At 72.8% G+C, this 56391-nt stretch carries 51 protein-coding genes (1 of these 51 only partly in view); 34 read left to right on the forward strand and 17 right to left on the reverse strand.

What is annotated here, in order from left to right; genetic code table 11:
• Nucleotides 1-193: 193 nt before the first annotated feature.
• Nucleotides 194-3568, reverse strand: a complete 3375-nt coding sequence (locus tag AB0I52_RS12905) for a pyruvate carboxylase (protein WP_363071791.1) — start codon at nt 3566-3568, stop codon at nt 194-196.
• Nucleotides 3569-4033: 465 nt separating this feature from the next.
• Between AB0I52_RS12905 and AB0I52_RS12910 the strand changes: the two genes are divergently transcribed.
• Nucleotides 4034-4864, forward strand: a complete 831-nt coding sequence (locus tag AB0I52_RS12910) for an IclR family transcriptional regulator (protein ID WP_363072043.1) — start codon at nt 4034-4036, stop codon at nt 4862-4864.
• A 91-nt stretch (nt 4865-4955) separates the two neighbouring features.
• Here AB0I52_RS12910 and AB0I52_RS12915 read toward each other — a convergent pair whose 3' ends face one another.
• Nucleotides 4956-5540: a flavin reductase family protein gene (locus AB0I52_RS12915; RefSeq protein WP_363071793.1), complete on the reverse strand. Its 585-nt coding sequence runs from the start codon at nt 5538-5540 to the stop codon at nt 4956-4958.
• Nucleotides 5541-5841: 301 nt separating this feature from the next.
• Here AB0I52_RS12915 and AB0I52_RS12920 point away from each other — a divergent pair, with 301 nt between their 5' ends.
• The 7 genes from AB0I52_RS12920 to AB0I52_RS12950 are packed head-to-tail and all read left to right on the forward strand — an operon-like array spanning nt 5842 to nt 13660.
• Nucleotides 5842-6708, forward strand: coding sequence for an alpha/beta fold hydrolase (locus AB0I52_RS12920; protein ID WP_363071795.1), 867 nt, complete (start codon nt 5842-5844; stop codon nt 6706-6708).
• The gene (locus AB0I52_RS12925) at nt 6705-8411 is read left to right on the forward strand and encodes an FAD-binding protein (protein WP_363071797.1); all 1707 of its coding nucleotides are present in this window, start codon (nt 6705-6707) and stop codon (nt 8409-8411) included. The genes AB0I52_RS12920 and AB0I52_RS12925 overlap by 4 nt, the downstream gene beginning before the upstream one ends.
• Nucleotides 8408-9445, forward strand: coding sequence for a ferredoxin--NADP reductase (locus AB0I52_RS12930; protein WP_363071798.1), 1038 nt, complete (start codon nt 8408-8410; stop codon nt 9443-9445). Before AB0I52_RS12925 ends, AB0I52_RS12930 begins: the two co-directional genes overlap by 4 nt.
• 57 nt (nt 9446-9502) lie before the next feature.
• Entirely contained in the window at nt 9503-10411 is a 909-nt protein-coding gene (locus tag AB0I52_RS12935) for an acetaldehyde dehydrogenase (acetylating) (protein WP_363071800.1), read from the forward strand.
• A gap of 29 nt (nt 10412-10440) precedes the next feature.
• On the forward strand, nt 10441-11499 hold the full coding sequence (gene dmpG / locus AB0I52_RS12940) for a 4-hydroxy-2-oxovalerate aldolase (RefSeq protein WP_363071802.1): 1059 nt from the start codon (nt 10441-10443) through the stop codon (nt 11497-11499).
• Nucleotides 11500-11507: 8 nt separating this feature from the next.
• Nucleotides 11508-12692, forward strand: a complete 1185-nt coding sequence (locus AB0I52_RS12945) for an acyl-CoA dehydrogenase family protein (protein ID WP_363071804.1) — start codon at nt 11508-11510, stop codon at nt 12690-12692.
• 38 nt (nt 12693-12730) lie between these two features.
• A complete protein-coding gene (locus tag AB0I52_RS12950; protein WP_363071806.1) occupies nt 12731-13660 on the forward strand; it encodes a VOC family protein in 930 nt (309 codons plus the stop codon).
• Nucleotides 13661-13950: 290 nt separating this feature from the next.
• Here AB0I52_RS12950 and AB0I52_RS12955 read toward each other — a convergent pair whose 3' ends face one another.
• Both AB0I52_RS12955 and AB0I52_RS12960 read right to left on the reverse strand, forming a co-directional pair.
• Nucleotides 13951-14220, reverse strand: a complete 270-nt coding sequence (locus AB0I52_RS12955) for a ferredoxin (protein ID WP_363071808.1) — start codon at nt 14218-14220, stop codon at nt 13951-13953.
• Entirely contained in the window at nt 14220-15380 is a 1161-nt protein-coding gene (locus AB0I52_RS12960; RefSeq protein ID WP_363071810.1) for a Rieske 2Fe-2S domain-containing protein, read from the reverse strand. Before AB0I52_RS12960 ends, AB0I52_RS12955 begins: the two co-directional genes overlap by 1 nt.
• A gap of 267 nt (nt 15381-15647) precedes the next feature.
• Between AB0I52_RS12960 and AB0I52_RS12965 the strand changes: the two genes are divergently transcribed.
• The 14 genes from AB0I52_RS12965 (at nt 15648) to AB0I52_RS13030 (ending at nt 30880) form a co-directional block, all read left to right on the forward strand.
• Nucleotides 15648-16808, forward strand: a complete 1161-nt coding sequence (locus AB0I52_RS12965) for a steroid 3-ketoacyl-CoA thiolase (RefSeq protein ID WP_363071812.1) — start codon at nt 15648-15650, stop codon at nt 16806-16808.
• An 11-nt stretch (nt 16809-16819) separates the two neighbouring features.
• Nucleotides 16820-19015: an acyl-CoA dehydrogenase gene (locus tag AB0I52_RS12970; RefSeq protein WP_363071814.1), complete on the forward strand. Its 2196-nt coding sequence runs from the start codon at nt 16820-16822 to the stop codon at nt 19013-19015.
• Nucleotide 19016: 1 nt separating this feature from the next.
• On the forward strand, nt 19017-19907 hold the full coding sequence (locus tag AB0I52_RS12975) for a MaoC/PaaZ C-terminal domain-containing protein (RefSeq protein WP_363071816.1): 891 nt from the start codon (nt 19017-19019) through the stop codon (nt 19905-19907).
• Nucleotides 19904-20551 carry a PaaI family thioesterase gene (locus tag AB0I52_RS12980; RefSeq protein WP_363071818.1) on the forward strand — a complete coding sequence of 216 codons (648 nt, stop codon included), beginning with the start codon at nt 19904-19906 and terminating at the stop codon, nt 20549-20551. Before AB0I52_RS12975 ends, AB0I52_RS12980 begins: the two co-directional genes overlap by 4 nt.
• A 13-nt stretch (nt 20552-20564) precedes the next feature.
• Entirely contained in the window at nt 20565-21326 is a 762-nt protein-coding gene (locus tag AB0I52_RS12985; protein WP_363071820.1) for an SDR family oxidoreductase, read from the forward strand.
• Nucleotides 21327-21593: 267 nt separating this feature from the next.
• Nucleotides 21594-23255: an AMP-binding protein gene (locus AB0I52_RS12990; protein WP_363071821.1), complete on the forward strand. Its 1662-nt coding sequence runs from the start codon at nt 21594-21596 to the stop codon at nt 23253-23255.
• Between the two features lie 69 nt (nt 23256-23324).
• The gene (locus tag AB0I52_RS12995) at nt 23325-24491 is read left to right on the forward strand and encodes an acyl-CoA dehydrogenase family protein (RefSeq protein ID WP_363071823.1); all 1167 of its coding nucleotides are present in this window, start codon (nt 23325-23327) and stop codon (nt 24489-24491) included.
• Nucleotides 24488-25465, forward strand: coding sequence for a MaoC family dehydratase N-terminal domain-containing protein (locus AB0I52_RS13000; RefSeq protein WP_363071825.1), 978 nt, complete (start codon nt 24488-24490; stop codon nt 25463-25465). Before AB0I52_RS12995 ends, AB0I52_RS13000 begins: the two co-directional genes overlap by 4 nt.
• Nucleotides 25465-26583 carry an acyl-CoA dehydrogenase gene (locus tag AB0I52_RS13005; protein WP_363071827.1) on the forward strand — a complete coding sequence of 373 codons (1119 nt, stop codon included), beginning with the start codon at nt 25465-25467 and terminating at the stop codon, nt 26581-26583. Before AB0I52_RS13000 ends, AB0I52_RS13005 begins: the two co-directional genes overlap by 1 nt.
• Nucleotides 26580-27014 (forward strand): MaoC family dehydratase, encoded by a 435-nt coding sequence (locus tag AB0I52_RS13010; protein ID WP_363071829.1) that lies wholly within the window; start codon nt 26580-26582, stop codon nt 27012-27014. The genes AB0I52_RS13005 and AB0I52_RS13010 overlap by 4 nt, the downstream gene beginning before the upstream one ends.
• Entirely contained in the window at nt 27011-28195 is a 1185-nt protein-coding gene (locus AB0I52_RS13015; RefSeq protein WP_363071831.1) for a lipid-transfer protein, read from the forward strand. Before AB0I52_RS13010 ends, AB0I52_RS13015 begins: the two co-directional genes overlap by 4 nt.
• Entirely contained in the window at nt 28192-29100 is a 909-nt protein-coding gene (locus tag AB0I52_RS13020) for a MaoC/PaaZ C-terminal domain-containing protein (protein ID WP_363071833.1), read from the forward strand. The genes AB0I52_RS13015 and AB0I52_RS13020 overlap by 4 nt, the downstream gene beginning before the upstream one ends.
• Entirely contained in the window at nt 29042-29857 is an 816-nt protein-coding gene (locus AB0I52_RS13025; RefSeq protein WP_363071835.1) for a 2-keto-4-pentenoate hydratase, read from the forward strand. The genes AB0I52_RS13020 and AB0I52_RS13025 overlap by 59 nt, the downstream gene beginning before the upstream one ends.
• Nucleotides 29858-29953: 96 nt before the next feature.
• On the forward strand, nt 29954-30880 hold the full coding sequence (locus tag AB0I52_RS13030) for a 3-oxoacyl-ACP reductase (RefSeq protein WP_363071837.1): 927 nt from the start codon (nt 29954-29956) through the stop codon (nt 30878-30880).
• A gap of 41 nt (nt 30881-30921) precedes the next feature.
• On the opposite strand, the gene AB0I52_RS13035 is transcribed toward AB0I52_RS13030, so the two are convergent.
• A complete protein-coding gene (locus AB0I52_RS13035) occupies nt 30922-31533 on the reverse strand; it encodes a TetR family transcriptional regulator (RefSeq protein ID WP_363071839.1) in 612 nt (203 codons plus the stop codon).
• A gap of 174 nt (nt 31534-31707) precedes the next feature.
• Here AB0I52_RS13035 and AB0I52_RS13040 point away from each other — a divergent pair, with 174 nt between their 5' ends.
• The 4 genes from AB0I52_RS13040 (at nt 31708) to hsaA (ending at nt 37046) form a co-directional block, all read left to right on the forward strand.
• Nucleotides 31708-33267 (forward strand): FAD-dependent oxidoreductase, encoded by a 1560-nt coding sequence (locus AB0I52_RS13040; protein ID WP_363071841.1) that lies wholly within the window; start codon nt 31708-31710, stop codon nt 33265-33267.
• Nucleotides 33268-33381: 114 nt separating this feature from the next.
• On the forward strand, nt 33382-34176 hold the full coding sequence (locus AB0I52_RS13045; RefSeq protein WP_363071843.1) for an SDR family NAD(P)-dependent oxidoreductase: 795 nt from the start codon (nt 33382-33384) through the stop codon (nt 34174-34176).
• A 66-nt stretch (nt 34177-34242) separates the two neighbouring features.
• Nucleotides 34243-35838, forward strand: coding sequence for a FadD3 family acyl-CoA ligase (locus AB0I52_RS13050; RefSeq protein ID WP_363071845.1), 1596 nt, complete (start codon nt 34243-34245; stop codon nt 35836-35838).
• A 41-nt stretch (nt 35839-35879) separates the two neighbouring features.
• Nucleotides 35880-37046 (forward strand): 3-hydroxy-9,10-secoandrosta-1,3,5(10)-triene-9,17-dione monooxygenase oxygenase subunit, encoded by a 1167-nt coding sequence (hsaA, locus tag AB0I52_RS13055; RefSeq protein ID WP_363071847.1) that lies wholly within the window; start codon nt 35880-35882, stop codon nt 37044-37046.
• 52 nt (nt 37047-37098) lie between these two features.
• Here hsaA and AB0I52_RS13060 read toward each other — a convergent pair whose 3' ends face one another.
• The 5 genes from AB0I52_RS13060 to AB0I52_RS13080 are packed head-to-tail and all read right to left on the reverse strand — an operon-like array spanning nt 37099 to nt 42023.
• The gene (locus tag AB0I52_RS13060) at nt 37099-37887 is read right to left on the reverse strand and encodes an SDR family oxidoreductase (RefSeq protein WP_363071849.1); all 789 of its coding nucleotides are present in this window, start codon (nt 37885-37887) and stop codon (nt 37099-37101) included.
• Between the two features lie 28 nt (nt 37888-37915).
• Nucleotides 37916-38989, reverse strand: a complete 1074-nt coding sequence (locus AB0I52_RS13065; RefSeq protein ID WP_363071851.1) for an acyl-CoA dehydrogenase family protein — start codon at nt 38987-38989, stop codon at nt 37916-37918.
• A 24-nt stretch (nt 38990-39013) separates the two neighbouring features.
• Entirely contained in the window at nt 39014-40000 is a 987-nt protein-coding gene (locus AB0I52_RS13070) for an acyl-CoA dehydrogenase family protein (protein WP_363071853.1), read from the reverse strand.
• Nucleotides 40000-41175: an acyl-CoA dehydrogenase family protein gene (locus tag AB0I52_RS13075; protein ID WP_363071855.1), complete on the reverse strand. Its 1176-nt coding sequence runs from the start codon at nt 41173-41175 to the stop codon at nt 40000-40002. Before AB0I52_RS13075 ends, AB0I52_RS13070 begins: the two co-directional genes overlap by 1 nt.
• Nucleotides 41175-42023, reverse strand: coding sequence for an enoyl-CoA hydratase (locus AB0I52_RS13080; RefSeq protein WP_363071857.1), 849 nt, complete (start codon nt 42021-42023; stop codon nt 41175-41177). Before AB0I52_RS13080 ends, AB0I52_RS13075 begins: the two co-directional genes overlap by 1 nt.
• Nucleotides 42024-42068: 45 nt before the next feature.
• On the opposite strand from AB0I52_RS13080, the gene AB0I52_RS13085 reads away from it, so the two are divergent.
• The 6 genes from AB0I52_RS13085 (at nt 42069) to AB0I52_RS13110 (ending at nt 47791) form a co-directional block, all read left to right on the forward strand.
• The gene (locus AB0I52_RS13085) at nt 42069-43235 is read left to right on the forward strand and encodes an acyl-CoA dehydrogenase family protein (RefSeq protein ID WP_363071859.1); all 1167 of its coding nucleotides are present in this window, start codon (nt 42069-42071) and stop codon (nt 43233-43235) included.
• Entirely contained in the window at nt 43232-44017 is a 786-nt protein-coding gene (locus tag AB0I52_RS13090; protein ID WP_363071861.1) for an SDR family oxidoreductase, read from the forward strand. Before AB0I52_RS13085 ends, AB0I52_RS13090 begins: the two co-directional genes overlap by 4 nt.
• Nucleotides 44014-44616, forward strand: a complete 603-nt coding sequence (locus tag AB0I52_RS13095; RefSeq protein ID WP_363071863.1) for a TetR/AcrR family transcriptional regulator — start codon at nt 44014-44016, stop codon at nt 44614-44616. Before AB0I52_RS13090 ends, AB0I52_RS13095 begins: the two co-directional genes overlap by 4 nt.
• A gap of 32 nt (nt 44617-44648) precedes the next feature.
• Nucleotides 44649-45806: an acetyl-CoA C-acetyltransferase gene (locus AB0I52_RS13100; protein ID WP_363071865.1), complete on the forward strand. Its 1158-nt coding sequence runs from the start codon at nt 44649-44651 to the stop codon at nt 45804-45806.
• Between the two features lie 165 nt (nt 45807-45971).
• Nucleotides 45972-46718 carry a GntR family transcriptional regulator gene (locus AB0I52_RS13105; RefSeq protein ID WP_363071867.1) on the forward strand — a complete coding sequence of 249 codons (747 nt, stop codon included), beginning with the start codon at nt 45972-45974 and terminating at the stop codon, nt 46716-46718.
• A gap of 101 nt (nt 46719-46819) precedes the next feature.
• A complete protein-coding gene (locus AB0I52_RS13110) occupies nt 46820-47791 on the forward strand; it encodes a DUF4862 family protein (RefSeq protein ID WP_363071869.1) in 972 nt (323 codons plus the stop codon).
• A gap of 36 nt (nt 47792-47827) precedes the next feature.
• On the opposite strand, the gene AB0I52_RS13115 is transcribed toward AB0I52_RS13110, so the two are convergent.
• Nucleotides 47828-49195 carry a M64 family metallopeptidase gene (locus tag AB0I52_RS13115; RefSeq protein ID WP_363071871.1) on the reverse strand — a complete coding sequence of 456 codons (1368 nt, stop codon included), beginning with the start codon at nt 49193-49195 and terminating at the stop codon, nt 47828-47830.
• 217 nt (nt 49196-49412) lie between these two features.
• Here AB0I52_RS13115 and AB0I52_RS13120 point away from each other — a divergent pair, with 217 nt between their 5' ends.
• Nucleotides 49413-50879, forward strand: a complete 1467-nt coding sequence (locus AB0I52_RS13120; RefSeq protein WP_363071873.1) for a tetratricopeptide repeat protein — start codon at nt 49413-49415, stop codon at nt 50877-50879.
• Between the two features lie 32 nt (nt 50880-50911).
• Here AB0I52_RS13120 and AB0I52_RS13125 read toward each other — a convergent pair whose 3' ends face one another.
• From AB0I52_RS13125 to AB0I52_RS13140, 4 genes are read right to left on the reverse strand one after another with little or no spacing between them, the layout of a single operon-like run.
• On the reverse strand, nt 50912-51979 hold the full coding sequence (locus AB0I52_RS13125) for a nitronate monooxygenase (RefSeq protein ID WP_363071875.1): 1068 nt from the start codon (nt 51977-51979) through the stop codon (nt 50912-50914).
• Complete coding sequence (locus AB0I52_RS13130) at nt 51976-52755, reverse strand: CoA-transferase (protein ID WP_363071877.1); 780 nt, start codon at nt 52753-52755, stop codon at nt 51976-51978. Before AB0I52_RS13130 ends, AB0I52_RS13125 begins: the two co-directional genes overlap by 4 nt.
• On the reverse strand, nt 52752-53600 hold the full coding sequence (locus AB0I52_RS13135; RefSeq protein WP_363072045.1) for a CoA-transferase: 849 nt from the start codon (nt 53598-53600) through the stop codon (nt 52752-52754). Before AB0I52_RS13135 ends, AB0I52_RS13130 begins: the two co-directional genes overlap by 4 nt.
• A 14-nt stretch (nt 53601-53614) precedes the next feature.
• Nucleotides 53615-54370 (reverse strand): enoyl-CoA hydratase family protein, encoded by a 756-nt coding sequence (locus tag AB0I52_RS13140; protein WP_362962360.1) that lies wholly within the window; start codon nt 54368-54370, stop codon nt 53615-53617.
• Between the two features lie 137 nt (nt 54371-54507).
• Between AB0I52_RS13140 and AB0I52_RS13145 the strand changes: the two genes are divergently transcribed.
• Nucleotides 54508-55428: an SDR family oxidoreductase gene (locus tag AB0I52_RS13145; RefSeq protein ID WP_363071879.1), complete on the forward strand. Its 921-nt coding sequence runs from the start codon at nt 54508-54510 to the stop codon at nt 55426-55428.
• A gap of 58 nt (nt 55429-55486) precedes the next feature.
• On the opposite strand, the gene AB0I52_RS13150 is transcribed toward AB0I52_RS13145, so the two are convergent.
• A complete protein-coding gene (locus tag AB0I52_RS13150) occupies nt 55487-55978 on the reverse strand; it encodes a nuclear transport factor 2 family protein (protein WP_363071881.1) in 492 nt (163 codons plus the stop codon).
• Nucleotides 55975-56391, reverse strand: partial view of an LLM class F420-dependent oxidoreductase gene (locus AB0I52_RS13155; protein ID WP_363071883.1) — the final stretch only. It continues 459 nt past the right edge of the window; the window shows 417 of its 876 coding nt (coding positions 460-876); the start codon falls outside the window, past its right edge; its stop codon occupies nt 55975-55977. The genes AB0I52_RS13150 and AB0I52_RS13155 overlap by 4 nt, the downstream gene beginning before the upstream one ends.

The raw sequence follows: 56391 nt of genomic DNA on the forward strand, positions 1-56391 counted from the left end.
CAACGAGTACAAGAAGGCCGACAGCGACCACCTGCTGGAGACCACCGGCCGCGAGCTGCGCAAGCTCATGAGCTGGGTCAACGACGACGACGCGTGACAGCACCCGGCCGTCGGACGTCCGGCCCCCGGTGCGCGCAGGCGCCCGCGGGGACCGGACGCCGCGCTGTCCGGGGCCGGAGTCCGGTCCGGTGGCTCAGGCGGTCTCGATGAGCAGATCGCCCGCCTCGACCTGCTGGACCCTGCCGATCGCGAGGCGTCGCACCACCCCGGCGGCCTGGGCAGTGATCGAGGCCTCCATCTTCATCGCCTCGATGGTGGCGACTGTCTGACCGGCCGACACCGAGGCGCCCTCCTCCACCTGGAGGGTGACGACCCCGGCGAACGGCGCCGCGACATGGCCCGCGTTGCCGCGGTCCGCCTTCTCGGCGGCCTTGACCTCGGTGGCGACGGACCGGTCCCGCACCGACACCGGACGCAACTGCCCGTTGAGGGTGGCCAGTACGCTGCGGTACCCGCGCTCGTCGGCCTCGGAGATGGCCTCCAGCTCGATCAGCAGGGTGACACCGGGGTCGAGCGTGACGGTGTGCTCGGTCTCCGTCTCCAGCCCGTACAGGAAGTCCTGGGTGGGCAGGACGGAAGTGTCCCCGTACGTCTCGCGGTGCGCGTCGAACTCCTTCGTCGGGCCCGGGAACAGCAGCCGGTTCAGGGTCGCGCGCGGCGACTGCTTCAGCCCCTCGCGGTCCTCGTCCGACAACCGAGGCGTCGCGGACTTCGCCGGCCGGCCCTGGAGCGCCCGGGTGCGGAACGGCTCGGGCCAGCCGCCGGGCGGGTCGCCCAGCTCGCCGCGCAGGAACCCGATCACGGAGTCCGGTACGTCGAACTTGCCCGGGTCGGACTCGAAGTCGGCCGCCTCCACCCCCGCGCCCACCAGGTGCAGCGCCAGGTCGCCGACGACCTTCGAGGACGGCGTCACCTTCACCAGCCGGCCCAGCATGCGGTCGGCCGCGGCGTAGCAGTCCTCGATGAGTTCGAAGCGGTCGCCCAGGCCGAGGGCGATGGCCTGCTGGCGCAGGTTGGACAGCTGACCGCCGGGGATCTCGTGGTGGTAGATCCGGCCGGTGGGCGAGGCGAGTCCGGACTCGAAGGGGGCGTAGACCTTGCGGGTCGCCTCCCAGTAGGGCTCCAGGTCTCCGACGGCCTGGAGGGAGAGGCCCGTCGCGCGCTCGGTGTGGTCGGTGGCGGCCACCAGCGCGGAGAGCGGGGGCTGGCTGGTGGTGCCGGCCATGGAGGCGACCGCCGCGTCCACCGCGTCCACGCCCGCGTCGATGGCGGCGATCAGCGTGCCGAGCTGCCCGCCGGCCGTGTCGTGGGTGTGCAGATGGACCGGCAGGTCGAACCGCTCGCGCAGCGCGGTGACGAGGGTGCGGGCGGCGGGCGGGCGCAGCAGCCCGGCCATGTCCTTGATGGCGAGCACATGGGCGCCCGCGTCCACGATCTGTTCGGCCAGACGCAGGTAGTAGTCCAGTGTGTACAGGGTCTCGCCGGGGTCGGAGAGGTCCGCGGTGTAGCAGAGCGCCACCTCGGCGACCGAGGTGCCGGTGGCGCGTACGGCGTCGATCGCCGGACGCATCTGGGACACGTCGTTGAGGGCGTCGAAGATCCGGAAGATGTCCATTCCGGCGGTCGCGGCCTCGGCGACGAACGCCTCGGTGACCTCGGTGGGGTAGGGCGTGTAGCCGACCGTGTTGCGGCCGCGCAGCAGCATCTGGGTGCAGATGTTGGGCACGGCCTCCCGGATCTTCACCAGCCGTTCCCACGGGTCCTCTGCGAGGAAGCGCAGCGCCACGTCGTAGGTGGCACCTCCCCAGCATTCGAGGCTCAGCAGCTGCGGTGCGGTCCGGGCGACGTGGGGTGCGACGGCGAGCAGGTCCCGGGTCCTCACCCGGGTGGCCAGCAGCGACTGATGGGCGTCGCGGAACGTCGTGTCGGTGACGGCGACGGCCGACTGGGCGCGCAGCTCGGCGGCGAAGGCCTCCGGGCCGAGGGCCGCGAGGCGCTGCCGGGAACCGTCCGGCGGTGTCCCGGCCGGCAGGACCGGCAGTTTGTCCGCCGGGTCGATGACGGAGGGACGGGGGCCGTACGGCCGGTTGACGGTGGTCTCGGCGAGGTAGCCGAGCATGCGGCTGCCGCGGTCGGCCGAGGGGCGGGCCCGGATCAGCTCCGGGTGTTCCTCGATGAAACTCGTCGTGATGTGTCCCGCCCGGAAGTCGGGCTGGTCCAGCACGGCGCCCAGGAACGGCAGGTTGGTCGCCACACCCCGGATGCGGAACTCCGCGATGGCCCGGCGCGCCCTGCGGGCCGCGTTGGTGAAGTCGTGTCCGTGGCAGGTGAGTTTGACGAGCATCGAGTCGAAGTGGGCGGACACCTCCGCGCCGGTGTGGACGGTGCCGCCGTCCAGCCGCACCCCGGGTCCGCCGGGGGAGCGGTAGGCGGAGATGGTGCCGGTGTCCGGCCGGAAGCCGTTGGCCGGGTCCTCGGTGGTGATGCGGCACTGCATCGCCGTGCCGTTGAGGGTGATGTCGGCCTGGGTGAGGTTCAGTTCGGGCAGCGTCATGCCCGCCGCGATGCGGAGCTGGGCGATCACCAGGTCGCGGCCGGTGACCTGCTCGGTCACGGTGTGCTCGACCTGGATGCGCGGGTTCATCTCGATGAAGACGTGGTTGCCGCGCTCGTCGACGAGGAACTCGACCGTGCCCGCGTTCACGTAGCCGATGTGGTGGGCGAAGGCGACGGCGTCGGCGCAGATCCGGTCCCGCAGCTCGGGGTCGAGGTTCGGGGCGGGCGCGATCTCGACGACCTTCTGGTGGCGGCGCTGGAGCGAGCAGTCCCGCTCGTAGAGGTGCACGACGTTGCCCTCGGCGTCGGCGAGGATCTGCACCTCGATGTGGCGGGGGTTGATCACCGCCTGCTCCAGGAAGACCGTCGCGTCGCCGAAGGACGAGCGTGCCTCGCGCATGGCCGCGTCGATGGACTCGCGCAGTTCGCCGGCCTCGGCGACCCGGCGCATGCCGCGTCCGCCGCCGCCCGCGACGGCCTTGACGAAGACCGGGAAGCCGATGCCGTCGGCGGCGGCGACGAGCGCGTCGACGTCCTCGGAGGGTTCGGAGGACTTCAGGACCGGCACGCCGGCCTCCCGGGCGGCGGCGACCGCCCGGGACTTGTTCCCGGTCAGGTTCAGCACCGAGGCCGGTGGTCCGACGAACGTGATGCCGGCCGCGGAGCACGCGGCCGCGAGGTCCGGGTTCTCCGACAGGAAGCCGTAGCCCGGGTAGATCGCGTCGGCGCCCGCCTTCCGGGCGGCCTTGATGACCTCGTCGACCGAGAGGTAGGCGCGCACGGGATGGCCGGTCTCACCGATCCGGTAGGCCTCGTCGGCCTTGGCCCGGTGGAGGGAGTTGCGGTCCTCGTGGGGATACACGGCCACCGTGGAGATCCCGAGCTCGAACGCCGCGCGAAACGCGCGGATCGCGATCTCTCCACGGTTGGCGACCAATACCTTGTCGAACATCAAACTCCCCAGTCGTGTCACGAGCGCGTGGCGTCAGGACGGGCGATGTCGCACGGGTGCGCCGGTGGGCGTCCCGTGGTCACTCGGCGGCGGACTGCTCCGTGGATTCTCGGGCCCGAAGCGTTCGACACCGTACCGGAGACCTACCCAGAGATCGCGGACACAGAGGATGGTCTGCGTCACGTGGGACGGACCCGGAGATTTCCCGGTTCATGACGGTTCGTCGGCAATCGACCGGCTCAACGGTGCGCAGGCGCCCGGTCGTGCGGCGGCGGGGGCCCGCAGGGCCGGCGGTGCCCCGCGCGGCGAAAAGAGGGTGCGCGCATGTCTTCACTGGGCTCGGGGGGCGCTGTTACATTCCGGAAAACAAGAATTCATTTCAGTCTGTGACTGGAGGCTCCCATGACGGCTGTCCATGAGGCTCTCGATGTGCATGTGCCGGACCGTCGCGAGCTGCCACCGTCGATGGTCGAGCGGGTGACGCTGATCATGGACGTCTTCGAGGGCCGGACCGCCCGGCTGTCGCTGGAGGAAGTGGCCAGGTCCACGCGGCTGCCCCGGTCGACGGCGCACCGGATACTCGACCAGCTCGTACGGCTGCGCTGGCTCGAACACACCGGACTCGGCTACGGGCTCGGGCGCCGCGCCCTCGGCCTCGGCGGCGGGGACGGCGCGCACAGCAGGATCCGTGAGGCCGCCGCCGCCCGGCTGCACCACCTGCAGATCAAGACCGGCCTGGTCGTCCATCTGGCCGTCCTGGACGGTGCGGAGGTGCACTACCTCGACAAGGTCGGCGGCCGCTTCGCCGCGGCGGTCCCGTCCCGCGTCGGCGGCCGGGCCCCCGCTCATTCGACCGCGCTCGGCAAGGCCATGCTGGCCTGGCTCGAACCGGAGGACGTCGAGGCCAGGGCGGCCGGTGCCATCGGCCGGCTGACCCGGCACACCATCTCCGACCTCGGCACCCTCCACCAGGAACTCAACCGCATCCGGCGCCGTCACGGCCTGGCCTTCGAACGCGGCGAGTGCTTCCCCGACATCGCCTGTGTCGCCACCGCCGTGCGCGGCCCCGAGGGGCCGGTCGCGGCGGTCTCGCTGGTGGGGGATGCCCTGTCCCCGCTGGAGAAGGTCGCACCGCTGGTCGTGGACGCGGCCCGGCAGGTGTCCCGCGAACTGTTCCCCGAGCCGCAGGCGCCGGTCAGGGGGGCGCGGCGTGCGGCGGCCGCGCCGGAGGAGACCTGGTCCCCGCAGGCCATGGACCGGCTGCTGGCCGCAGGACAGTACGGCGACTGGCAGTAGAGCGCGGGCGGCCTCCGGGCAGTGGACCGCGGTCCGCCGGCAGGAGGCCGTATACGGAACGGGGGCCCGGCCCACCGGCGTCCGCCGCTCCTCACCCCCAGTGGTCGCCCCAGCCCCACGGGTCGGGGACCGCGGCCACCGGGCCCCCGACGCCGAAGCCGCCGCGGAAGAAGAGCATCGGCCGCTGATCGGTGACGGCCTCCAGAGCCAGGACCCGGCCCACCACCACGTCGTGGTCGCCCGCGCCGCGCACGTCCTGGACATCGGCGTGCACCCGGGTCAGGACGCCGGGCAGCGACGGCGTTCCCCAGCGGGACACCTCCCAGTCCAGCCCCTCGAACTTGCGGCCCCGAGCCGACCCGAACCGGCCGCAGAGGTCCGACTGTTCCTCGGCCAGGATGTTCACGGCGAACCGCCCCGACTCCCTGATCCTCGGCCACGCGCGCCCCCGGTGGTCGGCGCAGAAGAGCACCAGGGCCGGTTCGAGCGACACGGACGCGAAGGACTGGCAGGCGAAGCCGGCCGGATCACCGTCCCGGCCGATCCCCGTCACCACCGTGACCCCCGAGGCGAAGGTCCCCATGGTGCGCCTCATCCGCAGGGGCGTCGGCTCGGTCTCCTCACCAGCCTCGGTCTCCTCACAGGCCTCGGGCGCGGACAGGGACTCTGCGGTCATCGGGTTCACCTCGACGGGGACGGTGCGGTGGTGTGCCCGGGGCCGGGCAGGGGGCCGAAGCTAGGACACCGGCCGGGCCCGCCGGGAACGCGCTCCCGATCAGTGGAACGCCGCCTGCCGCGGGGCCTCCGAGGCCGCCGGCGGCCCCGTGACCGTGCGCATCCCGCTGACCGAGACGGCCGCCGCGCACTCCCTCGGGGCGTGGCTACCGTCCAGGAACTGTGCGCACGGCACCCACGGCCGCACGGACCCACCTGGCCAACCGGCCCACCGAACACCGAGGTCAATCGAGGCAGGGATGATGACGGAGCTGAGCCACGACTCCACATTGCGCGAGCTCGCGACCGATCAGGGCGTGCTGCGCTACCACGAGGCCGGCGACGGCCCGCCCCTGCTCCTGTTGCACGGATCCGGACCCGGGGTCACGGGCTGGCGCAACTACCGGCACAACCTGGCCGCGTTCGCCGAGCACTTCCGCTGTCTCGTCCTGGAGTTCCCCGGGTTCGGGGTCAGCGACCCGGCCGACGGCCACCCCATGGCCACGGCCGCCGCGTCCGTGACCCGGTTCCTGGACGGGCTCGGCCTCCGGCGGACCGACATCGTCGGCAACTCCATGGGCGGCATCGTCGGCACGAGGTTCGCCCTCGCCCACCCGGACCGGGTACGCCGCCTCGTCACGATCGGCGGCATCGGCCGGAACCTGTTCAGCCCGGGGCCCGGCGAAGGCATCAAGCTCCTCACGGAGTTCACCGACGCACCGACCCGCGAGCGCCTGATCCGCTGGCTCAACTCCATGGTGCACGACCCGTCCCTGGTGACCGAGGAACTCATCGAGGAGCGGTGGGCACAGGCCACCGACCCGGAGACGCTCGCCAGTGCCCGGCTGATGTACGGCAGCGAGGCGTTCGCCGCACGGGCCGCCGACGCCGCCGCGGCCGACGAGCAACCGTACTGGACCATGCTGCACCGGCTCCGGGCGAAGACCCTGCTCACCTGGGGCCGCGACGACCGGGTCAGCCCGGTCGACATGTCGATCCTGCCGATGCGCACCATTCCGGACGCGGAACTGCACGTCTTCCCCGACTGCGGGCACTGGGTGATGATCGAACAGAAGGCCGCCTGGGAGAGCGCGGTCCTCGCCTTCCTCACCCGCGAGGACGCGGCGTGAGTGCCGGGGCCCGGGAAGCCTGGGACGAGGAGTTCGACTTCGTCGTGGTCGGCAGCGGCGGGGGCGGCATGGCCGCCGCACTGACCGCGGCCGACAGCGGCCTGACCACCGTCGTGGTCGAGAAGGGCGCGATGTACGGCGGCACGACCGGGATCTCCGGCGGCGGTATCTGGATCCCCAACAACCCGACCCTGCGGGCCAGGGGCCACGACGACAGCCGGGCCTCCGTGCGCCGCTACCTCGACCGGCTCACCGGTGACCGGGTACCGGGCGCCCGCCTCGACGCCTACGTCGACCAGGGACCGGCCGCGATGGAACTGCTCGGCAGGAGCCGCTGGTTGCGCTTCTTCTGGGTCAAGGGATACGCCGACTACCACCCCGAGTACGAGGGCGGCCGCCCGCTCGGCCGGTCCGTCGAGGCGCTGCCCTTCGACACCCGCGAGCTCGGCGAGGACGAGAGGCACCAGCGGCCCAACAGCCTCAAGGGCCCGCTCGGACTGTGGATCACCGCGAAGGACTACCGGGACCTCGCCATGGTCAAGCGGACCTGGCGCGGCCGCTGGGCCTCCGTGATCGCCGCCTGGCGCGTCTCGTCCAACATGGTGCGCCGCCGCCACATGGCGACCGGCGGCCGGGCACTGGTCGCACGGATGCGCATGGCCCTCAAGGAGGCCGGAGTCCCCGTGTGGCTGCGCAGCCCGATGACCGGGCTCGTCACCGACCCGGGCGGCAGGGTCACCGGAGTCGTCGTCGACCGGGACGGCAGGTCTGTGCGCGTCGGCGCCAGGCACGGCGTTCTCCTCGCCACCGGCGGTTTTGACCACAACCAGGAGATGCGCGAGAAGTACCTCCCAGAGGGCGGCCGGGACAACCACAGCGCCGGAGCCGTCGAGAATGTCGGCGACGGCATCATCGCCGGTCAGGAACTCGGTGCCGCCCTCGACTTCATGGACGACGCCTGGTGGATGCCGTCCGTGCACCACCCGTCCGGGGCGACGGTTCCGCTCGTCTCCGAACGGTGCATCCCCCCATCGGTGATCGTCTCCGGCGACGGCAGGCGCTTCACCAACGAGTCCTCGCCGTACGTGAACTTCGTTCACGACCAGATCGAGGGCGGGCACACACCCGCATGGTTCGTGATGGACGCCAAGGCCCGCGCCCGCTACCCGTTCGCCCAGATCCTGCCCGGTATGCCGTTCCCCAGGGCGTTCTACGAGAACGGCACCGTCCACCGCGCGGACAGCATCGCCGAACTCGCCCGGATGATCGAAGTCCCCGAGGACGCGCTCACCGCCACCGTCGAACGGTTCAACGGCTTCGCCCGGACCGGCCGGGACACCGACTTCGGGCGCGGCGACAGCGCCTACGACCGCTACTACGGCGACCCGACACTCAAGAACCCCAACCTCGACCGGCTCGACCGGGCCCCCTACTACGCGATCCGGATCGAGGTCGGCGACCTCGGCACCAAGGGCGGACTCGTCTGCGACGAGCACAGCCAGGTCCTGCGCGAGGACGGTTCGGCCATCGCCGGGCTGTACGCCACCGGCAACACCTCCGCGTCCGTGATGGCCAACGAATACGCGGGACCGGGCGCCACCATCGGCCCGTCCATCGTGTTCGGCTACATCGCGGCCCGGCACGCGGCCACCGCCCGCGCGGCCCCGTCCGCCGGGGCAGGCAGCACCGGAGGCGCGCCATGAGCCCGGCGCCGCTGACCGTACGCGTCGTCAAGGTGATCCGGGAGACGGACGACGCGCACTCGCTGGTCCTGGAGCCCGCCGACGGGGACCGGGACGCGTTCGCCTACGAACCGGGCCAGTTCCTCACCGTCCGGGTGCCGTCCGAGCGCCCCGGCGGAGCCGCCCGCTGCTACTCGCTGTGCAGCTCCCCGGTACGCGACCAGCAGCTGAAGGTCACCGTCAAGCGCACCGCCGGCGGCTACGCCTCCCACTGGATCTGCGACCACGTCACCGAGGGCGACACCCTGGAGGTGCTGCGTCCCGCGGGCACCTTCACCCCCGCCTCGCTCGACGGCGACTTCCTGCTGCTCGCCGCGGGCAGCGGCATCACGCCCGTGATGTCGATCCTCACCTCCGCCCTGCACGCGGGGACCGGCACCGTCACCCTGCTCTACGCCAACCGCGACGAGCGATCCGTGATCTTCCGCGACGAACTGGCCGCCCTGGAGAGGGAGTACGGCCACCGGCTCACGGTCCTGCACTGGCTGGAGTCCGTCCGGGGCCGCCCCACCGCATCCGGTCTTTGGGCCCTCGCCGGCCCGTACGCGGGGTGCCCCGCCTACGTCTGCGGGCCCGGCCCCTTCATGGACCTGGCCACCGGCGCGCTCACCGCACTGGGCGTGCCACCGCGCCTGATCACGGTGGAGCGGTTCACCTCGCTGTCCGGCGACCCGTTCGCCGAGCGCGAGCCCGTGCCGGAGCGGGACACCACCGGGCCCGCCGGCACGGCCGAGGTGGAACTGGACGGGGTGCGCCACACCGTCCGATGGCCGCGGGACACACCGTTGCTCGACGTGCTGCTCGCCGCCGGACTGGACGCCCCGTACTCCTGCCGGGAGGGCAGTTGCAGCGCCTGCGCCTGCGTCCTCACCGAGGGCGAGGTGGCCATGGAACGCAACGAGGTCCTCGACGCGACCGACCTCGCCGACGGACTGATCCTCGCCTGCCAGGCGCGCCCGCTCAGCGACCGGCTGAAGGCCACCTACGACGGCTGAGCCACCCCCTCCGCACCTGTTCTCCCGCTCCCACTCGACCCGGATGAGGTTCGAACCGTGACCAAGGCGACCGCCGCGATCGTCGGATCCGGCAACATCGGCACCGACCTGATGTACAAACTCCTGCGCTCGCACGACATCGAGCCGCGCTGGATGATCGGCATCGACGAGCAGAGTCCCGGCCTCAAGCGCGCCGCCGACCACGGCCTGCACACCAGCGCCGACGGCGTCGACGCCCTGCTGGCCGGCGAGGAGCGGCCGGACCTGGTCTTCGAGGCCACGTCCGCGTACGTCCACCGGGCCAACGCACCCAAGTACGCCGAACTCGGCATCCAGGCCATCGACCTGACACCCGCCGCGCTCGGCCCGGCGGTCGTGCCGGCCGTCAACCTCGGCGACCACCTCGACGCGCCGAACGTCTCCCTCATCACCTGTGGGGGACAGGCCACCATCCCGATCGTGCACGCCGTCTCCCGGGTCACCGAGGTCGCCTACGCGGAGATCGTCGCGAGCGTCGCCTCGCCGTCCGCCGGCCCCGGTACCCGCGCCAACATCGACGAGTTCACGCTCACCACCAGCCGGGGCATCGAGACGATCGGCGGCGCCGCCAAGGGCAAGGCCATCATCATCCTCAACCCGGCCGAGCCGCCGATGCTGATGCAGGACACCGTCTTCTGCGCCGTCCCCACCGACGCCGACCGGGACGCCGTCACCACGTCGATCACGCAGACCGTCGCCCGCGTCGCCGCGTACGTACCCGGCTACCGGCTGCGCGCCGAGCCGCAGTTCGACGATCCGACCGCGGTCAGCGGCGGGTTCGCCCGGGTCGCGGTGTTCATCGAGGTTGAGGGCGCGGGCGACTTCCTGCCGCCGTACTCCGGAAACCTCGACATCATGACCGCCGCCGCCACCAGGGTCGGCGAGGGCTTCGCCCAGCGGATCACCGCCCGCCGCGCCGGCGCCTGACCGCCCGCACACCGAGGAGTACACGCGTCATGCCCTACAGCTCCGACCTGGACATCCGGGTCACCGACTCGTCCCTCAGGGACGGATCACATGCCAAGCAGCACCAGTTCACCGTCGACCACGTCACCTCCGTAGTCGCCGCACTCGACGACGCGGGCGTCCCCGTCATCGAGGTCACGCACGGCGACGGTCTCGGCGGGTCCTCCTTCAACTACGGCTTCAGCCACACCCCCGAACAGGAGCTGATCAAGGCCGCGGTGAAGACCGCCCGCCGGGCGAGGATCGCCTTCCTGATGCTGCCCGGCCTCGGCCTCCAGGACGACATCCGCGAGGCCGCCGACAACGGCGCCGCGATCTGCCGGATCGCCACGCACTGCACCGAAGCGGACATCGCCGTCCAGCACTTCGGTCTTGCCCGCGAACTCGGCCTGGAGACCGTCGGCTTCCTGATGATGTCGCACAGCCGGCCGCCCGGGGAACTGGCCCGGCAGGCCCGCATCATGGCCGACGCCGGCTGCCAGTGCGTCTACGTGGTCGACTCCGCGGGCGCCCTCGTCATGGAGCAGACCAGCGACCGTGTCGCCGCCCTGGTCGCCGAACTCGGGGACGACGCCCAGGTCGGCTTCCACGGCCACGAGAACCTCGGCCTCGGCGTCGCCAACTCCGTGCTCGCGGTGCGCGCCGGGGCCCTGCAGATCGACGGATCGACCCGCCGCTTCGGTGCGGGCGCCGGCAACACGCCCGTCGAGGGATTCGCCGCCGTCGCCGAGAAGCTGGGCATCCGTACCGGCATCGACGTACTGAAGATCATCGACGCGGCCGAAGACGTGGTGCGGCCCGTCATGGACGGCGAGTGCCTGCTCGACCGGCTGTCCCTGACGATGGGCTACGCGGGTGTCTACTCCAGCTTCCTGAAGCACGCCGCCCGTCAGGCCGCCGCCTACCAGGTGTCCGGCGCCGAGATCCTCATGGAGGCAGGCCGCCGCAAGCTCGTCGGCGGCCAGGAGGACCAGCTCATCGAGATCGCGGTCGCCCTCGCGGCGCGGAACCGGGCCACGACCGCCGCCCAGAACTCCCCGGGGAAGTGAGAACAGCCATGACCAATCCGGTACTCGAAGCCGTCGAAGCACGCGCCGACGAGATCCGCGCTCTCGGCCCCGCCAACGAGGCGCTCGGCCGGCTCGACGACCAGGCGGCGAAGATCCTCCGCGATGTCGGCGCGATCCGCATGCTCCAGCCCAGGACCCACGGCGGCCTCGAACGGCACCCGCGCGAGTTCGCCGAGACCGTCATGAGGATCGCTTCCCTGGACGGGGCCACCGGCTGGGTCGCGGGCGTCGTCGGCGTCCACCCGTGGGAGATGGCGATGGCCGACCCCCGGGTCCAGGAGGAGATCTGGGGCGAGGACCCCGACACCTGGATCGCCTCCCCGTACGCCCCGATGGGGCTGCTCAGGCCCGTCGACGGCGGCTACGTCTTCAACGGCCGCTGGCAGTTCTCCTCCGGCACCGACCACTGCCGGTGGATCTTCCTCGGCGGTTTCCTCGCCGACGGCGACGGGAACCGGATCAACCCCCCGCAGTCCGTCCACGTCATCCTGCCGCGCGCCGACTACGAGATCGTCGACGACTCGTGGGACGTCGTCGGGCTGCGTGGCACCGGCAGCAAGGACGTCATCGTCAAGGACGCCTTCGTGCCCGCCCACCGCGTCATCGAGTACGCCAAGGTCGTGGACGGGTCCCTGGCCGCCGAGTCCGGGCTGACCAACCCCGCCTACCGGCTGCCGTTCTCCGCCGCGTTCCCGCTCGGCATCACCGCCGCCGTGATCGGGATCTGCGAGGGCGCACTCGCCCGCCACCTCGACTACCAGCGCGACCGGGTGCAGATCACCGGCCAGGCCGTGCGGGACGACCCGTACGTCCTGTACGCCGTCAGCGACGCGGCGGCCGAGATCGCGGCCTCCCGCTCGGCGCTCCTGGACAACGTCTGCCAGATGTACGACGCGGTGGCGGCCGGCCAGGAGATCAGCTTCGAGCGCCGGGCCGTCGGCCGGCGCACCCAGGCCGCCGCCGCCTGGCGGGCGGTCCGCGCGGTGGACGAGATCGTCGCCCGCTCCGGCGGCAACGCGATGCGGCTGGACAACCCGATCCAGCGGTTCTGGCGCGACGCGCACACCGGTCTCGCGCACGCCATCCACGTACCGGGCTCGGTCTTCCACGCCTCGGCGCTCACGGAGATCGGCATCGAGCCGCCGCACGGGCCGATGCGCTCGATGATCTAGAAACCTTCTGCTCGCAGCGGGATCAGAGAGGAACGCACATGACGCAGATCCGCGGACTCGGATACCTCCGGGTCCAGACACGTGACATCGACCGCTGGCGCGAACTCACCGTGGACGCCCTCGGCTTCGCCGAGGGCTCGGGGCCGGACCCCGACGGCCTGTACCTGCGCATGGACGAGCGCCGCGCCCGGCTCGTCGTCCTGCCCGGCGACAGCGACCGGGTGCTGTCGGTCGGCTGGGAGGTACGGGACCAGTTCGCGCTCGCCGCCGTGGGCCGCGCTGTCGAGGCCTCCGGTACGGCCGTGAAGCCGCTCTCCGCCACGGAGGCCGACGACCGGGGCGTGGAGGAGGGCATCGTCTTCGACGACCCGGCCGGAGTGCCCGTCGAGGTGTACTTCGCCCCGGTCCTCGACCACAGCCCCGTCCTGACCGGGTTCGGCCAGCGGTTCGTCACCGGCGGCCAGGGGATGGGGCACGTGGTGCTGCCCACCACCTGCGCGGACGAGACCGTCGCCTTCTACACCGAGGTGCTCGGCTTCCTGCCGCGCGGCGGCATCCGGCTCAGCGGCCGGTCGCCCGACGCCCCGCCCCGCCGGGTGCGCTTCATGGGCGTCAACGAACGCCACCACAGCCTCGCCGTCTGCCCCGCCCCGCACGGCGAGGAACCCGGACTCGTGCACCTGATGGTCGAGGTGGACAGCCTGGACGCGGTCGGCCGCGCCCTCGACAACGTGGGCAAACGGGGGTTCTCGCTCTCCTCCACGCTGGGCAGGCACACCAACGACAAGATGGTGTCGTTCTACGTACGCGCGCCCGGCGGCTGGGACATCGAGTACGGCTGCGACGGGATGCGCGTCGACGAGAGGCACTACACGGCCGAGGAGATCACCGCCGACAGCTACTGGGGCCACGACTGGTCCGGCTCCGAGCCACTGGCCGCCTTCACCCCGCCCGGCAAGGCCACTTGACGTCCGTCCGGCCGGAGGCACCGATCCACTCGGTGATCACGACCGCGCGCTCCCCACCGGATGTCAGGTGGATGTGGGCCGTGAGCCACTCACTCATCAGGGCCGTACGGGCAGCGGGCTGAACGAGATCGCGAAACCGTGTCATGGTCATCAACCCTCCCGCCTCAACCGCACTTGAGGTCACGAGGGCGGGTTCCGGCGGGCTCGACCGCGAGACGTCACGAGGGTTCGAGACCGGCGGGGCGGGGGCAGCCGGCCGTGCCGCCGGCCCGGCGGGGCACGGCCGGTGATCATCGGGTGCCGGTGGCGGAGCCGCCCCCGTCCGCGAGCTCGATCGTGCCCCGCAGCGCGGCCTCGCGGATCGTGTCGCGCAGCGACCCGCAGCCCTCGAAGGAACTGCCGCCCGGATCGCGCTCCGCGCAGAGCGCCATGGCCCGGCCGTCCCACTGCACACTCGTCTGCTGCCAGCTGCTCTTGCGGACCAGCACCTGCGCCGCGCACCGCTCACAGGCCAGCGACCGCATCGGTGCGCCGTCGGCGAGCCGGTTGTCCACCCGCATCAGACCGGCCCGCCCTCGGCGGCGGCGGCCTTGCGGGCGAGGTTCGCCTCGACCTCCTTCTGCCACGCCTCGACCGGCCGCGTGGTGTCCAGCTCGAACTCGAAGCGGTCGGTCATCTCCGGCTTCACGTCGGCCACGTCCACGTAGAACTGCTCGTACCAGCGGCGCAGTTGGTAGACCGGGCCGTCCTCCTCGCAGAGCAGGGGGTTGTCGATCCTCGCCTTGTTCTGCCAGATCTGGATGTCCTGCTCGAAGCCGAGCTTGATGAACTGACCCATGCCCGAGGCGAGTTCATCGGCGGCGTCGCCGGCCATGGACGGTGAGCGCTTCACGATGATCCCGTACTGGAGCACGAACCGGTCGGCGTCGACGGGATAGTGGCAGTTGATCAGCACCGACTGCGTGTCACCCGTCTCGTAGTGGTAGGTGAGGTCGTCGATCATGAACGACGGGCCGTGGTAGGAGGCCACCGAGTTGCTGCCGGTGGTCTTCGGCTTGTCGTCCTGTTCCTGGGGACGGGCGTCGGGGCGGCCGGTGGCGCGCATGTGCTGGGTGGCGGTGTGGCCCTCGAAGACGTTCTTGAAGTACGTCGGGAAGGAGTAGTGGACGTAGAAGAAGTGGGCCATGTCCACCACGTTGTCGACGACTTCGCGGCAGTTGGCGTCGATGACGGTCTCGTACCAGAGCCAGTCGGTCCACTCGTCGCTCGTCGCCCCCTCGATCCGGGGGATGGTCACGCCGGCGGGCGGGGGATTGCCCTCCGGGTCGTTCCAGACGAAGAGCATGCCGTCCTGGTCCAGCGTCGTCCGGGCCGCCGTGCGGGCCCGCAGCGGCACCCTCTTGGAGTACGGGATCTGCTTGCAGCGGCCGTCGCCGCCCCACCGCCAGTCGTGGAACGGGCAGGCGACCTCATCGCCCTTGACGGTGCCCTGCGAGAGATCGCCGCCCATGTGGCGGCAGTAGGCGTCCAGGACGCTGAGCGTGCCGTCGCCCGCCCGGAACACCACGAGCTTCTGGCCGAAGGCCCGGACCGAGTGCGGTTTGCCGTCCTTGAACTTCTCCGCGAGGCCCAGGCAGTGCCAGCCGCGCGCGAAACGCGTGGGTGCCGCAGTGGCTTCGATGGCCCTGACGTCGTCGTGTGCCGACTCGACTGCGCTCACGTTGCTCTCATCCCCTTTGCGACGCTTGGTCTCCAGGGTCCGGACGCTAGGCGCGTACACCGGCGTGCGGGCGGGGGAGTCCCACTGACCGGTACCGGCGCTCCTGGGACCAGGCGCACCCCGGGTGCCGGTCCGTGGGGCACGGCCGTGCCTCGGGCGGGCCGAGCCACTGAGCGGGACTGACCCTTGCCTATTTCGAGAACAAATTCTAGTTTTCCTCCATCAGTGTTCCGGCCCCAACGGGCCCCTCACCCCTTACGGAGAGCCATGACCGAGGCCGTCATCGTCGAAGCCGCACGGACACCGGTCGGCCGCCGCCGCGGTGTCCTGTCCGGACTCCACCCGGCGGAACTCCTCGGGCTCGCCCAGAAGGGCCTGGTGGAGCGGGCGGGCATCGCGCCCGGCACCGTGGAGCAGGTCATCGGGGGCTGTGTCACCCAGGCCGGCGAACAGTCCAACAACGTCACCCGCGGCGCCTGGCTGCACAGCGGACTCCCGCACACCACCGCGTGCACCACCGTCGACTGCGCCTGCGGATCGTCCCAGCAGGCCGTGCACCTGGTCGCGGGCCTGATCGCCGCCGGCGCCATCGAGACCGGCATCGGCTGCGGCGTCGAGTCCATGAGCCGGGTCTTCCTCGGGGCCGCGCTGACCCCCGGCAACGGCTCCCCGGTGCCGGACAGCTCGTCCCTGGACATGCCCGACCAGTTCACGGCCGCCGAACGCATCGCCCGCAACCGGGGCATCACCAGGGCCGACGCGGACGCCCTCGGCCTCGCCTCCCAGCAGAAGGCCGCCCGCGCCTGGGCCGAAGGACGTTTCGACCGGCAGATCATCGGGATCCGGGCCCCCGTCACCGGCCCCCACGGGCCCACCGGCGAGACCGTGTCCGTCACCCGCGACCAGGGGCTGCGGGACACCACCGCCGAGGCCCTGGCCGCCCTGCGCCCGGTCCTCCCCGACGGCATCCACACCGCCGGGAACTCCTCCCAGATCAGCGACGGCGCCGCAGCCGTCCTGCTCATGAGCCGGGAGCGCGCCGCCCGCGAGGGACTCCGCCCCCGCGCCCGCATCGTGGCCTCCGCCATGGTCGGCTCCGACCCGTACTACCACCTCGACGGGCCGGTCGCCGCGACCGAACGCGTCCTGCGCACGGCCGGGATGACCCTCGCCGACATCGATCTCGTCGAGATCAACGAGGCCTTCGCCTCCGTGGTCCTGTCCTGGGCGCAGGTCCACAAGGCCGACCTGGACAAGGTCAACGTCAACGGCGGCGCCATCGCGCTCGGTCACGCCGTCGGCTCCACCGGCGCCCGGCTCATCACCCAGGCCCTGCACGAACTGGAACGGACCGGGAAGTCCACCGCGCTGATCACGATGTGCGCCGGTGGAGCGCACGCGACCGCCACCGTCATCGAACGCATCTGAGGGGGCGCGCCATGACCATCGGACTCACCCAGGAACACCGCGACCTGCGCGACGCCGTACGCGCCTTCGCGAACCGGCACATCACCGAGGACACCCTCCGCGCGGCGGCCGACGCGGGCAAGGAGACCGTCCCCGCCCACTGGAGCGGCCTCGCGGAACAGGGACTGCTCGGGCTGCACCTGCCCGAGGAGGTGGGCGGCGCCGGGTACGGACTCGTCGAACTCGCCGTCGTCACCGAGGAACTGGGCCGCGCGACCGCCCCCGGACCCTATCTGCCGACGACGCTCGCCTCGGCCGTCCTGCACGCGGCCGGACACCGCACGTACCTCGCCCCGCTCGCCGCCGGCACCACCCTCGGCGCGGTCGGACTCGCCCCCGGCACCCTCGCCCTGGCGCGCGCCGCCGACGGCACGGTCACGGTCACCGGAACGTCCGAACTCGTCGTCGGCGGGCACCTCGCCGACGTGTTCGTCCTGCCCGCCTCCGACGACGGCCGTACCACCTGGCTGGTACTGCCCCGCGCCGCCGTGGACACCACCGACGTCCGCAGCCACGACCTCACCCGCCGCTCGTCCCGGGTGACCGCACGGTCGGTCCCGGTGCCGGCCGCCGATCTGCTCGACCTCGATCCGCAGCGGCCCCGGGACCTCGCCGCGATGCTGTTCGCCGCCGAGTCCTCGGGCCTCGCGGACCGTTGCGTGACCACCGCAGCGCAGTACGCCCGGGTCCGGGAGCAGTTCGGCCGCCGGATCGGTCAGTTCCAGGGCGTCAAGCACCGCTGCGCCCGGATGCTCGCGCAGGCCGAACAGGCCCGCGCCTGCGCCTGGGACGCCGCCCGCGCGGCCGGACCCGGCGGCGCGGACGACGCCCGTGAGGCCTCGCTGGCCGCCGCCGTCGCCGGAGCGTCCGGCGTCGACGCCGCGTTCTCCGTCGCCAAGGACTGCATCCAGGTGCTCGGCGGCATCGGCTTCACCTGGGAGCACGACGCGCACCTCGCGCTGCGCCGCGCCCAGACCCTCCGGATCGCCCTCGGCCCGTCCGCCTCATGGCGCCGCCGGGTCGCCCGCCTCACCCTGGAAGGCGCCCGTCGCACGCTGGGCGTGGAACTGCCCCCGGAGGCCGGAGCCGTACGCGAGGACATCCGCGCCGAACTGCGGCCGGCCGCCGCCCTGGACGGCGAGGAACGCCTCGACCACCTCGCGGACCACGGCTACACTGCCCCCCATCTCCCGGCCCCCTGGGGCAAGGGCGCGGACCCGGTGACGCAGCTCGTCATCGCCGAGGAGCTCCGGGCCGCGGACCTCACCCCCGTCGACATGGTCATCGGCGGCTGGGTGGTGCCCACGCTCATCGCCCACGGCGACCCGGCCCAGCAGGAGCGGTTCCTCGGGCCGAGCCTGCGCGGCGGCATCGTCTGGTGCCAGCTGTTCAGCGAGCCGGGCGCGGGGTCCGACCTCGCCGGGCTCACCACCCGCGCCGAGAAGGCGGACGGCGGCTGGCGCGTCACCGGCCAGAAGGTGTGGACGTCCATGGCCCGCGACGCCCACTGGGGCGTCCTGCTCGCCCGTACCGACACCGACGTGCCCAAGCACAAGGGGATCTCCTACTTCCTCCTCGACATGACGAGCCCCGGCCTCGACATCCGGCCGCTGCGGCAGATCACCGGCGACGCCGAGTTCAACGAGGTCTTCCTCGACGAGGTGTTCATCCCCGACGAGCTGCTCGTCGGCTCCCCGGGCGACGGCTGGAAGCTAGCCCGCACCACCCTCGCCAACGAACGCGTCGCCCTGTCCCACGACTCGGTCGGCTCCGGCGCCGAGGCGCTGCTGGAGATCGCCGCCGCCTGCGACGGCCTCGACGACGAACAGCTCACCACCCTCGGCGGCCACCTCTGCGACGCGCAATCCGGCGCCGTCCTCGCCCTGCGCACCACCCTGCGCACCGTCACCGGACAGCAGCCGGGCGCCGAGGCGTCCGTCGCCAAACTGCTCGGCGTCGAACACCAGCAGGCGGTCTGGGAGACCTGTGTGGACTGGCAGGGCTCCGCCGCGCTGACCGGCGAGGGCGAACGCCTCGACGCCACCTGGCAGTTCCTCAACGCCCGCTGCCTGTCCATCGCGGGCGGCACGACGGAGATCCAGCTGAACATCATCGGCGAGCGCATCCTCGGCCTGCCCCGCGACCCCGCACCCACCGAGAAAGGCTGACATGCCCATCGACCGAGAGAAGGCGCTGACCGCGGACCCGTCCGTCCGCGAGATCCGCTGGACCACCCGCGACGTACTCCTCTACCACCTGAGCCTCGGCGCGGGCGCCGGCGCGGCCACCGGCCCCGAACTGCACCTGACCTACGAGAACTCTCTCACCGTGCTGCCGACCTTCGCGGTGGTGGCCGGCTCCGGGATCTCCTCCGGCGAGGAGGCCGCACCGGGATTCCACCTGCCCGGCATCGACATCGACCTGCGGGCCCTGCTCCACGCGGGCCAGGGACTCCAGGTCCACCGGCCGCTCCCGGCATCGGGCACCGCCACCCTCCGCTCGCGGGTCGCCGAGATCCGGGACAAGGGCACGGCCGCGCTCCTCGTCCTGGAGTCCGCGGCCACGGACGCCGGCGGCGAGCCGCTGTGGACCACCACCACCCGGATCTGGGCGCGCGGCGAGGGCGGCTTCGGCGGAGAGCCGGGACCGGAGGAGCGCTGGGAGGCACCGGACCGGCCCGCCGACTCCGTTCTCACCTGCGCCACCACACCTCAACAGGCCCTGTGGTACCGCCTCAACGGAGACCTCAACCCGCTGCACGCCGACCCCGCGTTCGCGCGGGCCGCCGGATTCGACCGGCCGATCCTGCACGGGCTCGCCTCCTACGGACTGGTCTGCAAGGCCCTCGTCGACGGGGTGCTCGACGGCGACGTCACCCGACTCACCGGGCTCACCGTGCGCTTCGCCGGTCCTCTCGTCCCCGGGGAGACCCTGGTGACCTCCGTATGGCACGACGCACCGGCCGACGACGGCACCGGGCGGCTCGTGCTGCACGCGGCCTGCCCCGAACGCGACGGCGCGCCCGTGCTCACCCACGCGACGGCGACGGTGACCTCATGAGCGTCCCCCCGCACGAGGCCACCGCACCCGCCACCGGCCCCAGGCTGGTCGCCGAACCGAACAAGGACGGCGTCGACGCCGCGGTGGCCGCGGCCCGCCGGGTGCTCGCCGCCCTGCTCCGCGCGGGTGACCGGTCCGGCGCCGACATGGACGCGATCGCCGCACAGCTCGACGCCGTCGCCGACGGGCTCACCGAGAACGCCCCGTCCATCGAGGACCGGCTCGCCGAGATGTGGCGCGGCGAGGGCGTCACCCGGCACGACCCCGTCACCGGCCCGGAGAACGCCCTCGCCCCGCCGCTGCACCTGCGCGGCAAGGACGACGGCTCCGTGGAGGGCGTCGTGACGCTCGACCTGCCCTACCAGGGACCGCCCGGCCATGTGCACGGCGGCGTCTCGGCCCTGCTCCTCGACCACACTCTGGGAGTGGCCAACCACTGGGGCGGCCCCTCCGGGATGACGGCGGAGCTGACCCTGCGCTATCTGCGGCCCACCCCGCTGTTCGAGCCCCTGACGGTCACCGGGCGCCAGATCTCGGTGGACGGTTCGCGGATCCGCACGGTCGGTGAGATCTCCGCGGGCGGCCTCAGCTGCGTCACCGTGACGGGCCTGTTCATCAACAAGCATCTTCCCCGGCCGAGTTGAGGGAGCGGAGCCCATGCGGAACCTCGACGGAAAAGTGGCGGTCATCAGCGGAGCCGGCCAGGGCGTGGGCCGGGGCATCGCGCTCGCCCTCGCCTCCGACGGAGCATCCGTCGCCGTCCTCGGCCGGACCGAGGCGAAGCTGGAGGCGACGTGCGCGATGCTGCGCGAACGGGGGGTGAAGGCCGCGCCGTTCGTTCTCGACGTACGGGACACGGACCGGATCCCCGCCGTGGTGGAGGACGTCGCCGAACGCTTCGGCCGGATCGACATCCTGGTCAACAACGCCTACACCGGCTGCTACGGGCCGCTGCTGTCACTGAGTGACGAGCAGTTCCAGAAGGGCTTCGACAGCGGCCCGTTCGCGGCGTTCGCCTTCATGAAGGCCGCGCATCCGCACCTGAAGCGCGACGGCGGGGGAGTGATCATCAACCTGGTCACCTCCGCCATGGTCCGCTGGGACCTGAGCACCTACGGCGCGTACGCGGCCGCCAAGTCCGCGCTGCGCTCCCTGACCCGGGCCGCCGCCAACGAATGGGGCCGCGACGGTATCCGGGTCAACGCCATCGCCCCGCACGCGACCTCGCCCGCCTACGCCGGCTGGCAGGACGCCCACCCGGAGGAGGCCGCCGAGTTCTGCGCGTCCATTCCGCTGGGGTACGTCGGCGACTGCGAGCAGGACATCGGGCGCGCGGTCGCGATGCTGTGCGGCTCGGACGCCCGCTATCTGACGGGCGCCACGGTGCCGCTCGACGGGGGCCAGGCCAACTTCGGCTGACCCGTGGGGAGACGGCCGGGGGAGCGGGCTGTTCCCCCGGCCGTCTGTTCCGGTCCCGCCTCCGGTCCTTTCCAGGACGCCTCTCCCGTTCAGCGGGACCGTCCCGGCCGGGCCGTCCCGACCGCGGCTAGCGTCGCCACCGGCGCGGCGCGGTCCGCGACCCCGCGACCCCTGCGGGTGCCACGGCCACCGCACGACGCGTACCCGCGCCAACCCGTCCGCGTACCGACACCGGCAGACCCGGGCACCGGGTGAGAGGGACCGACGTTGCCACACGAGACCATTGCCGACCTGCTGCTCGCCCGGTCCGGGGACGACCGCCCGGGGCTGCTGACCCGTGAACGCACCTGGACCTGGGACGAGGTGGTCAAGGAGAGCGCGGCCCGCGCCGCCTGGGCCGAGAAGCTGCGCACCGACGGGCCGTTCCACATCGGCGTACTCCTGGACAACGAGCCCGAGTACGTCTTCTGGCTGGGCGCCGCAGCCCTCGCAGGCGCGGCCGTCGTCGGCATCAACCCCACCCGGCGCGGCGCCGAACTCGCCCGGGAGGTGCGGCACACCGACTGCCAGGTGATCGTCACCGACCGGGCGGGCGCCGCCCTGCTGGACGGCATGGACATCGGTGTGGACCGCGACCGGTTCCTCGTCGTCGACACACCGGAGTACGGGACCGGCCTCGCCGCCCACACGGACGCGGTCCGGCCCGCACACGCCCCCGACGTCACCGCCGCCACCCGGATGCTGCTGCTCCTGACCTCGGGCACCACCGGCGCGTCGAAGGCGGCGATCTGCTCCCAGGGCCGGCTCGCCGCCCTCGGCGCCTCCAACTGCGCCAAGTACGACATCACCCGCGCCGACACCTGCTACTGCCCGATGCCGCTGTTCCACGGCAACGCGCTGATGGCCCTGTGGGCCCCAGCCCTCACCGCGGGCGCCGCCATCGTTCTCACCCGCAAGTTCTCCGCGTCCCGATTCCTCCCCGACGTCCGCCACTTCGGGGCCACCTACTTCACCTATGTCGGCAAGGCGATCGGCTACATCCTGGCCCGCCCCGAGACCGGACAGGACGCCGACAACCTCCTCACCCACGCCTTCGGCACCGAGGCGTCCCCCGAGGACGCGGCCCTGTTCCTGCGGCGCTTCGGCTGCCGACTGGTCGAGGGCTACGGCTCCAGCGAGGGCAGCGGCATGCTCCGGCGGGCACCCGAGGCGCCCACGGGCGCGCTGGGCAGGCCGGCCCGGCCCGGCGTCCGGATCGTCCACTCCACGACCCGGGAGACCTGCCCGCCCGCGGAACTCGACTCCCACGGGCGGGTCCGCAACCCGGAGGAGGCCGTCGGCGAGATCGTCGACACCGAGGGCGCCGCCCGCTTCGAGGGCTACTACAACAACGAGGCGGCGAACGCCGAACGCGTCCGCCACGGCTGGTACTGGACCGGCGACCTCGGATACGTCGACGAGGCCGGCTACTTCTACTTCGCCGGCCGCTCCGGCGACTGGATCCGGGTCGACGGCGAGAACACCTCCGCCCTCCTCACCGAACGCGTCCTGCGCCGGCACCGGGGCGTCGTCGCCGCCGGAGTCTTCGGCGTGCCCGACCCGCGCTCCGGCGACCAGGTCATGGCCGCCGTGGAGATCGCCGACGGAACCCGCTTCGAGGACCTGGACCTGCCCGCCTTCCTGGCCCGCCAGGAAGACCTGGGCAGCAAGGGCGCCCCCCGCTTCGTCCGCGTCTCGCACGCGCTGCCCAGCACCGGCTCCAACAAGCTGCGCAAGAAGGAGATGCAGTTGGAGGGCTGGCGCACGGACGACCCGGTGTACCGCTGGGCGGGCCGGGGCGAGCCCACGTACACGCTGATGACCGACGACGAAAAGGCCCTGCTGCACGGCGAGTTCCTGGCCAACGGGCGCGCACGCTTCCTGCCCTGACGGGCGCGCCACCCTCCCCGGCCGGGCCCGTACGTCCGCCCCGGCGGCGACACCCAAGGAGAACCACACATGCAACTGCGCGAGAGCGCCGCGCACCAGGAGCTGCGGCGGGAACTGCGGGCGTACTTCTCGGGTCTGATGCCCGAGGACGAACGCCGCCGTACCGGCGAGGAGGGCGTGGGCGGCGACCGCTTCCGGGAGGTCGTCAAACGGCTCGGCTCGGACGGCTGGCTGGGGATCGGCTGGCCCAGCGAGTACGGCGGCCAGGGCCGGCCCGCCGAGGACCAGTACGTCTTCTTCGACGAGGTCCAACGCGCGGGCCTGCCCTTCCCGTTCGTCACGGTCAACACGGTCGGCCCGACCCTCATGGCCCACGGCTCCGAGGAGCACCGCAGGCGGTTCCTGCCCGGCATCCTCTCCGGCGACATCGTCTTCGCGATCGGCTACACCGAGCCCGCCGCCGGCACCGACCTCGCCTCCCTGACCACCCGGGCGGTCCGGGACGGCGACACCTACCTCGTCAACGGCAGCAAGATCTTCACCAGCGGCGCCAACACCGCCGACTACGTGTGGCTCGCCGCCCGCACCGACCCGGACGCCCCCAAACACCGGGGCATCTCCATCCTGATCGTGCCGACCACCGACGCCGGCTTCTCCTGGAGCCCCATCCGCACCGTCGGCGGGATGGTCGTCACCGCGACGTACTACAGCGACGTACGGGTCCCGGCCACCGACGTGGTCGGTGAGGTGGACGGCGGCTGGCGACTGATCACCGCGCAGCTCAACCACGAACGCATCGGCCTCGCCGCCCTCGGCGGCCGCATGATCCAGCTCCGGGAACGGGTCCTGGACTGGGCCCGGGAGAACGGCACGGCCGAAGTGCCCTGGGTGCGACAGGAGTTCGCCCGCACCTACGCCCGGCTGGAGGCGATGCGGCTGATGAACTGGAAGATGACCGCGGCCGTCGCCCGTGCCACGCTGACCGGCGCCGACGCGGGCGCCGCCAAGGCGTACGGCACCGAGACCCATATCGACGTCCAGCGCGCACTGACCCAGATCCTCGGCGCGGCCGGGCGCATCCGGCCCGAATCGCCGGGCGCGGTCCTCGCCGGGCAGGTCGAACAGCTTTCCCGGCAGGGCATCGTGAACACCTTCGGCGGCGGCGTCAACGAGATCCTGCGCGACATGGTCGCGACCCAGGGACTCGGACTGCCGCGCAAGGGGCGTGGCGCATGACCGGGCGCGGCGAGCACGAGCACGGACCGGGGTACGAGGAACGGCTCCAGGCCTTCACCGGGCGCGAACTGCGCGCCCTCACCCCGGCCCAGGACCCGGTCAACCAGCCGATGATCCGGCACTGGGCCGAGGCCATGGGCGACACCAACCCGGTGTACACCGACGACGCGGCGGCCCGCGCCACCGGCCGCGACGGGGTGGTGGCACCCGCGTCGATGATCCAGGCCTGGACGATGCCCGGCTACGCGGCCGGCGTCGCCGCGCGGCCCGGCGGCCCGAGCGGATTCGACGAACTGGTCGCCCTCCTCGACGAGGGGGGCTACACCTCCGTGGTGGCCACCGACTCCGAGTTCACCTTCCTGCGGGAGCTGGCGCCGGGCGACCATGCCGCCGTGCGGGAGACCGTCGAGTCGGTCTCGGCCGAGAAGCGGACCGGTCTCGGCCCCGGGCGGTTCGTCACCACCCTCAAGACGTACACCGACCAGCACGGCGATACGGTCGCCACCCAGCGGTGGCGGACCCTGAGGTTCAGCCCGGGGCCCGGGGAAGCCCCGCCGCGGGCCCTCGCACCGCGTCCCCGCCCCGCGGTCAACCGCGACAACGCCTTCTTCTTCGAGGGCGCGAACGAGCACCGGCTGCTCATCCAGCGCTGCGCCGACTGCTCCGCCCTGCGCCACCCACCGGGCCCCTGCTGCCCGGAGTGCCGGTCAATGGAGTGGGACACGGCCGAGGCCTGCGGTCGCGGCAGCGTCTACAGCTTCGTCGTGAACCACCATCCGCGCCACCCCGCCTTCGAGTCGCCGTATCTCGTCGCCGTCGTCGAACTCGCCGAAGGCACCCGGCTCATCACCGGCCTGACCGGTGTCGCGCCCGAGGACGTCACCATCGGCATGCCCGTGGTCCTCGACTGGCTCGACGCCGGCCCCGAACCGACCCTGCCGGTGTTCCGGCCCGCCCCGACGGAGGCGCCCTGATGGATTTCTCCCTGGGAGAAGAGCTCGAAGCGGTACGTGACCTGGCCCGGGAGATCCTCACCGACCGCGCCACGCCCGAGCGGCTGCGCGAGGTGGAGAGCTCCCCGACGCGCGTGGACGAACGGTTGTGGGCGGACCTGGCCGCGGCCGGACTCCTCGCGGCCGTGCTCCCCGAACAGGACGGCGGCGCGGGGCTCGGCATGGCCGGACTCTGCGTCCTTCTCCAGGAACAGGGCAGGCAGGTGGCCCCGGTGCCGCTGTGGCCCGCGCTGACTGGTGCGCTCACCGTGGCCGCGTACGGCAGCCGGACACAGCGGTCGGGGCTGCTGCCGGGCCTGGTGGACGGCGTCGCCCGGCCGACCGTCGCCCTGGAGGAGTTCGGCCCCGCCGATCCGCTCATGCCCCGGACCGCCGCTGTCGAGGACGGAACGGGCTGGCGGCTCAGCGGCGTCAAGGCCGTGGTGCCCGCACCGGCCGGGGCCCGGCAGGTGCTGGTGACCGCCGCCACGGGCAACGGGCCGGGCGTCTTCCTGGTCCGCGCGGACGCCCCCGGGGTGAGCCGGGAGTACGCCGAGACCACCAGCCACGACATGAGCGCCCACCTCACCCTCGACGGCGCCCCCGCCGAGGCCGTCGGCACGCCGGGCTGCGGGGCCGTGGAACACCTCGTCCGCAACGCGTTCCTGGCCCTGGCCGCCGTCCAGGTGGGGGTGGCCGACGGGGCGCTGGCGCACGCGGCCGCCCACCTGCGCGGACGCGAGCAGTTCGGCCGCCCCCTCGCCACCTTCCAGGCCGTGCAGCACCAGCTCGCCGACTGCTACATCGACATCGAGGCGATGCGGGTCACGCTCTGGCACGCGGTGGACGCGCTGGCCCAGCCCTTCGACGCCCAGGCCGCCGACCGGGCCGCGCTGGTGGCCAAGTGGTGGGCCACCGAGGGGGGCCTGAACACCGTTCACCGGGTCCAGCACGTGCACGGCGGCATCGGCGTCGACACCGACTACCCGGTGCACCGCCACTTCCTGTGGGGCAAGCAGATCTCCACCACCCTGGGCGGCGCGGGCGCCGACCTCGAACGCCTCGGCGCCCTGGTGACCGCAGGGGTGGTGACCGCATGACCCCGCAGCCGGGCACCCGCCGCCATTGCGCCGTGGCCGTCGGGGACGTACTCCCCGAGCTGTCGATCCCGGTCACCCGCACCCTGATCGTCGCCACCGCACTCGCGAGCCGCGACTACCAGGACGTGCACCACGACCCCGCACTCGCCCGGGAGCGAGGCTCCAAGGACATCTTCATGAACATCCTGACCAGCAACGGCCTGGTCGACCGGTACGTCACCGGCTGGGCCGGTCCCGCCGCCGTCGTCCGGGCCATCCGGATCAGGCTCGGTGTCCCCAACCACCCCGGCGACACGATGGTGCTCACCGGCACGGTCACCGGGAGGTCCGACGCGGACCGCAGCGTCGAGATCGCCGTCCGGGGTACCAACAGCCTTGGCGCCCACCTCACCGGGACCGTGTCCGTGCGACTTCCCCGGGAGGCACGATGAGTACGCCGACGGGGCTGTCCGGGGCGGCAGCCGTGGCCGGCATCGGCGCCACCGAGTTCTCCAAGAACTCCGGCCGCAGCGAACTCAGGCTCGCCTGCGAGGCCGTGCTCGCCGCCCTCGCCGACGCCGGGCTGAAACCCTCCGACGTCGACGGGCTGGTCACCTTCACCGCGGACACCAACTCCGAGATCCACGTGGCCCGCAACACCGGGATGGGCGATCTGACGTTCTTCTCCCGCATCGGGTACGGCGGCGGGGCCGGCTGCGGCACGGTGCAGCAGGCGGCCATGGCCGTGGCCACCGGGATCGCCGACGTGGTCGTCTGCTACCGGGCGTTCAACGAGCGGTCCGGCGAGCGGTACGGGCTCGGCCAGGCCGACCGGCCCATGGACACCACCGCGGACCGGGCCGCCTACGCCTGGATGACCCCGTTCGGGCTGAGCACCCCAGCCCAGTGGGTCGCCATGTTCGCCCGCCGCTATCTGCACGAGTACGGCGCGAGCACCGATGACTTCGGCCGGGTCGCCGTGGTGGACCGCAAGCACGCCGCGAACAATCCGGCCGCCTGGTTCCACGGCCGGCCCATCACCCTGCAGGACCACCGCGACTCCCGCTGGATCGCCGAACCCCTGCGGCTGCTCGACTGCTGCCAGGAGACCGACGGCGGCCAGGCCCTGGTGGTCGTCTCCGCCGAACGCGCCCGAGACCTTCCCCGTCCGCCCGCGGTGATCCGCTCGGCCGCACAGGGACTCGGGGCCGACCAGCACATGATGACCAGCTACTACCGGCCCACCATCACCGGCATTGCCGAAATGGGCCTGGTGGGACGGCAGTTGTACGGGCAGAGCGGGCTGGGGCCCGACGACATCGACGCGGCGGTCCTCTACGACCACTTCACCCCGCTGGTCCTTCCCCAGCTGGAGGAGCTGGGCTTCTGCAAGCCCGGCGAGGCCAAGGACTTCATCGCCGACGGCCACCTGGAGCTCGGCGGCCGGCTCCCCTTCAACACCCATGGCGGGCAGCTCGGCGAGGCGTATCTGCACGGCATGAACGGCATCGCGGAGGGCGTCCGGCTGATCCGCGGCACCTCGGTGAACCAGCCGGACAGGGCCGAGCACGTCATCGTCACCGCCGGCACGGGAGTCCCCACCAGCGGTCTGATCCTGGGCGCCGACCGATGACCGCCTCCCCGTGGCAGGGCCGCGAACTCGGCACCCGTACGGTCTCCTTCACCGCACGCGACGCGATCCTGTACGCACTCGCGGTCGGCGCACCGGCCGACCGGCTCGATCTGGTGTACGAGGAGCGGCTGCGGGTGCTCCCCACCTTCGCGCTGACCCTCGCCCAGTGGGCCCCCGACGCCCTCGGCGCCCTCGGTGCCTTCGACGTCACCACCGCCGTGCACGGCAGCCAGCACCTCCTGGTGAAGCGGCCGTTGGAGGCATCCGGCGAGCTGACGACGACGGCAGGGGTCGCCCGGGTCCGGGACAAGGGATCGGCCGCCGTCTTCGACGTGGAGGTGTCCTGCGCCTACTTCACGGCGACCTGGTCGATCTTCGCCCCCGGCGCCGGCGGCTTCGGCGGCGAGCGCGGTCCGTCCGCCCCGCGCCGCCCGGACCGTCCGGCCGGGCACACCCGGAGCGTGCTCACGCACTCCCGGCAGGCGGCGCTCTACCGGCTGCTCGGCGACCGGCACGCCATGCACATCGATCCGGCGGCGGCGAAGGCAGCCGGGATGCCCCGGCCCTTCCTGCACGGACTGTGCACGCTCGCCACCAGCCTGCTGCCACTGGCCGACGGCCTCGGTGCGCACCCCGCCGGTCTCGTGGAGCTGGAGGCCCGGTTCGCGGCGCCGGTCTTCCCCGGCGACCGGCTCACCGTGCACGGCTGGGACGACGCCGGGGGCGACGACGAGGGGTGCGGTGCCGCCGTGCGTTTCGAGGTGGCCGCCGCCGACGGCCGCACGGTGCTCTCCGGCGGCAGCGCCCGCTTCGCCACCGACCCGCCCACCCAGAAGGAGACCCCCGATGATGGAAAGCGCGGAACGCGCCGAGGCCGCCGAGGTGCTGTGGGCCGCACAGCGTGACCGGACCCCGGTCGACCCGCTGACCACCGGCTACCCGGCCATCGAAGCGGCCGACGCCTACGAGATCCAACTGATCAACATCCGGAGGCAGTTGGTCGAGGGGCGCACCGTCAGCGGGCACAAGGTCGGCCTGTCGTCGAAGGTCATGCAGCAGATGATGGGCGTCGACGAACCCGACTACGGCCACCTGCTCTCCGACATGGTGCTGCCCGAGGGGACCCCCGTCGGGACCGACCGCTACTGCTGCCCCCGGATCGAGGTCGAGATCGGGTACGTACTCGGCCGGAGCCTGCCCGGGGAGGGATGCAGCGCGGCGGACGTCCTCGCGGCAACCGAGTACGTCGTCCCGAGCATCGAACTCATCGACAGCCGGATCAAGGACTGGCGGATCGGGCTCGCCGACACCATCGCGGACAACGCGTCGTCCGCCGGCGTCATCCTCGGCTCCGCCAGGGTCCGGCCGGACAGCCTGGACCCGGCCGACATCGACGCCGTGCTGTACCGGGGCGGCGAGGAGATCGCCCGCGGCAACACGAGCGCGGTGCTCGGCGACCCGACCGAGGCCGTCGCCTGGCTGGCCCGCAAGGTGGCGTCCTACGGGGTGGTGCTGGAGGCCGGACACGTCATCCTGCCCGGCTCCTGCACCAGGGCGGTGGACGTACGGCCGGGGGACGAGTTCCGCGCCGAGTTCGAGGGGCTCGGCTCCGTCTCGGTCGGCTTCGTCCACTCAACGGGACAGCACCGGCCCAGAAACTGAAATTGATACTAGTTTCGGCGGCCGGGGCGCACCCCGGGACATCTTCGGGGCGTGCCCGCGTATCCATCGGTTCGACGGAACACGGAAAGAGGCAACATGAGCGCGACGAACACCCTGGAGGGGCGCACCGCCGTCGTCACCGGTGCCGGAGCGGGGCTCGGCCGGGCCGAGGCCCTGGCACTCGCGGCGCTCGGCGCCCGGGTGGTGGTGAACGACATCGGTCCGTCGGCCGACGACGTGGTCGCCGAGATCAAGGCCCTGGGCTCCGAGGCGGTGGCGGTCAACGGTGACGTCGGGGACTGGTCCATGGGCGACCGCCTGGTGCAGGCCGCCGTGGAGAGCTTCGGCGGCCTGGACATCGTCGTGAACAACGCGGGCGTGCTCCGGGACAAGATGCTGTTCAACCTCACCGAGTCCGACTGGGACGACGTCATCCGGATCCACCTCAAGGGCCACGCGGGGGTCTCGCGCGCCGCTGCCGTGCACTGGCGCGCGGCGAGCAAGGCGACGGGCGCCCCCGTCTACGGCCGCGTGGTCAACACCTCCTCCGAGGCCTTCCTGTTCGGCGCCCCCGGCCAGCCGAACTACTCCGCCGCCAAGGCCGGCATCACCGCGCTGACCCTGGCGACCGCACAGGGGCTGGCCCGCTACGGGGTGCGCGCCAACGCGATCTGCCCGCGGGCCCGTACCGCCATGACCGCCGACGCCTTCGGCGAGGGCGTGCCGGCGCCGGACGGCCTCGACATCATGGCCCCCGAGCGGGTCGCGACCCTCGTCGCGCACCTGGCCTCACCGGCCGCCGACAGCATCAGCGGGCAGGTGTTCGTCGCCTACGGTGACATGGTCGCCCTGCTCGCCCCGCCCACCGTGGAGGAGAAGTTCACCGCCGCTGACGGCACCTTCACCCCGGAGGAGCTCGACGCCCTGCTGACGCCGTACTTCAGCGGCCGAGACCCGCACCGCACGTACGCCGCCCACAGCGTCGCCGGACTCGACACGACGGGTACCCAGCCGACCCCGTGAACCCGCGGCGCACCCGGCCGGCGCGCCTGCCGCCGGCCGGGTCAGCCGGTGTCCGGCCCGGGAGCGAGCAGCAGACGGCACGCCATCCGCAGATCGGCGTCGGCCTCCTGCGGAGTGAGCCGCTCGTTGAGCCGGGACTGCAGAACCCCGTACCAGAGCAGGATCAGCAGCCGCAGCCGGGCGATGTGGTGATCCGTGGGCTTCTCCACGCCCCACGCCCGCAGCAGCAGATCGAGGAAACCCGAGTCGATCCGCGCCAGGTCAGGGACGGTCGTGGCGCGGGCGGCGTTCGCCGACTGGATCATCGCGGTGGCGAGGGCCGGGCGGCGCAGCAGGTTGCGGGTGGCGCTGCCCAGCGTCTCGAAGACGGCGTCCTCGGGCGGGGTGTCCGGCGCACGGTCGGGGACCCGCGCCGCGAATCCCTCGATCTGGTCGGCCATCAGCGCGGTGAACAGATGGGTCTTCGACGGGAAGTACCGGTACAGCGTGGCGATCGCCACCCCCGCGGACTTGGCGACCTCGTGCATCTGCACCCGCTCGAGACCCGTCGAGGCGGCGATGTCCGCCGCCACCTTCAGGATGCTCTGACGGCGGGCGCGCTGCCGGGGCGAAGTGGGCTCGGCCCCCGCCCTGGCCTCGGCGATTCTTGGCACGCTCTCCCTCCCGGCGCTCGGTTGTCAACGGCGCTTCAGACAATACGCCGGGCCCGGTCCCGGGGCAGGCGCCGACCGCCCCGCCGTACCGGTCAGCGGGACCGGTCCCGCCCGCGCCGCCCCGGAGACGGTCTGCTGAGCCGTCACACCACCGAGCGGCAGGAGGGCACCCCCATGCGGGACGGCCGGCAGGACTGGGACGCCACCCACGACGTGATCGTCGTCGGATCGGGGGCGGGAGCGCTCACCGGGGCCCTGGTGGCCGCCGGGGACGGCCTCGACACCGTCGTACTGGAACGGACGCCGCTGCTCGGCGGCACCTCCGCCTACTCCGGGGCGGCCTGCTGGCTGCCCGGCACCCAGGTGCAGGAGCGGGCCGGACTCGACGACTCCACCGAGACGGCCGGAGCGTATCTGCGGGCCCTGACCGGTGACGCCGGGACGGAGCGCCTGGAGGCGTTCCTGCGCCACGCACCGGAACTGGTCGCCCGGCTGGAGGACGACCCGGCCATCGCGTTCGAGTGGCGCGCCTTCCCCGACTACGTCGCCGCCCCCGGCCGGATGGACGCCGGGCGCTCCTTCGTCCCGCTCGACCTGGCGCCGGAGCTGCTCGGCGAGCTGCTGCCGCTGGTACGCCCGGCGGTCGACCGGGACCGCGCGGGCCGGGAACACCCGGCCGGGCCGCTGAGCGCGGGCCGCGCCCTGATCGGCCGCCTCCTGCTGGCCGCCACCCGCACCGGGAACGTGCGGGTCCGCACCGGGCACCGGGTCACCGGGCTGGTCACCGAGGACGGACGCGTCACCGGCGTCGAGGCCCGGACGCCGCGGGGCACGTTCCGGGTGCGGGCCCGGCGCGGTGTGCTGCTGGCCGCCGGCGGCTTCGAGGGCGATGCCGCCCTGCGCGCCGAGCACCGGGTGCCGGGCAGCGCCGACTGGAGCATGGCGCCCCGGGGGACCAACACCGGGGAGGTGCTGCGTGCCGCCGTCGCGGCCGGTGCCGCCACGGGCCTCATGGACGAGGCCTGGTGGTGCCCGGGGACCGAACTCCCCGACGGTTCGGCCGCGTTCACCCTCGGTCTGCGGGGCGGCCTGGTCGTGGACGGCTCGGGGCGGCGGTTCGCCAACGAGTCGCTGCCGTACGACCGCATGGGCCGCGCCATGGCCGCCGCCGGGGGAGCGGCGGACCCCGTCCACCTGGTCTTCGACTCGCGGGAGGGCGGCGCCCTGCCCGCCATCACCGTGCCGCCCGCCGACCCCGCGCGGCACCTGGCGGCCGGCACCTGGGTGCGGGCAGACTCGCTGCCGGAGCTCGCCGCGCTCATCGGCGTACCGGCCGGCGCGCTGACGGACACCGTCGGCCGCTTCAACGGCTTCGCCGCCACCGGGACCGACGAGGACCACCACCGCGGCGAGGACCCCTACGACCTGTTCTTCGCCGACGGGGACGCCCCGGGGCCCAACCCGTGCCTGGTCCCGCTCGACCGGCCGCCGTACTACGCGGCCCGGCTGGTCCTCGCCGACCTCGGCACCAAGGGCGGACTCCGCACGGACGCCCACGCCCGCGTCCTCGACGGTCAGGGCCGTCCGCTGCCCGGCCTGTACGCGGCCGGGAACACCAGCGCCTCCTTCACCGGCCGGGTCTACCCGGGCCCCGGCGTCCCGCTCGGCACCGCCATGGTCTTCGCCTCCCTGGCCGTCCGGCACATGGGGCGGCGGCCCGGCGGCCCGGCCTGACCAGGGGCGGGCGGCGCGACGCCGTCCCGGCCAGTGGGATCCCCGACGGCGCGTCCCCGAAGGCCGTTCTACGGTCACGGCACCGCCGGCCAGGACAGAAGGATGAGGTATCCGATGCCGAACAAGAGTGAGTACGGGCCGTGGGCGGTCGTCGCCGGAGGTTCAGAGGGAGTCGGCGCCTCGTTCGCCCACCGGCTCGCGGACGCCGGGATCAACCTGGTCCTGATCGCCCGCAGCCCCGGCCCCCTGAACGAGACCGCCGACCGGGTACGGGCCAGGGGCGTCGAGGTCCGCACCCTCGAACTCGACCTGCTCGACCCCGGCGCCCTGGCCGCCGTCCGCGCGGTCACCGACGGCCTGGAGGTCGGCCTGCTGATCTTCAACGCCGGAGCCAACAGCTACGGCCACGAATTCGTGACCGGCGACCTGGCCCGGGTGCAGGGCGTCCTCGACCTGAACATCACCGCGCAACTGGCCCTCACCCACCACTTCGGCGCCCTGATGAAGGACCGGGGCCGGGGCGGCATCCTGCTCGTCGGCTCCCTGGCCGGCTACCTGGGCCAGGCGCAGATCAGCGTCTACTCGGCGGCCAAGGCCTTCAGCCGCGTCTTCGCCGAGGGGCTCTGGCTGGAGCTGCGGCCGTACGGCGTACACGTCCTGGAACTCGTCCTCGGCGTCACCCGCACCCCCGCCATGGAGCGCGCGGGGCTGCGTATGGACCTGCCCGGACTGAACGTCGCCGAGCCGGACGACATCGCCCGGGAGGGTCTGGAACACCTCGCCGACGGCCCCGTACGGGTGGCCGGCGGCAATGCCGGGGCGGCGGAGAAGCGCAGCGGATTCCCCCGGGCCGACCTGGTCATCGGAGCCCATGAGGCGTCCAAGCGGCTGCTGCCGGCGTCCTCCTGACGGGACGTCATCGTCTGTCCCCTCCCCCGCGCTCACCGCGCAGGCCCGTCCCCTCCCGGAGAGCAGATGAGCGAGACCGAGCACCCCCTCACGATCCCCGGCGCACTCGACCTCGCCGCGAGCCGGCACCCCGGCCGGGACGCGGTCGTGGACGGTGACGTACGGCTGACCTGGGCCCAGTTGCGCGACCGGGTGCGGGCGGCCGTGAAGTCGCTGATCGCCCTCGGCACGCGACCCGGCGACCGGATCGCCGTCTGGGCGCCCAACAGCCACCGCTGGGTGGTGGCCGCGCTGGCCGCCGCATCGGCCGGAGCGGTGCTGGTGCCCGTCAACACCCGCTACAAGGGCGCCGAGGCGAGCTGGCTCCTGGAACGCGGCGCCGTGCGGCTGCTGTTCGTCGAGAACGGCTTCCTGGGCAAGGACTACCTGGCCATGCTGGGTACCGGCCAGGGGCTCGGCGGCGACGGACGGCCGGTGCCGCAACTGCCCCACCTGGAAAGGGTGGTGACCTTCGACGGCACCGAGCGCCCCGGCACCCTGCCGTGGGACCGCTTCCTCCTGTGCGGCGCGCGGCTGCCGGACGCCGACGCCGGCGCCCGTACCGCGGCCGTGCACCCCGACGACCCGTCCGACCTCCTGTTCACCTCGGGCACGACCGGCCGCCCCAAGGGCGCCCTGACCACGCACCGGCAGAACCTCACCACGTACCGGGCCTGGAGCAGCCGCACCGGAGTCACCGGAGACGACCGCTGCCTGGTCGTCAACCCGATGTTCCACTGCTTCGGTTACAAGGCCGGCGTACTGGCCTGCCTGCTGCGGGGCGCCACGATGGTGATTCAGCCGGTGTTCGACGTGGACCGGGTCCTGCGCGCCGTCGAGGCTGAACGGATCACCGTGCTGCCCGGCCCGCCCACGATCTACACCGAACTGCTGGACGCGCCCGGCCGGGACCGGTTCGACCTGTCGTCGCTGCGGCTGGCGGTGACCGGTGCCGCCGTCGTGCCGGTCGCGCTCGTGCGGCGGATGCGGGCCGAACTCTTCCCCGAGGTGCTCACCGCGTACGGACTGACCGAGACCTGCGGCACGGTCACCGTGTGCTCGGCGGACGACGACGCCGAGACCGTGGCCCGGACCGCGGGCCGCCCCATCGACGGCACCGAGGTGCTGGTGGCCGACGGTGACCGGCGTCCGCTGGCGGCCGGGCAGGACGGCCGGATCCTGGTCCGCGGCTACCACGTGATGCTCGGCTACCTGGACGATCCGGTGGCGAGCGCGGCGGCCGTCGACGCCGACGGCTGGCTGGACACCGGCGACGTCGGCCACCTCGACGCACGTGGCAACCTGGTGATCACCGGACGGTCGAAGGACATGTTCGTGGTCGGCGGGTTCAACGTCTACCCGGCGGAGGTCGAGCAGGTGCTCGCCGGGCACGACGCCGTCGCCGAGGCCGCCGTCGTCGGAATCCCGGACGCACGGCTCGGGGAGGTCGGGCGCGCGTACGTGACGGTCCGGCCGGGCACCGGGACCGGACCGGACGAACTCGTCGGCCACTGCCGCGAGCGGCTCGCCAACTTCAAGGTCCCCCGCGAGGTCGTCGTCCTCGGGGCCTTCCCGCGCAACGCCACCGGCAAGGTGGACAAGGCCGCCCTGCGGACGATCTGACGGACACCCCGCACAGTGCACAAGGGCATGGAGGACGGACTATGGGCAACGAGGTTCTGGAGTCGGTGCGCGCCCTGCTGCCGGCCATCGAGAAGCGGGCCGTGGCCACGGACGAGGAGCGGCGCATCCCGGACGCCACGGTCCGTGAGCTGAGCGGGGCAGGCGTGTTCCGGATGCTCCAGCCGGCCCGGTACGGCGGCCTGGAGGCCGACCCGGTCGACTTCTACCAGGTGGTGCGGGCGATCTCCGCGGTGTGCTGCTCCACGGGCTGGGTGGCGTCCGTCCTGGGCGTCCACCCCTGGCAGCTGGGCCTGTTCCCCAAGCGGGCGCAGGAGGACGTGTGGGGCGAGGACCGGGACACCCGGATCTCCTCGTCGTACGCCCCGGTGGGCCGGCTGACACCGGTCGACGGCGGCTACCGGCTCACCGGCCGGTGGAGCTTCTCCTCGGGCTGCGAACACGCCTCGTGGGCGCTGCTCGGCGCCCTCGTCGTCGGGGCGCAGGGACGGCCGGTGGACTTCCTCACCGTCCTGGTGCCGCGGTCCGACTACCGGATCGAGGACATGTGGGACGTGGTCGGGCTCCGAGGCACCGCGAGCAACGACATCCTCGTCGAGTCGGCGTTCGTGCCGGTCCACCGGGTGCTCCGCAACTACGAGCAGGCCCGGCTGAAGGTACCGGGGCAGCAGGTCAACCCGGGGCCGCTGTACCGGCTGCCGTTCGGCGCGATCTTCACGAGCGCCGTCACCGCACCGGTGATCGGGGCGGTGTCGGGCGGCTACGCGTCGTACGTGTCGCGGATGAAGGAGCGGGTGCGGCTCAGCCTGGGCGGCGGCAGCTTCACCGAGGACCCGTTCGCCCAGGTCGCCATCGCGCGCGCCGCCTCCGACATCGACGCGACGGTCCTGCAGATGGACCGCAACCTGCGCGAACTGTCCGAACTCGCGGCGGCCGGGCAGGAGATACCCATGGAGCTGCGGCTGCGCACCCGGCGCGACCAGGTCCGGGGCACCGAACGGGCCGTCGCCGCGATCGACCTGCTCTTCAAGACCGCGGGCGGCAACGCGCTGCGGCGCGGCAACCCCGTCGAACGCGCCTGGCGCGACGCCCACGCGGGCAGCGTCCATGTCGCCAACGACGTGGAACGCGCCCTCGCCATGTACGGCCGCGGGGCCTTCGGGCTGACGGTCGAGGACAACCTGGTCTGAGCACGGGCCGAGGTCCCGGACCCCGCGCGGGGTCCGGGACCCTTCCGCGTCCTCACCCCGGTTCGCCGGCCGCCTTCGCGGCGAGGTAGCGGGCCGGGAACTCCCCGCCGCCGTGCACCGCCAGGTCCGCCCCGTTGACGTACCCGGACAGGTCGCCCGCGAGGAAGAGGCAGGCACGGGCGACGTCGTCGGGCACCGCCATCCGGCCCATCGGGATGACGCCCGCCACCGCGGCCCCGCCGTCCGCGCCGTAGACCGACGCCGCACTCGGTGTGCGGATCAGCCCGGTGGTGATGTGGTTGACCCGGACCGCGGGCGCCCACTCCAGGGCCAGCGCCTTGGTGAGCGCCAGGAGCCCGGCCTTGGCGGCGGTGTACGCGGCGGTACCGGGCTGCGGGTCATGGGCGGAGACACTGCCGATGTTGATGACCGAACCACCGCCGTCCTGGGCGCGCATGGCGCGGTGGGCCGCCTGCGCCACGTAGAACGGCGCGAGCAGGTTGAGCGCGACGATCCGCTCCACGAACCGCGGCGAGACCGTGGCCGCGTCGGCGTCCGGGGAACCGCCCGCGTTGTTGACGAGTACGTCGAGCCGGCCGAAGTGCTCCACGGCGGTGTCCACCAACGAGGCCGCCGCCGCCGGATCACGTACATCGGCCGCCACGAAGACGGCCTCCCGGCCCCCGGCCGCGGGCAGGGTGTCCGGGGTGGTGCGGCCGCAGACCACCACGTCCGCCCCGGCGCCGAGGAACGCCCCGGCGATGGCGGCCCCGATGCCCTTGGTGCCGCCGGTGACCAGCACCACGCGCCCCGTGAAGTCCAACGGGCTTTCGGTGTCCATGATGTGAGGCCTCTCTTGTCCGACGGTTTCAGTGCGCGGTCAGTCCGAGTCCGGCGGCGAGCCGGGCCCGGTGGCGCGCGGGCGGGCCGAACAGCTCGCCGGCCCCGTGCGCCCGCTTGAAGTAGCGGTGCGCGTCGTGTTCCCAGGTGATCCCGATCCCGCCGTGCAGCTGGATCATCTCGCCGGCCACCGCCGAGAACGCCTCGGAGCAGACGGACTTGGCGACGGCGGCGGCCCGCGGCAGCGCGCCCGGGTCCTCGTCCGCCGCGAACGCGGCTCCGAGCGCCGCCGAACGCGCCGACTCCACCAGCACGTAGGCGTCCGCCAGCCGGTGCTTGACGGCCTGGAAGGAGCCGATGGGCCGGCCGAACTGCACCCGGTCCCGGGCGTATTCGACAGTGAGCTCCAGCGCACGTCCGGCCGCGCCCACCTGCTCCGCGGCGAGGGCCGTGCACGCCAGGTCCCGTACGTGCTCCAGGCTCCGCCCGCCGTCGCCGGCCGCGCCCAGCAGGCGCCCCTCGGCCGCCTCCAGCACCCAGCGGGCCTGGCCACGGGTGCCGTCCATGGTCACGACGGGTTCCCGGCGCACCCCGGCGGCGTCGGCCGGCACCTCGAACAGCGACACCCCACAAGCCGTACGGGCGGCGACGAGCAGCACGTCGACGACGGGCCAGTCCAGTACGTGCTCCTTGGCCCCTGTGATCAGCCAGCCTCCGCCGGGGCCCGGTACGGCCCCGGCGCGGATCGCCTCCGGCTCCCAGGAGCCCCGCTCGGCCCAGGCCAGCGCGCCCACCGAGGTGCCCTCGGCCAGCCCCGGCAGCAGCCGCCCGCAGGCCTCCTCGTCACCGGAGGCCAGCAACGCCCCGACCGTGAGTACCGCCGAGCCCAGACACGGCAGCGGACTCAGGCTCCGGCCCAGCTCCTCCATCAGCACGTGGACGTCCCGGGCGCCGCCGCCCACTCCGCCGTACGCCTCGGGCACGGCGAGACCGGCCGCGCCGATCTGCTCGGCCAACGGGCCCCAAGCAGCCGTTCCCTGATGCCGAATCAGCAGCGACCGTACAGCCGACCGCAGCTCGTCCTGTTCCTCAGTCAGCCTCATCCGGCTGCTCCCCTCGGTGTGCGGTCAGCCGGCCAGTACGCGGGCCCGGCACGCGGCCGGGGTGCCCCACGCGTCGCGCAGCGGCCGGGCCTTGCGGATCCACAGGGACAGGTCGAGCTCGTCGGTGTAGCCCACGGCCCCGTGCAGCTGGAGGGCCGTGCGCGCCGCCCCGTACGCGGCCTCGCCCGCCGTGACCTTGGCCGCGGCGACATCCCGCCCCGCCCCGTCGTCGCCGGCGGCGAGCGCGAGCGCGGCGCCGTGCACCAGCGGCTCGGCGAACTCCAGGGCCAGCAGGGTGTCCGCCAGCCGGTGCTTGACCGCCTGGAATGAGCCGATCGCCACTCCGAACTGGGTGCGCTGCGTGACGTAGGCGACGGTACGGGCGAGCAGGGTCCGGCCGACCCCGAGTGCCTGGGCGGCCGTGGCGAGCGCGGCGACATCGGCCGCGTACCCGGCGGCGGCGGTCACCGCCGGGCCCCGCGCGAGGACCGTCCCGCCCGACGGCCTCGACAGCCGCCGCCCCGGATCGGCCGACGGCTGCACGGGACCCGGCCCGGCGGCGACGCGCAGGACGTCACCGTCCACCACGAACACCGGGTCGGCCACATCGGCGTCCAGGGCGTAGGGGCCGAGCGAGGTCAGGCAGAGCGAGACGACGGACTTCCCGGAGGCGATGGCGGGCAGCCGCTCGGCGGCGACGCGCTCGTCGCCGAGCCGGTCCAGGAGAGCCGCCGCGGCGACCGTCTCGACCAGCGGTCCGGGTACGGCGTGGCGCCCCAGCGCCTCGAAGGCGACGGCCAGTTCGAGGGGCAGCGGGCCGAAGCCGTCGTGCTCCTGGGGGACAGCGAGCGCGAACACCCCGGCCTCGGCGAGCCGGGCCCAGACGGCGCGCCCCGGGCCGTGGTCGCCCGTGGCCCAGGACCGTACCGCGGCCGGGGTGTCGCAGGAGGTGAGCAGAGCGTCGAGGGAGCGGGCGAACTCCCGCTGCTCGGCGTCGGGGAAGAAGCGCATCACCGGCGTCCCTTCGGCAGGCCGAGCAGCCGCTCGGCGATGATGTCGCGCTGGATCTCGTTGGTGCCCGCGTAGACCGGGCCGGCCAGGGAGAAGGTGTAGCCCTCCGCCCAGCCGCCGCCGGCGGGCGACTCGCCGGCGTGGTCGGCGAGTTCGCCGTACGGGCCGAGCAGGTCGAGCGCCGTCTCGTGCAGGGCGATGTCCAGTTCGGACCAGTAGACCTTGTTGAGGCTGGAGGCGGCTGCGGCGGGCCCGCCCTCGTCGTGCAGCACGTGGGAGGCGCCCCGGTAGGAGAACAGCCGGTAGGCGCGGGCCCCGATCACCGCGTCGGCGACCCGGTCGCGCAGCGCCGTGTCCGCCGGGTCGCCGTGTTCGCGCCACAGGGCGGTCAGCCGTTCCGCGGCGGCCGTGAACCGGCCCGGACTGCGCAGGGTGAGTCCGCGTTCGTTCCCGGTGGTGCTCATCGCGACCCGCCAGCCCTGTCCGGGCTCGCCGATGACGTCCTCGTCCGGGACGAACACCTCGTCCAGGAAGAGTTCGGCGAAGGCGGGCTTCCCGTCGAGCCGCCCGATGGGCCGGACCGTGACGCCCTCGGCGTCCAGCGGGAACATCAGATACGTCAGTCCACGGTGCGGCCGGTCCGCGTCCGGGTCGCTGCGGAACAGGCCGAAGGCCCGGTCGGCGAAGGCGGCCCGCGAGGACCAGGTCTTCTGGCCGCCGAGCAGCCAGCCGCCCTCGGTCCGTACGGCCGTCGACCTCAGCGAGGCCAGGTCGGAGCCGGACTCCGGCTCCGACCAGGCCTGCGCCCAGATGACCTCACCGCGCGCCATGGCGGGCAGGATCCGGGCGCGCTGCCCGGCGGTGCCGTGCTCGAAGAGGGTGGGGGCCAGCAGGCTGATGCCGTTCTGGCTGACCCGGCCGGGCGCCCCGGCGGCGTAGTACTCCTCCTCGAAGACCAGCCAGCGCAGCAGGGAGCCGCCGCGTCCGCCGAACTCCTCGGGCCAGGACACCACCGACCAGCGGTCCGCGGCCAGTGTCGCCTCCCACTCCCGGTGGGCGGCGAACCCCTCGGCGGTCTCCAGGGACGGCAGGGGAGCGGCCGGGACGTGGGCGGCCAGCCAGTCGCGCACCTCGGTACGGAACGCCTCGTCGGCCGCGTCGAAGTCGAGGTCCATCAGGCGCCCGCCTCCTTCATCGCCCGGATGTCCACGCCGCCGAGGGCGTCGGGTGCGGTCTCGGCGTTGTGGGCGTGCGCCAGGTGGTGCAGGCCGAACACGGAGTCCATGCCGGTGTGCATGCCCTGGAGGTCCTCGGCCTGGTTGACGGCGCGTTTGGTGAGGGCGAGGCCCAGGCGCGGCATCTCGGAGATCCGCAGGGCCAGCTCCCGGGTGCGCTCGGCCAGTTCCTCCCCGGGCACGACCCGGTTGACCATGCCGACCTCGTACGCGCGCCGCGCGCTCATCCGGTCGCCGGTGTAGAGGAACTCCTTGGCGATCCGCGGGGGCATCACCCAGGGGTGCGCGAAGTACTCGACACCGGGGATGCCCATGCGGACCACCGGATCGGCGAAGAACGCGTCGTCCGATGCGACGATCAGGTCGCACACCCAGGCCAGCATGAGTCCGCCCGCCACGCACGCGCCCTGCACGGACGCGATGACCGGTTTGGGCAGCTCCCGCCACCGGCGGCACATCCCGAGATACACCTCGGACTCGCGGGCGAAGCGGCTCTCCGCGCCCTCCTTGTCCGAGTGGTCCCACCAGAGTCCCGCCCGGCGTTCGAAGGGCAGATGGGCGTCCCGCTCCGGGGTGCCGATGTCGTGACCGGCGGAGAAGTGCCTGCCCGCTCCGGCCAGTACGACGGTCTTCACCTCGCTGTCGTCGGCCGCTCGGTAGAACGCCCGGTCCAGGGCGTAGGTCATCGCGGAGTTCTGCGCGTTGCGGTAGTCGGGCCGGTTCATGGTCACCGTCGCGACCGGGCCCTGCTTCTCGTAGCGCACCGGTTCGTCGTGGGCAGCGGACATCGCCCCTCCTTCCCTAACAAGTGTTTGGTAGATTAACGTACCCCCATGAGCAGCGTCGAGGAGTTCCGCACCGAGATCCGCGGCTGGCTGGCCGCCAACCTCACCGGCTCCTTCGCGGGCCTCCGGGGCCGCGGCGGACCCGGCCGCGAGCACGAGGCCTTCGCCGAACGGCTCGGCTGGGAACGGCACATGGCCGCCGAGGGCTGGACCTGCGTGGGCTGGCCCGAGGAGTACGGCGGCCGGGGCGCGACCCTCGCGCAACAGGTCGCCTTCCACGAGGAATACGCCCTGGCCGACGCCCCCGCACGGGTCAACCACATCGGGGAACAGCTGCTCGGCCCGACGCTGGTGGCCTTCGGCACCCCCGAGCAGCGGGCCCGGTTCCTGCCGCCGATCGTCGCCGTCGAGGAGCTGTGGTGCCAGGGCTACAGCGAGCCCGACGCCGGGTCCGACCTGGCGAACGTACGGACCAGGGCCGTGCGGGACGCCGAGGACTGGGTCGTCACCGGGCAGAAGACCTGGACGTCACTCGCCCACGAGGCGCAGTGGTGCTTCGTGGTCGCCCGCACCGAACCCGGCTCGTCCCGCCACCGGGGCCTGTCCTATCTCCTGGTCCCACTGGACGGGACCGGCGTGGAGATCCGGCCGATCGCCCAGCTGACCGGCACCTCCGAGTTCAACGAGGTCTTCTTCGACGGCGCCCGCACCCGCGCCGAGCACATCGTCGGCGCCCCGGGCGACGGCTGGCGCGTGGCCATGGCCACCCTCGGCTTCGAACGCGGTGTCTCCACCCTCGGCCAGCAGGTCGGCTTCCGCCGCGAACTGGAAGCCCTCATCGGCCTGGCCCGCCGCAACGGTGCCGCCGAGGACCCGCTGATCCGCGACCGGCTCGCCCGCGCCTGGACGGGCCTGGAGACCATCCGGTGCAACGCCCTGCGCATGCTCGACGGCGTGACGGCCGGCGCACCCGGCCCCGAGGCGTCCATCGGCAAGATCTTCTGGGCCACCTGGCACCGCGAACTCGGCGAACTCGCCATGAGCGTGCTGGGCGCCGGCGGCATGACCGCCGCCGGGGAGCCGTACGAACTCGACGACTGGCAGCGGCTGTTCCTCTTCTCCCGCTCCGACACCATCTACGCCGGATCCAACGAGATCCAGCGCAACATCATCGCCGAGCGCGTCCTCGGCCTGCCCAAGGAGATCCGCCCGTGACCACCAAGCCGCCCTACGTAGCAGGGCACTCCCTCCTGGCCGGACGCACCGCCGTGATCACCGCCGCCGCGGGCGCCGGGATCGGCGGAGCGGCGGCCCGCAAGTTCCTGGAGGAGGGCGCCCGGATCGTCATCGGCGACGCCCACGAACGCCGGCTGAGGGAGAGCGCCACCGCCCTCGCCGAGGAGTTCGGCGCGGACAGCGTCGCCGCCCTGCCCTGCGACGTCACCGACCAGGAGCAGGTCGACGCCCTGTTCGCGTTCGCCGCGGAGCGCCACGGCGGCCTCGACATCGTCGTCAACAACGCGGGCCTCGGCGGCACCGCCGACCTCGTCGACATGAGCGACGAGCAGTGGTCGAAGGTCCTCGACGTCACCCTGAACGGCACCTTCCGCTGCACCCGCGCCGCCCTGCGCCACTTCAAGGACCGCGGCAGCGGCGGCATCGTCGTCAACAACGCCTCCGTCGTCGGCTGGCGCGCCCAGCGCGGCCAGGCCCACTACGCCGCCGCGAAGGCCGGCGTGATGGCACTCACCCGGTGCGCGGCCCTGGAGGCCGCCGACTTCGGCGTACGCGTCAACGCCGTCGCCCCGAGCCTGGCCATGCACCCGCACCTGGTGAAGGTCACCACCCCCGAACTCCTCGCCGAACTCACCGAACGCGAGGCCTTCGGCCGCTACGCCGAGCCCTGGGAGATCGCCAACGTCATCGTCTTCCTGGCCAGCGGCTACTCCTCCTACATGACCGGGGAGACCGTCTCCGTCAGCAGCCAGAGGGCGTGAGCACCATCGCCGGGAACGCCAACGCCGAACGTCGCGCCGAACTCCTGGCGACCGCCGCCGAGGTGTTCGCCGCCCTGGGCTACAACGCCACCACCGTCCGCCGCATCGCGGACGAGGCGGGGCTGCTCGCGGGCAGCCTCTACTACCACTTCGACTCCAAGGAATCGATGCTGGACGAGATCCTCTCGGCCTTCCTGGACGAGCTGTGGGCGGGCTACGGCACCGTCCTCGCCGCCGGACTCGGACCCGGGGCGACCATCGAGGCGCTCGTCACCCAGTCGTTCCGGCAGATCGACCGGCACGGCCCCGCGGTCGCCATCTACCAGAAGGAGTCCAGGCACCTCTCCGCCCAGCCGCGCTTCGCCTACCTCACCGGCTCCCGGGCGAAGTTCGAGGACGCCTGGCTGCGCACCCTGGAACGCGGCGTCGCCGAGCGGGCCTTCCGGGCCGACCTGGACGTCCGGCTCGTCTACCGCTTCGTCCGCGACACCGTCTGGGTGGCCGCCTCCTGGTACCGCCCCGGCGGTACCCACAGCCCGGAGGAGATCGCCCGCCAGTACCTGTCCATGGTCCTGGAAGGCATCACCCCCCGTACCTGACACCCCATCATGTCCCTCACGAAGGAGCAGTCATGGCCGAGGCCTACATCGTCGACGCGGTACGCACCCCGGTCGGCCGCCGCAAGGGCGGGCTGTCCGCCGTCCACCCCGCCGACCTCGGCGCCCACGTCATCAAGGCGCTCATGGAGCGCAGCGGCGCCGACCCGGCCGCCGTGGAGGACGTCGTCTTCGGCTGCCTGGACACCGTCGGCCCGCAGGCCGGCGACATCGCGCGCACCGCGTGGCTCGCCGCCGGCCTCCCCGAGGAGGTGCCCGGCACCACCGTCGACCGGCAGTGCGGCTCCTCCCAGCAGGCCGTCCACTTCGCCGCCCAGGGCGTCCTGTCCGGCACCCAGGACCTGGTCGTCGCGGGCGGCACCCAGAACATGTCGATGATCCCCATCGCCTTCGCCAGCCGTCAGGCCGCCGAACCGCTGGGGCTGACCGACGGCCCGTACGCGGGCTCCGTGGGCTGGCGAGCCCGCTACGGCGACGCGCCCGTCAACCAGTTCCACGGCGCCGAACTCATCGCCGCGAAGTGGGACATCACCCGCGAGGACATGGAGGAGTTCGCGCTGCGCTCGCACCACCGGGCCCTGCACGCCATCGACGAGGGCCGCTTCGACCGCGAGACCGTCGCCTACGGAGACGTCCGGGTCGACGAGGGGCCGCGCCGCGACACCTCGCTGGAGAAGATGGCCGGCCTCAAGCCGGTCGTCGAGGGCGGCCGGCTGACCGCCGGGGTCTCCTCACAGGTCTCCGACGGCGCCTCGGCGCTGCTCATCGCCTCCGAGCGGGCCGTCGCCGAGCACGGCCTCACACCCCGCGCCCGCATCCACCACCTCTCGGTCCGGGGCGAGGACCCGATCCGGATGCTCTCGGCACCGATCCCGGCGACGGCGTACGCCTTGAAGAAGGCCGGGATGTCCATCGACGACATCGACCTGGTCGAGATCAACGAGGCGTTCGCCCCGGTCGTGCTGGCCTGGCTGAAGGAGACGGGCGCCGACCCGGACAAGGTCAACGTCAACGGCGGCGCCATCGCGCTCGGCCACCCGCTCGGCGCCACCGGCACCAAGCTGATGACGACCCTGCTGCACGAACTGGAGCGCACCGGCGGCCGCTACGGCCTGCAGACCATGTGCGAGGGCGGCGGCCAGGCCAACGTCACCATCATCGAACGCCTCTGAACGCCGGGCCCGAAGACCGCCACCCGGTGGCCCCGTGACCGGGCGGGCCACCGGGTGGCGGTGCGGCCCGTCCGATACGTGATTCGGCGCCGAGTACCGATGCAGAACATCTGACGTCTTATCTTGGGTAGCATCACCCTGGGAACGTGAACCGAAGGGGGCGAAATGGCCGCAGCGCAGCCGGGCTTCAGGACGTCCGCGCCCGGGGGGCCGCGGGGGACGGACACTTCGCGGCGGGCAGCCACCACCGGCCGGATCAAGGACTTCATCCTGGTGGAGGGCCTGCGTCCCGGGGACCTGCTGCCCACCGAGGTCGAGCTCTGTGAGCGTCTCGGTGTGTCCCGCTCCAGCGTGCGGGAGGCGATTCGTACCCTGTCGACGCTCGGCATCGTCGATGTCCGCCACGGCCACGGCACGTACGTGGGCGCCATGTCGCTCGACGCACTCGTCGAGATGCTCGTCTTCCGCGGGGTGCTGAGTCCGGGCGACGACCTGCGCGCGCTGCGTGACGTGGTCGAGATCCGCCAGGTACTCGACCACGGTATGGCCGAGCGCATCGTCGCGAGTCTGGCGGGTACCTCCAACCCTGATCTGCACACGCTGGTGGACGAGATGGTCGCCGTGGCCGCGGAGGGGCGCACCTTCCCGGAGCAGGACCGCGCGTTCCATACCGGACTGCTGGCACGGTTGGACAACGCGCTGGTCGGACAGCTGGTCAGCGCGTTCTGGGAAGTGCACACCGTGGTGGTGCCCACCCTCGGGCTCTCCGTCGCGGCCGACATGGACCAGACGGCGCGAGCGCACGGGCTCATGCTCGACGCCGCCGAGGCGGGCGACGCCCGCGCCTTCCACGCGGCGGTGACGGCTCACTACGACCCCATCGGCAGGGCGCTCGGCGCGACGACCCCATGACCGGCGCGCATCACCGTGGGCGAGAGGCAGCCCGTTCTCCCGACCCCGGGCGAAATGGCACGACATCGCCCGAGACCCATCAGCACTGGAGACGCCACACCATGAACACGGAACAGCCCGCCGCACTGGTGGGCGCGTATGCGGCGCTGCCCTCCCTGCCCGCCGACCAGGAACGCTTCTACGACGGGCTGGCGGGCCGGGGGATCGCTGACGGGCTGGAGATCCCGTTCCGCGACGGCCTCGGTGCGGACACGCGGTGGCTGGCCGCCCGGATGCGCGGCCGTTTCACCCGTTCAGTGATCACTCTGATTCCCGGCACGATGGTACGGGTGGGGGCCTCGGGCGTGTTCGGGCTCGCCTCCGCCGACCACGACGGCCGACGGGCGGCACTCGAATTCCTCCGCGAGGCCCGTATCGCCGCCGAGGAGGTGAACCAGCTCACCGGCGAGCAGTCGGTCTCGGCCATCCATGTCCACACCGCGCCCTCGACGACCGCTGTGGGAGAGATGTTCGCTCGTTCTCTCGACGAGATCGCGGCGAGCGTACCCGCCGCGGGCGGCTGGTCCACCCGGCTCGTCCTGGAGCACTGCGACGCGTACGCGCCGACCGTCCCGGGGGAGAAGCGGTTCCTGGCGCTGGAGGAGGAGATCCCCCTCGCCCGCGAAGGGGGGATCGGTATCACCGTCAACTGGGGCCGTTCGGCGATCGAGGCGCAGGACCCGGGCCGGCCGCTCGCCCAGATCGGCCGGCTCGTCTCCGAGGGCCTGTTGGAGGGCGTCATGTTCTCCGGCGCCGGCCCGGCCGCGAACGAGTTCGGGGGACCGTGGGCGGACGCGCACCTGCCCCTCACCGAGGACGAGCCCACATCCCTCATGGACGCCGACGAGGTACGCCGTTGTCTCCGCGCTGCAGAGGGCGCGTTCTCCTACGCGGGGGCGAAGATCCAGGTTCCCGGCGACGCCACGGTCGACGAGAGGCTCGCGAAGGTGGGCAACGTCATGCGGCTCCTGTCCGAGCGCGGGGCCGCCCCGGCGCCCGCGCCCGCCGGGGCCCCGGTCTCACACAAGGGGTGACCGGAGACCGGGGTGCCGCGTGCTGCCGTACTGCCGTCAGTGCCGCCTGTGGGACCCGTGCCCGGATGCCTTGACCGTCCACGACATGCTCTCGGTGGCCTCGGCGCGGACCTGGGGGTCGCGGATCGACTTGGTCCGGTCCGTGGACTCGACCGCGACGGTGTGCGTCCTGCCGTCCGCCCTGACGCCCAGCGCGGCGGGGACGACGGCGGTGAGCCCCTGCGCCCGCTTGACCCGTACGCCGTCGACGTACCAGCGCAGCTCGGGCGAGGCGAGGCCGGTGAGCTCGGCCCGGGACACCTTGATGTGACTGGTCCTGAGGACCGCGCCGCTCGTGCTGACCTTGCTGCTCAGCGCGTTGGCCTCGCGGTAGAAGCCGGCGATCATTGCCTCACGGCCGGGCAGGTTGAAGTCACGGATGTCCAGGGCCCGCATGAGGGAGCTGGAGGTCGGGCGGTAGATCCCGAACGGGTAGTAACTGCTGCCCTCGTACGTGCCGACGGTGCCGCCCGTGGGGTCGGTCTCGCCGAGCCAGCGGTACCACTTCGCCTGGTTGGCGGCCATCTTCCCGGCGGTGAAGGTGCTGGAGTTGATGTCGGCGGGCTCGCCGCCCGGCCAGGTGCCGTAGCCGTCGTAGGCGTACTCGTCAGCCAGCAGACCCACCGAGTGAGCGATCTCGTGGGCGGCGATCATGCTCGACTGCGCGTTGTCCGAGGAGAGGGTCGAGACGCCGTCGAACGGGTATCCCTCCGCTTCAAGTCCCGAGTAGCCGGCGCCGCCGTACTTGGTGGAGTTCGAGACGACGATGACCAGGTCGGCTTCCGGGGCCTTGGCGGCGTAGGAGGCGACCTTGTCGATGTCGGCACAGACCAGGCGCTCGGTGTCCTCGCACCAGAAGTAGCTGCCGAGCGCGGTGTTCTTGACGACGTCGGTGCCGGGGTCACCGGTGATGCCGGATTCGGCGGACACCGCGTCGACGGTCCACACGTTCATGAGGCCCTGATAGCTCGCGTAGGGCTCGATGCCGGTGATGTCCGCCCACTTGGCGGCGGCCGCGGTGTGGAAGGCGTCCTGCTGGCCGGCGGTGTAGCCGTCGCCGATGATCACGACGTCGAGCCGGTCGGCCGAAGGGCCGGTCTCGGACAGCTTCCCGACCTCCCCGTCCGTCGTCCCCGCGGCGGGTGCCGCACTGCGGGCCGCGGCGCGGCCGGTCACCGCCTGAGTGGTGGCCGGGACCTCGGTCCGCCGGCCCTCGCCGCCGGGCTCGGGGAAGTACTCGACGGTGACGCGCCGCTCCTGGTGGGGCTCCGGGTCCGCGGCGACCGCGGGAGTGGCGAGGACCGCCCCCACTATCGCCGTGAGCGCGACGCTCGCGGATATGACGGCCGTTCTGCTCGTGCGCATGTCAATCCTCACTCTGGTGTCCAGCTCGGAAGTGAAGTAAAGCGGTAATATAAGTGTCCTTAAGTCGACGCTCAACCTAGGGTGGCAGGTGCATCGTTGGCAACAGACGGGCAGGTCCCGACCGGGTGGGGGAGCCCGGCGGGGGTCACTCCGTTCAGCGGGCGCAGATGCGTGAAGCCGCCGGTGACCACCGGCAGATACAGGGCGAGAGGCTGCCATGACGGGCACCAGCACGACGACGAGCGGCGAACGGGAGCGGGCGACCGGCAACGAGGCCGCTGACCGGCCGGGTGGGGAACACCCGGAACAGCAGGAGCACCAGGAGCACCAGGAGAAGCAGGACGCACCGGCCGCGATCGGCCGCCGGGTGAAGCGGCTGCGCAAGGAACGCGAACTGACCCAGCGACAGCTCGCGGAGCCCGTCTACACCGCCGCCTATGTCTCCACCCTCGAAGCCGGCAGGGTGCGGCCCTCCGAAGCCGCCCTCCGGCACATCGCGGAACGGCTCGGCGTCGACCACGAGGAACTCGCCACCGGCAGGCCCACCCACATCGCCACGGCCCTGCGGATGCAACTGGCCGACGCCCAGCGGGTACTGGCCGTCGAGGACGCCACCGACGCGCGGGCGGCCTACGAGCAGATCCGCGGCCGGGCCGAGGAGTACGGGCTCACGCAGGAACACGCGGCCGCGCTCGTGGGCCTCGGGGAGTGCGCGCTGGAGACGGGGGAACTGCCCGAGGCCCTGATCCGGTTCGAGGCGGCCGAACGCCTGCTGGCCGGCGAACCGCTCCCCGCCCGTGCGCGGGCGGTCCGGGGCAGGTCGGTCGCCCACTACCTCGCCGGTGAACTGCGCTACTCCTGCTACGTGCTGGAAAGCGCGATCGACGAGCTGAACACGTCCGGGCTGCACGATCCGGGCGCGCTGCTCCAGCTCTACACGGCGTCGATCGCCCCGTACATGGACATGGGCGCCCACGCCCGCGCCGCGCAGGCCGCCGAACTCGCACTCGCCCTGGTGCCGCAGGTGTCCGACCCGGCCCTGGTCGCCGCCATGCACCGAACGGTGGCCCGTACGCTGATCGCCGAGGGCAGGGCCGAGGCCGCCCAGGCGTCGCTGGCGCGGGCCACCGAGCTCTACCAGCAGCTGCAGATCCGTACCGAACTCGCGCACTGTCACTGGATGCGGGGCTATGTCTGTGCCCAGCACGACGACCTCGTGCAGGCGGAGGCGGAACTGCGTACCGCGCACTCGATGCTGGTTTCCAAGCGGGCGGCCCTCTACGTCGCACAGGTGGAGGTCGAGCTCGCCGACGTGCTGCGCAGGAGAGGGAAGCCGGCCGAGGCCGCGGAGCTCCTGGAAAGCCTGCTGGCCGGGCTCCAGCCCGGCCGCGGTGCGCTGCACGCCGGCGGCGCCCACCGGCTTCTCGGGCTGATCGCCCAGGAGGCCGGAGACACCGAGAGCGCCGAGCGCCACTACGCCACCGCGCTCTCCGTACTCGAACAGACGGGAGCTGCCGGGGACCTCGCCGACATCTGCCGGCTCCTGGGAGACCTGATGCGCAGCGAGGGCCGGACGGAAGCGGCACTGAACGCCTACCGGACCGGCCTCGGGCACCGCGCCGAACCGGGCACCACGACGCTCGGCCCCGCTCCCGCCCGGCCGCCGTTCGCCCGTTGGGCCTGACGGCGCGGACCCCTCGCGAGGGGTCCGCGCCGTCAGGCCGCCCTCGGCAGCGTCTTCAGCGTAGCCCGCGCCTCCTCCATGATCCGCTCGACCAGCTCCGCACAGGACGGCAGATCCTCGATCAGCCCCGCCACCTGGCCCGACGCCATGACCCCGATGTCGGTACGCCCCTCGACCAGTGAGGCCTTGAGCAGCATCGGCGTGTTGGCGGCCAGCAGTACCTGGCTCCAGGTCAGCTCCTTCCCGTGCTTCATCGACAGTCCGTCGCGGATCAGCTGGGGCCAGCTCGCCCCGGACTCCTTCCGGAAGGCAGAGGCGTGCCGCACCGCCCTCAGCAGGGAGGCCGCCCGGCCGGAACGCTCCAGGGCGTCGACCATCCCGGTGCGCAGCATCCGGTGCGGCAGGCCGTCGACCCGGTCGGTGACCGTGACGTCCTTGACGGTGGCGGCCAGGTACTTCGCCTTCACCGCCGCCGGGACGGTGCTGTCGGAGGTGAGCAGGAAGCGCGTCCCCATCCCGATTCCGGCCGCTCCGTAGGCGAGCGCGGCGACCAGGCCGCGGCCGTCGTGGAAGCCGCCCGCCGCGATGACCGGAATGCCGACGGCGTCCACGACCTGGGGGAGCAGCACGGTGGTGGCCACGTCGCCCGTGTGGCCGCCGCCCTCACCGCCCTGCACCATCACCGCGTCCGCGCCCCACGCGGCGACCTTCTCCGCGTGCCGCCGGGCACCCACGGACGGGATGACGACGACGCCGGCGTCCTTGAGGCGCGCGATCAGCTCCTTCGACGGGGCGAGCGCGAACGACGCCACCCGCACGCCCTCGTCGATCATGATCCGCACCCGCTCGGCCGCGTCGCCGGCGTCCGCCCGCAGATTGACGCCGAACGGCGCGTCCGTACGGGACTTGACCTCGCGGACCGCCGCGCGCAACTGCTCGACGGTCATCGTCGCGGAGGCCAGGATGCCGAGGGCCCCCGCGTTCGCGGAGGCGGACACCAGGCGGGGGCCGGCCACCCACCCCATCCCGGTCTGCACGATCGGGTACCGCACCCCGGTCAGCTCGGTGAGCGCCGTCGGCAACGGCACGGGCCCCGTCATGCCGGGACCTCGCGCTCGCGCAGCCCCTTGGGGTCGATGACCTCGCGGATCAGCCGGAGTTCGGCGTCCGTGGGGTCCCGGGTGAGCGGGACGTCGCCGGGGATCGTGAGCGCGAACCCGGTTGCCTCGGCGACCTGTTCGACGCTCACCCCGGGGTGGAGGGAGCGCAGCCGCATGGTTCGGTCCGGGGTCTCGAAGTCGAAGACGCCCAGATTGCTGACGACTTCGGGGATGCGGTGGTAGCGGGTGGCGGAGGGGCCGGCGGCGGCCGCCCGGTCGTACCCGACCCCGCTGACCATGTCGACGTGCTCCACGAACACTCGCGCGGAGTGCTTGGGAACCCAGTAACTCGTAGGATTGTTGAGGGTGTTGACCGGGGCGCCGCGAACCCCGAGCAGCTGCCGGGTGGGCCTGGCCCAGGGGCCGATGCAGGAGATGTTCTGGTTGCCGTGCCGGTCGATCTGGCTGGCGCCCATCATCACGTGCCGGCGGCCGGTGGCGGTCAGCGTCAGGTGCTGACGGAACGGCAGCCAGCCCTCGACGCTCCCGGGCCTCGCCCCCAGCGCGGGGGTGTCGCCCATCAGCAGCGCCTCCCCGTCGGTCAGCAGCAGGCCGGGTGAGAAGGTGAGCCTCGCCAGACGCGCCCCGATGGCCGGGACGGTGCCCATCGGGCTGGCGAGGATCTCGCCCGCGTCCCGCCAGGCCTCGGCGCAGGCCACCACGCAGTACTCCGCGCGGCTCACCGTCGCGCTGCCGGTGGTCTCGGTGCCGCTCATGCTTCCTCCTGGTGGAACGCGGTGACGGCGGCCTGGTAGGCGGCCTCGTCGCCGGACAGGAACCGTTCGGCGAAGGCGGGCCACGCCTCGGGGTCGCGGGCGGCCCGGACATAGGCGCGCTGGAAGCTCTCGTCCCGGTCGTGGTCGGGCACGCAGGACGTGAAGTGCGCGCCGTTCGGCGTCTCGACGACCCCGTCCACGAACAGCCGCTTGACCAGCAGCGTCTGCGGCCCGTGCTCCTTGAGCAGGTCCGCCGTCTCCACGATCCGCTCGCAGGAGACGTAACTGTGGTCGGCGGCCTCGCAGAACAGGTCGTCGAAGTACGGGTCGGGGCCCAGGTACTGGCCGTTGCCCTGGATGTCCGCGCGGTTGAGGTGGACCAGGGCGGCGTCCAGGCGCAGGGCCGGCGCGGCGACCAGCTTCTCCCCGTCCTCGTAAGGCGAAGTGACCGTACGCAACGCCTGGTTGACCTCCATCAGGTCCGAGCCGAGACCGGCCCGCACCGGCATGAACGGCAGCCGTTGCGCGCCCGCTGTCAGCCCCCACATCATCATCGCCTCGTCGAGCTCGACCATCTCGAACGCGCCGCGCTGCCGGGCGGCGGTGAAGTGCGGCTCCAGCGGTATCGAGTCGAGGGTCCCGAACGCCGCGACCAGTTTGCGGATCCGGCCCGCGGCGGCGAGCAGGCCGACGTCCGGGCCGCCGTACGACACCACGGTCAGATCGGTGACGTCCGAGCGCAGCAGCGCCCGGACCAGGGCCATCGGCTTGCGGCGCGAACCCCAGCCGCCGATGCCGACCGTCATTCCACTCTCCAGCCGGCCGACGACGTCGTCGGCCGTCATCGTTTTGTCGTGTGTCACGCCTGCTGCTCCTTGTCCGTGCCGAAGGTGTCGCGCACGCGGTCCGCGACGCCGCTGAGATTGGCCTCGAAGGTGAAGCCCTGCTCGAAGCGGTAGCTGCGGCGTACGTCGACCGGGTCGATGCCGTTGATGGCGGCCTTGGCCAGCCGGATCAGATATCCGTCCTTGGCGGCGATCTCCCTGGCCAGTTCCAGGGCGGCGCCGGGCAGTTCGCCGCGTGGGACGACGCTCCACACCGAGCCGTGCCGGTGCAGTTCGCGGGCCGTCACGGTGCGCGAGGTGTAGTACAGGGTCCGCATCAGATGCTGCGGAACCAGCCGGGCCAGATGCGTGGCCGCGCCGAGCGCGCCCCGGTCCAGCTCCGGCAGTCCGAAGGTCGCGTCGTCACTGGCCACGATCGCGTCCGCGTTGCCCACCAGGCCGATTCCGCCGCCCAGGCAGAAGCCGTGCACGGCGGCGACCACCGGGACCTCGCACTCGTAGACCGCCGCGAACGCCTCGAAGCAGCCCCGGTTGGCGCCGATCAGTGCCTCCGGCCCGTCCGTGCGCTGCATTTCCTTGATGTCCACGCCCGCGTTGAACCCACGGCCCTCGGCGGTGAGTACCACGCAGCGGACGTCCGGGTCGGCCCCGGCGGCGCGCACCGCGGCGGCGAGGTCGTACCAGCCCTGTACGGGCAGGGCGTTGACCGGTGGGAAGTCCACGGTGACGACGGCGACGCCCTCTTCCGGGGCGGAGGTGGAGACACCCATGAGCAGATCAGCTACCTTTCCACCAAACGTTTGTTAGATTCAACATAGCAGTGATATGGACGCCGCGGGAGAGCGTCATGCCACTCAGTGGTCCCGCGCCCCGTTCTCCGCTCGTCGCCCCTCGAAAGGACATCGTCATGACCTCATCGACAGCCCTGTGCGCCGGACGCGTCGCCGTCGTCACCGGCGCGGGCCGCGGACTCGGCCGCGCCCACGCCCTGGCCTTCGCCGCCGAGGGCGGACAAGTCGTCGTCAACGACCTCGGCGTGGGCCTCGACGGCTCCGGGACGGCCACCGGCCCCGCCCAGCGGGTCGTCGAGGAGATCCGTGCGGCCGGCGGGCAGGCCGTCGCGCACAACGCGGACATCGCCACCGCCGACGGCGCGGCCTCCCTCGTCGCGACCGCGCTCGACTCCTTCGGCCGCCTCGACACCCTGGTCAACAACGCCGGATTCCTCCGCGACCGGATGCTGGTGAACCTGGACGAGGACGACTGGGACGCGGTGACGCGGGTCCACCTCAGGGGCCACTTCCTGCCGCTCAAGCACGCGGCGGCGCACTGGCGCGCCGAGGCGAAGGCCGGCCGGGTCCCCGAGGCGAGGGTCGTCAACACCGCTTCCGGGGCCGGGCTGCTGGGCAGCGTGGGCCAGGGCGGCTACTCCGCAGCCAAGGCCGGGATCGTCGCCCTGACCCTGGTGGCCGCCGCCGAGATGGGCCGCTACGGGGTCCAGGTCAACGCGATCGCCCCGGCCGCCCGCACCCGGATGACCGAGGACACCTTCGCCGAGACCATGGCGGCGCCCGTCGGGGGAGGGTTCGACGCGATGGCCCCCGAGAACGTCTCGCCGCTCGTCGTATGGCTGGGTTCCGCCGCGTGCGCCGGGGTCAGCGGCCGGGTCTTCGAGGCCGAGGCCGGACGGATCACGGTGATGGAGGGCTGGCGGCCCGGCCCCACCGCGGACAAGGGTGCCCGCTGGAGCCCGGCCGAGGCCGGGGCCGCCGCGTCCGGGCTGCTCGCGGCGGCCGAGACGCCGCAGCCGGTGTACGGGGCGCGCTGAAGACACTCCGTGGCGGGGATGGATGACGCATGGTCATGCGGCCCCGCCACAACCGTGTTCAGGACCCGGCCGGCTCCCCGCGTACCCCTCGGGCCAGCAGTTCGGGAGACTCCGGGCGGCCGTCCAGGATCCGGTTGGTCCGGGTGACCACCAGCCAGCCGGACTCCGTACGGCGCAGCCGCCAGTGGTTGGCGGTGGCCCGGCGCACGACGTACCGGGCCGCCTCGTGCACCACCATCAGCGAGTGGCACACCGCCACGGCCTCGTCGCCGACGACCGTGATGTGCGGCGGGCCCACGACGTGGGCACAGCCCTGCCGGATCCAGCCCCGGTGCGCGGGGGAGCGCACCATCTCGCGGATCCGCTCCCGGCCCGCGAGGAAGATCTCGTCGATGTCGTACACCCCGTCAGGTGCCCAGAGCTCCGCGACGCCGTCCGCCTCGCCGCCGTCCACCAGCGGCCCGTACGAGGCGATGGCGCGGGCGACGTCGCGCTCGTCCTCCAGAGCCGCGAGCCGGGCCTCGACCGCTGCCAGCCGGTCCCCGCTCATCCCCGTGCCTCCGGGGCCGCCGTGGTGCCGGCGAGCACGGCGAGCGCCTCCAGCTGTTCGACGTAATGGCTCGCCGACTCCGCGCTCAGTGCCACGCCGACCAGCGTGGCACCGGCGTCGGACACCTTCCGCAGCGCCTCGGACGTGCGGTCCGCGTCGCCGGACGGATCGAGCGGGCGGCCCGCGCTCAGCACCACCTCGAAGCCGTCGGGGAGTTCGGCCGCGCGGACCATCTCGCGCAGCCGGTCGAGCGGCAGCCCGAACGGCACCCAGCCGTCGCCGTGCGCCACCGCCCGGCGCAGTGAACGCGGGGTGCGGCCACCGATCCACAGCGGCACCCGGGCCTGCACGGCGTGCGGCTCCACGACGAGCCCCTCGTAGTCGAAGTGCTCACCGTGGTAAGCGGGTTCACG

This window comes from Streptomyces sp. NPDC050423 (assembly GCF_040655445.1).
In the GTDB taxonomy this organism is placed as follows: domain Bacteria; phylum Actinomycetota; class Actinomycetes; order Streptomycetales; family Streptomycetaceae; genus Streptomyces.

Bases quoted from the DNA above. Each gene is read 5' to 3' on its own strand.
- AB0I52_RS12905 (WP_363071791.1), bottom strand. From the start codon at position 3,568: ATGTTCGACAAGGTATTGGTCGCCAACCGTGGAGAGATCGCGATCCGC.
- AB0I52_RS12910 (WP_363072043.1), top strand. From the start codon at position 4,034: ATGGTCGAGCGGGTGACGCTGATCATGGACGTCTTCGAGGGCCGGACC.
- AB0I52_RS12915 (WP_363071793.1), bottom strand. From the start codon at position 5,540: ATGACCGCAGAGTCCCTGTCCGCGCCCGAGGCCTGTGAGGAGACCGAG.
- AB0I52_RS12920 (WP_363071795.1), top strand. From the start codon at position 5,842: ATGACGGAGCTGAGCCACGACTCCACATTGCGCGAGCTCGCGACCGAT.
- AB0I52_RS12930 (WP_363071798.1), top strand. From the start codon at position 8,408: ATGAGCCCGGCGCCGCTGACCGTACGCGTCGTCAAGGTGATCCGGGAG.
- dmpG (WP_363071802.1), top strand. From the start codon at position 10,441: ATGCCCTACAGCTCCGACCTGGACATCCGGGTCACCGACTCGTCCCTC.
- AB0I52_RS12945 (WP_363071804.1), top strand. From the start codon at position 11,508: ATGACCAATCCGGTACTCGAAGCCGTCGAAGCACGCGCCGACGAGATC.
- AB0I52_RS12950 (WP_363071806.1), top strand. From the start codon at position 12,731: ATGACGCAGATCCGCGGACTCGGATACCTCCGGGTCCAGACACGTGAC.
- AB0I52_RS12955 (WP_363071808.1), bottom strand. From the start codon at position 14,220: ATGCGGGTGGACAACCGGCTCGCCGACGGCGCACCGATGCGGTCGCTG.
- AB0I52_RS12965 (WP_363071812.1), top strand. From the start codon at position 15,648: ATGACCGAGGCCGTCATCGTCGAAGCCGCACGGACACCGGTCGGCCGC.
- AB0I52_RS12970 (WP_363071814.1), top strand. From the start codon at position 16,820: ATGACCATCGGACTCACCCAGGAACACCGCGACCTGCGCGACGCCGTA.
- AB0I52_RS12975 (WP_363071816.1), top strand. From the start codon at position 19,017: ATGCCCATCGACCGAGAGAAGGCGCTGACCGCGGACCCGTCCGTCCGC.
- AB0I52_RS12980 (WP_363071818.1), top strand. From the start codon at position 19,904: ATGAGCGTCCCCCCGCACGAGGCCACCGCACCCGCCACCGGCCCCAGG.
- AB0I52_RS12985 (WP_363071820.1), top strand. From the start codon at position 20,565: ATGCGGAACCTCGACGGAAAAGTGGCGGTCATCAGCGGAGCCGGCCAG.
- AB0I52_RS12995 (WP_363071823.1), top strand. From the start codon at position 23,325: ATGCAACTGCGCGAGAGCGCCGCGCACCAGGAGCTGCGGCGGGAACTG.
- AB0I52_RS13000 (WP_363071825.1), top strand. From the start codon at position 24,488: ATGACCGGGCGCGGCGAGCACGAGCACGGACCGGGGTACGAGGAACGG.
- AB0I52_RS13005 (WP_363071827.1), top strand. From the start codon at position 25,465: ATGGATTTCTCCCTGGGAGAAGAGCTCGAAGCGGTACGTGACCTGGCC.
- AB0I52_RS13010 (WP_363071829.1), top strand. From the start codon at position 26,580: ATGACCCCGCAGCCGGGCACCCGCCGCCATTGCGCCGTGGCCGTCGGG.
- AB0I52_RS13015 (WP_363071831.1), top strand. From the start codon at position 27,011: ATGAGTACGCCGACGGGGCTGTCCGGGGCGGCAGCCGTGGCCGGCATC.
- AB0I52_RS13020 (WP_363071833.1), top strand. From the start codon at position 28,192: ATGACCGCCTCCCCGTGGCAGGGCCGCGAACTCGGCACCCGTACGGTC.
- AB0I52_RS13025 (WP_363071835.1), top strand. From the start codon at position 29,042: ATGATGGAAAGCGCGGAACGCGCCGAGGCCGCCGAGGTGCTGTGGGCC.
- AB0I52_RS13030 (WP_363071837.1), top strand. From the start codon at position 29,954: ATGAGCGCGACGAACACCCTGGAGGGGCGCACCGCCGTCGTCACCGGT.
- AB0I52_RS13040 (WP_363071841.1), top strand. From the start codon at position 31,708: ATGCGGGACGGCCGGCAGGACTGGGACGCCACCCACGACGTGATCGTC.
- AB0I52_RS13045 (WP_363071843.1), top strand. From the start codon at position 33,382: ATGCCGAACAAGAGTGAGTACGGGCCGTGGGCGGTCGTCGCCGGAGGT.
- AB0I52_RS13050 (WP_363071845.1), top strand. From the start codon at position 34,243: ATGAGCGAGACCGAGCACCCCCTCACGATCCCCGGCGCACTCGACCTC.
- hsaA (WP_363071847.1), top strand. From the start codon at position 35,880: ATGGGCAACGAGGTTCTGGAGTCGGTGCGCGCCCTGCTGCCGGCCATC.
- AB0I52_RS13060 (WP_363071849.1), bottom strand. From the start codon at position 37,887: ATGGACACCGAAAGCCCGTTGGACTTCACGGGGCGCGTGGTGCTGGTC.
- AB0I52_RS13065 (WP_363071851.1), bottom strand. From the start codon at position 38,989: ATGAGGCTGACTGAGGAACAGGACGAGCTGCGGTCGGCTGTACGGTCG.
- AB0I52_RS13070 (WP_363071853.1), bottom strand. From the start codon at position 40,000: ATGCGCTTCTTCCCCGACGCCGAGCAGCGGGAGTTCGCCCGCTCCCTC.
- AB0I52_RS13075 (WP_363071855.1), bottom strand. From the start codon at position 41,175: ATGGACCTCGACTTCGACGCGGCCGACGAGGCGTTCCGTACCGAGGTG.
- AB0I52_RS13080 (WP_363071857.1), bottom strand. From the start codon at position 42,023: ATGTCCGCTGCCCACGACGAACCGGTGCGCTACGAGAAGCAGGGCCCG.
- AB0I52_RS13085 (WP_363071859.1), top strand. From the start codon at position 42,069: ATGAGCAGCGTCGAGGAGTTCCGCACCGAGATCCGCGGCTGGCTGGCC.
- AB0I52_RS13100 (WP_363071865.1), top strand. From the start codon at position 44,649: ATGGCCGAGGCCTACATCGTCGACGCGGTACGCACCCCGGTCGGCCGC.
- AB0I52_RS13105 (WP_363071867.1), top strand. From the start codon at position 45,972: ATGGCCGCAGCGCAGCCGGGCTTCAGGACGTCCGCGCCCGGGGGGCCG.
- AB0I52_RS13110 (WP_363071869.1), top strand. From the start codon at position 46,820: ATGAACACGGAACAGCCCGCCGCACTGGTGGGCGCGTATGCGGCGCTG.
- AB0I52_RS13115 (WP_363071871.1), bottom strand. From the start codon at position 49,195: ATGCGCACGAGCAGAACGGCCGTCATATCCGCGAGCGTCGCGCTCACG.
- AB0I52_RS13120 (WP_363071873.1), top strand. From the start codon at position 49,413: ATGACGGGCACCAGCACGACGACGAGCGGCGAACGGGAGCGGGCGACC.
- AB0I52_RS13125 (WP_363071875.1), bottom strand. From the start codon at position 51,979: ATGACGGGGCCCGTGCCGTTGCCGACGGCGCTCACCGAGCTGACCGGG.
- AB0I52_RS13130 (WP_363071877.1), bottom strand. From the start codon at position 52,755: ATGAGCGGCACCGAGACCACCGGCAGCGCGACGGTGAGCCGCGCGGAG.
- AB0I52_RS13135 (WP_363072045.1), bottom strand. From the start codon at position 53,600: ATGACGGCCGACGACGTCGTCGGCCGGCTGGAGAGTGGAATGACGGTC.
- AB0I52_RS13140 (WP_362962360.1), bottom strand. From the start codon at position 54,370: ATGGGTGTCTCCACCTCCGCCCCGGAAGAGGGCGTCGCCGTCGTCACC.
- AB0I52_RS13145 (WP_363071879.1), top strand. From the start codon at position 54,508: ATGACCTCATCGACAGCCCTGTGCGCCGGACGCGTCGCCGTCGTCACC.
- AB0I52_RS13150 (WP_363071881.1), bottom strand. From the start codon at position 55,978: ATGAGCGGGGACCGGCTGGCAGCGGTCGAGGCCCGGCTCGCGGCTCTG.